Below are 57,671 nucleotides of genomic sequence, written 5' to 3' on the forward strand. Positions count from 1 at the left end.
CTATACAAGGTGCAATTGATGTTGAAGCTGAACGAAAAAAATTAAGCGAAGAACTCAACTACTTAGAAGGCTTTTTAAAATCAGTTGATAAAAAATTATCAAATAAACGCTTTGTAGATAATGCCCCTGAAAAAGTTGTCGCTATTGAACAACAAAAAAAGGCTGATGCTGAAGCTAAAATTGAAACAGTAAAAAAGAGCTTAGAAAGCTTATAAAAAATACGCCAAGAATTAAATTTCTTGGCTTTTATAGTTTTAATACCAAATCTCCCATAAATAAGATAAATAAATAGTTGCTAATTATATTAAGTAAATCTAGTTAGCCTTAAAAGTCAATATATTTATAAGCTAACAAAATATATTTTCTTTTAGCCTCTTCTTTTGTGACGCTCTCAGCTTGAAACAAAGCATTTGCTTTAAAAGCATTTACAAGTTCTTCACCACTTTTTCCATTAACAGGAACACTGGTTATTCGCATAGAATCTGCATCACTTGTTGCTTTTTTATAATAAGCATAAAAATACAATAAAGTATCTTGTTTGAATTTGAAGTCTGTTTGACTAACAGCCTCATAAGCCTTTAAAAAAAGCTCATGTAAATCTTCAGAATTTAGTTGATTAATGGTTTGGTTAGTCATTATTATGGCTTTTTGCTAATATCGAAACAGCACCTTTAACAAGGTCGCCAATTTCAACATTAATTTCTGCATCCAAAGGTATATAAACATCTACACGTGAGCCAAATTTAATAAAACCGCTGTCGCTTCCTTGCTCAATTTTTGTGTTAGGTGTAGCATAGTTTACAATACGCCTTGCCAATGCTCCGGCAATTTGGCGGTATAATACTTCACCAAAATTTTCAGTTTTAATTACAACTGTTGTGCGCTCGTTTAGTTCACTTGATTTTGGATGCCAAGCTACTAAATATTTACCTTTATGATATTTACTGTAAACTACTTCACCTCCAATCGGGTATCGCGTAACATGAACATTTATGGGCGACATAAACACCGAAATTAAACGCATTGATTTCTGAGCATATTCAGTTTCTAAAACTTCTTCTATCGCTACAACTTTTCCATCTACTGGTGATAAAATTTGGTGATTATTTTGCTTAGCTACCCGAGTTGGATTTCTAAAAAACTGCGCGATAAGAAAAAAAATAATTAAAGTAACAGACAAAACGATATAATGAATTATAAGGTTTTGAAAAATTAAACTTGCTGCTAAATTTAAAGCAATGCAAATAAACAGTGTGAAAATTAATATTTTATGACCTTCCTTATGAAACATAGTCTACAATAATTAAAAATAGATAGACAAATGTACTAGAAAAAAGCATACTATCCATTCTATCGAAAATTCCGCCGTGGCCAGGCATGATTTTACCACTGTCTTTAACAGATGCACGCCGTTTAAATTTTGACTGTACAAGATCTCCTAAAGTGCCAAAAATACTGATTATGAATGCTATAAAAAGCCAACTTAATAAGCTTAATTCAGATACATATTTATGAATAAAAATTGATGCAATGAGAGAAAAAACTAAACCGCCAATAAAACCTTCTATTGTTTTCTTAGGTGAAATTCGTTCAAAAAGTTTATGCTTACCGATGCTCTTGCCTACTAAATATGCAAATGAATCATTACACCAAATTAAAATGAACATTCCAATTAATATTTCAGGGATATATTGTCCATCAAAAACAGGAATTAATGTTAAAAAAACAAATGAAGGCACAAGATAAAATAAAGTAATTAAATGTTTTTTACTCGTAAAAAGTGTAATTGTTTTTGTTGTATATAAATCTTTTAGAAGATAAAATTTAATAGTCAGAGTCATAGCCATTAATGCTAAAACTATAGCAAAATTAAAGCTGGTAAAATTAAATATTAACAATAATGAAATTAATACAAAATAAGATAGATAATTTTTGAATTGAAGTAATTCTTGTAATTCCTTCAAACAAATTAAGCCCATAATGCTAAAAAAGGCAATCAAAGCATAATGACTTAAAAAGGCTGTAGATACTATTATTGAAATATATAGGATTCCTGTTATGGAACGCTTAATAAGCTCATTCATGTATTATAAATCTTCAAGCAGCAACAAATATAGGTTTTTTGTTGTACTTCCATAGCTTAAAAAGTCAGACTTATCATTATCATCTTTCTCAAAAGTCTTTAAAGTCGTAATATTACTCGGTATGCTGTTTTTATATTTTGATTTTAACCTAGTTAAACCTTCTCCAATAGTTTCAATAAGTTGGCTTGTTGTTGCTGTTACTATAAAGTGATAAGGCAAATCTTCAAGCTTTTTATCTCCGATTTGTTTAGAACTTATTAAAATTGCACCTGTATTACCAATTAAATATTCACAATTTGAAATAAAAAATTCTGATGTATTATCTTTTGTAAATTCAATATCATGAGCTTCAAAGCGCTTAGCTGTTTGGTTTGAGTAATAATAGCATGGTTTATTTATCCAATTGTTTTCAGATAAAATGTTATGAAAAGTATCTTGTAACTCTTCTTCATTTTCACAATATAAAAATTTCCCACCGTTTTTTTTAAAGTTATTTAAGAACATATCATCTATCGGAAGCTTAGATTCAGGCATGAATTTGCTAACTTCTTTTTCAGATTCCTGATCTGGTTCTTTAAACTTAAAAAGCTTTTTAAAGATGTTCATATAATCATTGTGTAATGGGGTATTTGAATTATTTCAAATATAAAAAATTCTTGACACTAAATTAACAGCATCAAGAATTTTTAAGTAGATTTATAAATATTTAAGTTATTTTTCTTTATCAGAAGCGCCTTTTAGACTTGAATTTTCAGATTTTTGGGTAATTGAGCCATTTTTTTCATCAGTTATATCTGATTTATCATCTTTTGACTCATCAGACTTAGGATCTGTTTCCTTTTTAGTTTTTGTTAAGTCTTCTTTGTTTTTAGGAGCTGTTTGTTTTCCATTTTTGACCATTTCAGGCTTTTTAAATGGTCTTTCCCCAAAAATTTTCTCTAAATCGTCTTTAAAAATGACTTCTTTATCAAGCAAAATTTCAGCTAGCTCAATTAGCTTGTCTTTATTTTCATTTAAAATCTGAATGGCTCTTTGATATTGATTTTCAATAATATTTGAAATTTCTTCATCAATTAATTCAGACGTTTTATCAGAATAAGGTTTAGTGAAGTTATATTCTGATTGACCAGAAGAGTCATAATAAGTTAAGTTTCCGACTTTGTCGTTCAACCCATAAATGGTTACCATGGCTTTAGCTTGCTTAGTGACTTTTTCTAAATCGCTTAAAGCGCCTGTTGAGATTTTATCAAATATAACTTTCTCGGCGGCTCGACCACCCATTGTTGCGCACATTTCATCAAGCATCTGTTCAGTTCTAACAATTAAACGCTCTTCAGGTAAATACCAAGCCGCACCCAAAGACTGACCTCTTGGAACAATTGTAACTTTAACAAGTGGTGCCGCATGCTCAAGCATCCAACTTACTGTAGCATGACCTGCTTCGTGATAAGCAATGGCTTTTTTCTCATCGAGCGTCATTATTTTATTTTTTTTCTCCAAACCACCTATAATACGGTCTACAGCGTCTAAAAAGTCTTGTTTACCAACAGATTTATTACCTTTTCTTGCTGCCACTAATGCAGCTTCATTACAAACATTCGCAATATCAGCACCTGAAAAGCCTGGTGTTTGTTTAGCTAAGAAATCTGTATCTAGTTCATCATCTAACTTTTTAAGTGGCTTTAAATGAACATCAAAAATTTCTTTACGTTCACGAAGATCTGGTAAATCAACATAAATCTGTCGGTCAAATCTACCAGCACGCATTAAAGCCTTATCTAAAACATCAGCACGGTTAGTTGCTGCAAGTACAATTACATTAGTATTAGTTCCAAAACCATCCATTTCGGTTAGGAGCTGGTTTAGTGTATTTTCACGCTCGTCATTAGACCCCGAAAAGTTACTTTTTCCTCTTGAACGACCAATGGCATCAATTTCATCAATAAAAATGATAGCAGGTGATTTGTCTTTAGCCTGTTTAAATAAATCACGAACTCTAGAGGCTCCAACACCCACGAACATTTCAACAAAATCTGAACCTGACAATGAAAAGAATGGCACACCAGCTTCGCCTGCAACAGCCTTAGCTAACAGTGTTTTACCTGTACCTGGAGGACCGACTAAAAGAGCACCCTTAGGTATTTTACCGCCTAAATTAGTATACTTATCAGGATGTTTTAAAAAGTCTACAATTTCCTGAACTTCTTCTTTAGCACCTTCTAAACCAGCAACATCTTTAAAAGATGTCTTAATGTCTTTTTTCTCATCAAATAATTTTGCTTTAGACTTACCGATGTTAAAGATTTGTCCGCCAGCACCTCCACCAGCACCACCACTCATTCGGCGCATGATGAATATCCAAATACCTATAATTAAAACAAAGGGTAATAAGCTAACTAGTATATTACCCCAAAAATCTGAACGACTTTCAAAGGTTAGTCTAGTTTTTAAGTTGTTTTCATCAATTGTTTCTTTAACATTAGTTTCAAAATTAGATAAGTCACCAAATTCGAAAGTGTAATTAGGATTTTGCTGTCCAGGAAATACACTCTCGCCAACTGCTTTTTTATGCATTGTTTTCTCTTTAGCTTCTGGAGTTAAATAAACTTCAGCTACACCAGCATTTTTAACAATGACTAATTTTTCTACATCACCAGATTTTAAGTAGTCTTCAAATTCAGCTGGGCTTGTTTTAGCTATGTCAGAAAAACCTGAACTTCCAAAAAATTGAACACCTAAAAAGATTAAAATAATACCGATATAAATCCAATACGAATTAAATTTTGGCTTATTCGGTTTATTGGTTTTTTTAGATGAATTTGGTGTTTTATTCGTTTGTTTTGCCATAAGTCAAATAGTCTCTTTAATAATTTGTTTCAATTTCAGTGATTTTTGCATCTCCCCAAAGCCCTTCAATATCGTAGTATTGTCGTGTTTCATTTTGAAAAATATGAACAACAACATTCACATAATCCATTAAAACCCATTTTGAATTTTCTTGACCTTCTACATGCCAAGGTTTATCTTTCATGGCTTTGCTAACTTGTTTTCTGATTGAACTCTCTATTGCATCAACTTGCGTATTTGAGTTACCAGAACAAACAACAAAAAAATCACAAACTGTATTCTCTATTTCGCGTAAATCTATAAGTTTAACATTATCACCTTTAACATCTTCTATGCCCTTGATAATGTTTGTTATTAATAAATCATTGTTGATTGTATTCAATGGTATGTTTATTTTATAATTTTGTGAGCAAAAATAATGTTTTTTAACATCATTGTAAGCCTGTTAACAAAAGATTATTCCCACATGTTATCATAATGAAAATAATCAAAATTAATGCCACTAGTTCTACCAATGAATTTATGCGCCAATTTACACTTCAAACCGAACTAAATGAAGTATACTGCGTTAAAGCAAACACACAAACAAATGGCCGTGGGCAAATGGGCACTTCTTGGCAAAGCGAAAGCGGCAAAAACCTCATAGTAAGTTATTTATTGCCTAATTTAAAGATTTGCCCTGACCATAATTTTATTATAAGTATGCTGAGTTCTTTGGCAATTATTAAAACTTTAAAGCATTTTAATTTACCTCATTTAAAAATTAAGTGGCCAAACGACATCTTGTCAGGAAGAAAAAAAATATGTGGTATTTTGATAGAAAATAATTTCAAACAAAACCATATTAATTCTACTATTATTGGGGTTGGTCTTAATGTAAATCAAATTGATTTTTCTGAACTTCCAAAAGCGAGCTCATTACAACTTATATTAGGACAAAAAATATCTATAGATACTGTCTTTAGGTCTTTAAATCTTGAAATAGAAAAAGTTTATCAAAGCTTACTTCATCAAGAATTTGAGGGTGTTAAACAAGACTATTACGCGAAACTTTTAGGTTTTAATAAAGTACAAAGCTTTCATTTTCCAGACCAATCTATTGCAGTAGGGATTATAAAATCTGTTTCTGATCATGGCTTTCTAAAAGTTGAGTTTGAAAATGAAACTTCAGAATTTGAACTTAAGCAAATAAAACAACTATACTAAAAATGTGTAACCAATCTCATAAATTGACGTCTTATAAAGAAATTATTATCATGAAACATTTTTTAATCTTATTTTGTTGTGTATTTGCAACCACGATTCAATCTCAAAACTTTAAAGGCCAAGCCGTTTATATGTCTAAAACCACGGTTGACTTAGATAATTGGGGCGGTAATAAAATGAGTGAACAACAAAAGAAAATGATTATGGAACGTATGAAGAGTATGTTCGAGAAAACCTATATTTTAAATTTTACAAAATCAGAATCATTATACAAAGAAGATGAGCAACTAGAAGCACCAGGAAGTCGTGGTTTTAGTATGATGGGGAGTTTTACCGCTGGCCCTCAATACAAAAATTTAAGTGACCAATTACTCATTCAAGAGCAAGAGTTCTTTGGTAAACGCTTTTTAATTACAGACTCCTTAGAGCAATTACAATGGAAAATGACTGGCGAAACAAAAAAAATTGGTCAATACACCGTTTTTAAAGCAATAGCTACAAAAAGTGTTGATGAATTTGATTGGCGAAGTATGCGAAGAAAAAAAAATGACTCTGAAAAAAAGAAAGATTCAATTGCAAATAAGTCTAATCAGGACCCATTTAATCAAGTTGAAGTACCTGAAAGTATAGAAATTACAGCTTGGTACACACCTCAAATCCCAGTAAGCCACGGACCATCAACTTACTGGGGATTACCTGGATTAATTCTAGAAATTAATGCAGATAAAACCACAATTTTGTGTAAAAAAATTATCATTAATCCTCAAGAAGAGATCAACATCAATAAACCAGAAAAAGGAGATATTGTAACTCAGACTGAATACAATAAAATTATCAAGAAAAAAATGGAAGAGATGCGCGAAATGTATCGCGGTCGTAGACGCTAAATAATGAAGCTACTTTTTTTATCTAATTAAATCATTCTACCTTATGAAACTATTTCTCAAACTTGCTTTATATTTTGTTTTTAGCACTTCAATCGCACAAGTTACATTTCAAGGAAAAGTAATTGATAGTCTTGGTACTCCTTTAGAAATGGCTAATGTAATAGCAATAGACACAACCACTAAATTAATGGAATCTTATGCCATCACCAATAAAATGGGAGAATTTAAACTTAGTTTAAAATCTAACCAAGTGTATAATATTCAAGCAAGTTATGTTGGCATGAAAACAGCCGAATTTAACTTAACCACCAAATCTGAACCCATTAAACGAGACATTAAATTATACCTCGACAATGCATTAGATGAAGTACAGTTAGTTTATGAAATGCCAGTTGAAGTGCGCGGTGATACACTTGTTTATAACGCCGATTCATTTAAAAATGGTACGGAACGTAAACTTGAAGATATTTTAAAAAAACTACCTGGAATTGAAGTTAATGATGATGGCGAGATTGAAGTTGAAGGTCAGCGCGTCCAAAAAGTGATGGTCGATGGCAAAGATTTTTTTGATGGAGACTCTAAACTTGCCTCTAAAAATATTCCTTCAAATGCTGTAGACAAAGTCCAAGTTTTGAAGAACTATGGTGAAGTTGGCCAACTTAGAGGTGTCCAAAACAACCAAGATAATTATGCCATAAACATTAAATTAAAAGAAGGTAAAGAAAATTTTTGGTTTGGAGACATTAAAGCTGGTGGTGGCTACACAGAAGCTAATGGCTTATACATTTTTCAGCCTAAACTTTTTTACTACAGCCCAAACTATAGTATAAACTTTATAGGTGATGTTAATAATTTAGGTGAAGTTGCTTTTACCCGTCGTGATTATTTTAACTTCAGTGGTGGCTTTAGAATGCCAAGTCGTCAGAGTGGCACAAATATAGATTTAGGAGGTAACAATCTTGGATTTTTAAGTTTACAAAACAACCGTGCTGCTGATATTGAATCGCAATTTGCCGCTGCAAACTTTAGCTTTTCACCAAAAAAAACACTTGATTTAAGCGGTTTTGCTATTTACTCTGGCAATACAACGCAAATTATTGAAAACAACTCGGTGATTTACACAGATAACGATTTAAATATCCCAGACGAAATCACAAATAATAATACGTTACAAGAAAGTCAGCTAGGTATGTTGAAGTTATCGGCTAAATACAAGCCTGATGTTAATAATCAATTAGATTATGATATTGTAACTAAAACTTCTAGAGAAGAACAAAGACAAGATTTCTTTTCTTCGGTAGTTGGTGAAATTGATCAAATTGAAGAAATTAACCCATTTAGCATCAATCAAAACCTTAACTATTATTACACACATAATGAGGATAATATTTTTGCTTTTGAGGCACAGCATTTAATACAAGATGAAGATCCATTTTACAATGCCATTTTACGCAATAAAGATTCATACGTTACAACGGCAAACGGTATCGGACTAGACAACCTTCAATCTAACTATAACGTAGCTCAAGAAAAACGTGTTCAATCAAATCAGTTAGATGCAAAACTAGATTATTGGAATATTCTTAATAAAAAAAGTCATTTAAACTTAACAGTCGGAAGTATTTTGAGTAGACAAGAGTTTAATTCAGAAATCTTTCAATTTTTAGATGATAACTCTCAATTTGAACCTGTGCCTGTCAATACAGACTTATCTAATATTAATGATATAACATACAACTTTACTGATTTATATCTTGGCGTACATTACAAGTTGAAGTCTGGTATTTTCACGTTCACACCAGGCTTTTCAGCTCATGCTTATAGTTGGAACAACACACAGTTTAATGAAGAATACGAAGACGATTTTTATAGAATTTTGCCCGATTTGAACATTCGTATACAACTAAAAAAGAGTGAACGTATTATTTTTAATTACCGAATGCAAACACAATTTACAGATGTTACTAACTTAGCTGAAGGCTTAGTACTTAATCGTTACAACTCGCTTTATTCAGGTAATAGAGCTTTAGACAATGCATTTTCGCACAATGTAAACCTGAGTTACTTCAGTTTTAATCTATTTAATTACACCAATGTCTTTGGCAGTTTAAATTATAATAAGCGTATCGATCAAATTAGAAATTTTACAAATTTTGAAAGTGTCATCAGGACAAACTCTCCGTTTAACTCTGACTTTGCCGATGAAAACTTCTCGGCTAACGGTCGTTTTCAAAGAAGTTTTGGTAAACTTAGAGCAAGCCTTGGCGGTAATTTCAATTACTCAAAATTCAACCAATTTATACAAGGTGAACGCTCGGTTAACGAAAACTATTCGCAAACTTACAATGCTGAACTGAGAACAAATTTTAGAGATGCGCCTAACTTTGAAATTGCTTATCGATATAGCATTCAAGATAATGATCAAGGAAATAGACGTACCAAATTTTACACAAACTCGCCTTCAGTTAGTTTTGATGCATTAATTTTTAAAACGCTAACTTTTAAAACTGATTATGCATACAATAATTTTAGTGATGAAGATGGTACTTTAAATAGTTTTGAGTTTTGGAATGCAAGCTTAAGCTATCGTAAAAATGCTGATAGTAAATTAGAGTATGAACTTAAAGCCACCAACCTACTTGATACAGATCGTCAAAGCCAAAGTACAAATTCTAACATTTCAGTAAGCGCTAGCGAGTATTTCATACAACCACGATTTATTTCTTTTCGCTTAATTTATAGTTTGTAGAATATAAATTTAAAACCAAAAAAAGCGCTTTTGAAATCAAAAGCGCTTTTTTAGTTGATAAAACTTCAGTTTTAATTTTGCATATATTTTTGAAAAATTGGCATCATTTCCATAGACATTTCTTGGCCTATTTGCATAGAAGCTTGAAATATTTCATCTTGACCTTCAAGCATCTTCTTACCTAAATCTGTGCTATAAAACTCAAGCATAGCTTTAATTTCTTCATGAGAATAAACCTCAGTTGCTTTTTTTGCAAGTTTTTGATACATATCGTCTAAAACTGGCTGCAAATCCTTTTTAAAGTCATCTACTTTATCTTCTGGTATTTGCATGTAAAGTGGTTCTAATGCTGTTTCAACAGTGTTGTTGGACATCTTCATCATTTTAACGGCATCTTTTAAATGTGCAGAATCTACGTCTTGAGCAAAGCCGAAACTTGCGACGCATAACATGACTAATAGTACTAACTTTTTCATGGTATAAAAATAATTAAATGGTTACGTTTTCTTGAAATAATGGCTTCTCAGACATCATGTGATGAACATCCTGCTTGATTTGCTCTAAAATAGCTTCATCTTGGTAATTCATAATTGCTTGGTCTATAAATTTCACCACTTGTTGCATATCAGCTTCAACAAGACCTCTAGTGGTAACAGCTGGTGTTCCAACTCGAATACCAGAGGTTACAAATGGCGATTGCGTATCAAATGGCACCATGTTTTTGTTAACTGTAATTCCTGCTTGACCTAAAGCAGCTTCAGCTTCTTTACCTGTAATATTCTTGTTTCTTAAATCAATTAACATCATATGGTTATCAGTGCCGCCAGAAATAAGCTGGTAATCTTTAGCAACAAACTCAGTTGCCAAAGCCTGAGCGTTTCTAACCATTTGTTTTTGGTAATGTGAAAAATCATCAGTTAATGCCTCACCAAAAGCAACAGCTTTAGCCGCAATAATATGCTCTAAAGGACCACCTTGATTTCCGGGGAACACACCACTATCTAACAAGCTTGACATTTTTTTAAGTTTACCGCTTTTAAATTTTAGGCCAAATGGGTTTTCAAAATCCTTTCCCATTAAAATAATACCACCTCGAGGACCACGTATAGTTTTGTGTGTAGTCGAAGTAACGATGTGGCAATGCTCAACAGGACTTTGTAACAAACCTTTTGCTATTAAACCAGCAGGATGAGCCATATCAGCTAATAATAAAGCACCAACTTCATCGGCTATTTCTCTAAAAACTTTGTAATTAATTTCTCTAGAATAAGCCGAAGCACCAGCAATAATTAATTGTGGCTTTTCTTTAAGAGCAACTTGTCTTACTTGGTCGTAATCTATAAGACCAGTATCTTTATCAACGCCGTAAAATACAGGCTGATAAAGTTTTCCTGAAAAGTTTACTGGAGAACCATGTGTCAAGTGACCGCCATGCGCTAAATCGAATCCTAGAATTTTATCGCCTGGTTTTAAAACAACCGAAAAAACCGCTGTATTAGCTTGTGAACCTGAATGAGGTTGAACATTAGCATAATCAGCATTAAATAACTTTTTAAGTCGCTCTTTAGCTAAATCCTCAACTTGATCTACCACTTCACAACCACCATAATAGCGTTTACCTGGATAACCTTCAGCATACTTATTGGTCAAAACAGAACCAGCTGCTGCTAAAACATCTTGAGATACAAAGTTTTCGCTAGCAATAAGCTCTAAACCATTTTTTTGACGTTCTTCTTCGGCTACAATTAAATCTAAAACCGCTTTATCTTTCATCATTATATTAAATCGTTAATTTAATTCAAAAATAAGAAAAGCATTCAGTAAATTCACATAAAATAATATATTTGAAGAAACATTAATAAATTTATAATTAAATTATAGCGTATGTCTTTAGAAGCTAACAATCCTAACAGGGAAACTTGGTTAGATATTCCAGAAAACACAGACTTTCCAATTCAAAATATTCCTTTCGGCGTTTTTTTAACACGTGATGACATTATTACGATTGGAACTCGTATTGGTGATTATGCCATTGATTTGGGTGCACTACACCAACTAGGCTATTTTGACGGAATTCCTCTTACTGATGATATTTTTTTACAAGATACCTTAAATGATTTTATTGCCGATGGAAGAAAAACTTGGCGCTCGGTAAGAAATCGAATCGCTGAGATTTTTGATAAAAATAATGATGCCTTAAAGTCTAATGAAGAACATCGAAAAATAATTTTGTTTACACTTGATGAAATAGAAATGCAAATGCCAGTTCAAGTTGGTGACTATACAGATTTCTACTCAAGTAAAGAACATGCTACAAATGTTGGAAAGATGTTTAGAGATCCTGACAATGCGCTTTTACCAAATTGGCTGCACATGCCAGTTGGTTATCATGGTAGAAGCTCATCTATCGTACCTAGCGGAATACCTTTACACAGACCGCAAGGTCAAAAATTACCAAAAGGCGCTGACAAACCAATTTATGGCCCATCAAGATTATTAGACTTTGAATTAGAAATGGCTTTTGTTACAACTGCTGGCAACCATCTAGGTGAACCAATTCGCGTAAATGAAGCCGAAGAATATATTTTCGGGATGGTTCTTTTTAATGATTGGAGTGCGCGTGATATCCAAAAATGGGAATATGTTCCACTAGGGCCGTTTTTAGGAAAAAACTTTGGATCTTCTGTTTCGCCTTGGATTGTTACACTTGACGCCTTAGAGCCGTTTAGAACTGAAGGTCCAAAACCTGAACAAGAACTTTTACCTTACTTACAGAGTGAAGGTAAAAAAAGTTATGATATCGATTTAGAAGTCGCTATTAGACCTGACAAAGAACCTGAAGAAACAGTTGTTTCACGTTCTAACTTTAAATACATGTACTGGAATATGAGTCAGCAATTAGCTCACCACACCGTAAATGGTTGTAATATTAATAGCGGAGACATGTTAGCAAGCGGAACAATTTCAGGACCTACTCCAGATTCTTATGGCTCAATGCTTGAACTAAGTTGGCGTGGCTCAAAACCATTAAAATTAAAAAATGGTCATGAAAGAAAATTTATAGAAGATCATGACACTGTAATTATGAGAGCGCATTGCCACAATCATGAAGTAAGAATTGGCTTTGGAGAAGTTTCAACTAAAATTTTACCAGTGTTTAAAGATTAGGACATCAACTTCACTAAGTTTATAAAAAATCGCCTTTAAATAAGGTGATTTTTTTTGTTTAATCTTTACTATAATTTTAATGACAAACTAGTATTGTTATCTTTGCAATTTCAATTTAATAGCTCATGAAAATTTCCTATAACTGGTTAAAACAATTTATAAAAACAGATGCTTCTGCTGAAGAAACTGAACAATTATTAACCAACCTCGGACTTGAAGTTGAAGGTATTTCAAAATTTGAATCAATTCCAGGGCAACTAAAAGGACTAATTGTCGGTGAAGTTACTGAATGCCAACAACATCCAAATGCAGATCGACTTAAACTTACTCAAGTTAATCTAGGATCAAAAACGGTGCAAATTGTTTGTGGTGCTCCAAATGTTGCAAAAGGACAAAAAGTGCCTGTTGCTACGGTTGGTACAACATTATATAATGCTGAAGAACCTTGGACTATTAAAAAAGGAAAACTTCGTGGAGAAGTTAGTGAAGGTATGATTTGTGCTGAAGACGAAATTGGTCTTGGGTCAAGCCACGATGGCATTATGGTTTTAGAAGAAAATCTAGAAGTAGGTACACCACTTTCTGAAATTTTTGAGGTTGAAGTAGATGATGTTTTTGAAATTGGCCTAACGCCTAATCGTGCAGATGCCATGAGTCATTGGGGCGTTGCTAGAGACTTACGAGCTGGTTTAATTCAAAAAGAAATCAATACAGCTATAGATACACCTTCAACTAGTAATTTTCATGTTGAAGATAGAAGTAAACGTATTTCAGTTGAAGTTAAAAACCCAAAACTAGCACCACGATATAGCTCAGTTAGTATTTCAGGAGTAAGTGTAAAACCTTCACCTGACTGGTTACAAAACAGACTTAAAGCAATCGGTATAAAACCCATAAACAACATTGTAGATACAACTAACTACGTCATGCATGAACTAGGTCAACCGCTTCATGCTTTTGATGCTGATTTTATTAAAGATCAAAAAATAATTGTAAAAACAGTTGAAAAAGGGACAAAATTCACAACACTTGATGGCGTTGAACGCGAACTTGATAGCGAGGATTTAATGATTTGTGATGCCGAAAAACCACTTTGTATTGCTGGCGTTTATGGTGGTCTAAATTCTGGCGTAAAGGATAACACAACATCCGTTTTTTTAGAAAGTGCTTATTTTAATGCTGTTAGTATTCGTAAAACAGCTAAACGCCACGGCTTAAATACAGATGCTTCATTTAGATATGAAAGAGGAATCGATCCTAACATTACTAAATATGCCTTAAGAAGGGCTGCCATTTTAATTCAACAGCTTGCTGGTGGAAAAGTGAGCAGTGATGTTGATGATTTTTATCCGAAAAAAATTGAAGATTTTCAGGTTTTTTTAAGCTTTGATAAAATTAACCGATTAATTGGCGAAGATATTCATACAGAAACAATCAAGTCTATATTAGCTTCACTAGAAATTAAAGTTAATAACGTCACTGAAAGCGGTCTTGGATTAACTATTCCTGCTTATCGTGTTGATGTGCAACGTGAAGTCGATGTAATTGAGGAGATCCTTCGGGTTTATGGCTATAACTCAATTGATACAAATAGTAAGTTTACAGTTTCAGTTGCCAACACATCTAAGTTTGATGACTATAAAATTCAAAACTTAGTTGCAAACCAACTTGTGGCTCAAGGTTTTAGCGAAACCATGGCAAACTCACTTACAAAAGCTAATTACACAAATTTATCAGAAAAAATCAATGAAGATAATAATGTAGACATCCTTAATCCGTTAAGTCAAGATTTAGGCGTTTTAAGGCAGTCCATGTTATTTTCTGGTTTAGAATCTGTTAGCTATAATTTAAATCGAAATAACTTAGATTTAAAGTTATTTGAGTTTGGGAAAACTTACCATAAATTCAAAAACTATGTTGAGCATAAACATTTAAGTTTGTTTTTAACAGGAAATAGAACACCCGATTCTTGGCTTAATACTCAAAAACCAACTGATTTTTTCTACTTAAAAGGTATTATTACAAGCATTTTAGAACGGCTAAGCATTGATTTTAGTACAATAGCTTCAACTGAAAATGACTGTATTAGCGAAGGTGTTTTATTCAAATCTAAAAAAATAAAGTTAGTAGAATTTGGTCGGATAAAAACTTCAGTTTTAGAACATTTTAAAATTGAACAAACTGTCCTTTATGCTGATTTTTATTGGGATCATATACTTGAATTAATTAAAAATCATCAATTTAAGTCAACAACCATCTCAAAGTTCCCAGCAACAAGACGAGATTTTGCTTTATTATTAGATGATGAAGTTCAGTTTAGCCAAATAGAAGAAATTGCTAAAAAGACTGACAAAAAACTATTACAATCTGTTGATTTATTTGATGTTTACACTGGTGAAAATTTACCAGAAGGTAAAAAAAGTTATGCCGTAAGCTTTAACTTTAGAGATGAACACAAGACAATTACCGATAAGCAAGTCGACAAGATTATGAATAAATTGCAACAACAATTTGAAAAACAGCTTAACGCCAGCTTACGTTAATGGATTTACAAGACGATTTTGTAAAGAAAATGGTAGAAGAATTTGTGCCCATCCATAAATTCTTAGGTTTAAAATTAGTTGATATTAAAACTGACTTTGCTAAAGTTAAAGTCCCTTTTAGATCTGAAGTTGTTGGTGATATTCGTAGTAATCGTTGGCATGGTGGTATTATTACGACAATTATGGATTCGGTAGGCGGCTTAGTTGGTGGCACGCATCTAAGTTCTTTAGAAGACAAAATGTCTACCATTGATATCCGTGTAGACTTCTTAAGACCAGCTCATAATGAAGCGATTATAGTTGAAGGCGAAACTGTGCGATTAGGAAAACGCATTTTAGTTACAAAAATGAAAGCTTACTTAGCAAATGACCCAAAACAAGAATTAATAGCTGAAGGAAAAGGTGTATATAGTTTTATTAGGTTAAAAGAAAATAGTTGAATATCTATTTAATGAGTGTTAAATTTTAGTATAGGTGTTTTAAAATTTATTTTCTATACATACTTTTATACCGAATGTTGAAATTGATATATGATGCTTGCAAAAACAAATTTACAATCAAAATTAGAACGTGTAAGAAACCGTGATAATTCAGGTGAAAAGTTACTTGATCAAATTAAAACAATTTTTGACCAAGTTGAAGATAAATATAATTCTATTCAATCTAAATTAAACAATAGTGATGATGTTGATTTTAATGATTTTGACTTAGATTTATTAGAATCTAAAAACGTATATCACATCAGCCATATTCAAAAAATCTGTATTGATTACCGTTTGAGATTTCTTGATTCAAGCTATTTTAAAAATGAAATTCCATTTGAAGCTATTCAAAAAATCAAAAATTTAGAACAAGAACACGAAACCGAACTTAAAGGTTTCAAAATTATGGCACCATCTAAATTATTTAAACTCGAAAATGCTGATGACCCATTGTTATTTGCTCCAATCGGTAACGGTTATTATTATCTAATTCATAAATGGGGAAATGATTTAAGTCCTTTTAGAAAATTAGCAATGTGGCCATTTAAGTGTTTTGAAAATTTTATGCTTACAGTTTTTATAACAGCACTACTTACAACTTCACTAGTACCTAATGGATTTTTCATGGATCCTGAAAATTCAGGAACTGAATTTTTCCTATTGTTCATTTTTATGTTTAAATGGATTGGTGGTGTTGCTTTGTATTACGGTTTTGCTAAAGGAAAAAACTTTAATGAAGCTATATGGAAAAGTAAATATTATAATGCCTGATAAATAGCGGAATAATAAAAAATTTTAAACCCGCATTAATGCGGGTTTTTTTATGTCTTAAATACAACTTTTTTAACCTTATAACGTCTCAATTAAAAATAAATAACAAATGAAACAAACAGACCTTTTACAAGTCGCATCAGAATTTGGTAGCCCAATTTACGTATATGATAGTGAAAAAATGATTTCCCAGTATAAACGCCTTACGGATGCATTTAAAAAGGTTAAACATTTACGCTTACACTATGCTGTAAAAGCCTTGTCAAATGTTTCAGTTCTTAGACTATTCAATTCTTTAGGAAGTGGCCTCGATACCGTTTCAATACAAGAAGTCAAATTAGGATTAAAAGCTGGTGTTTCTCCAGAAAACATAATTTTTACACCAAATGGTGTTTCATTTACAGAACTTGAAGAAGCTGTTCAACTAGGCGTCCAAATCAATATTGACAACCTAATGATTCTTGAACAATTTGGTCATCAATATCCTAAAGTACCAGTTTGTATCCGAATTAATCCGCATGTCATGGCTGGTGGAAATACAAATATCTCAGTTGGCCATATCGACTCAAAATTCGGAATTTCAATTCACCAACTACCACATGTTTTAAGAATTGTTGAAAATACCAAAATGACTATCAACGGCGTTCACATGCATACTGGTAGTGATATTTTAGATATTGAAGTATTTCTTCATGCGGCTGAAATTTTATTTGAAACAGCAAAATCATTCAAAAATTTAGAATTCTTAGATTTCGGAAGCGGTTTTAAAGTACCTTACCATGAAAATGACATCGAAACTGATGTTGAACAACTTGGGCAAAAACTCAGTAAACGCTTTAATCAATTTTGTAAAGATTATGGTAAAGATTTAACCTTAGCCTTTGAGCCAGGAAAATTTTTAGTTAGCGAAGCAGGCTTATTTTTAGCTAAAGTTAATGTAGTTAAACAAACCACTTCAACTGTTTTTGCACAAATTGATTCAGGCTTTAATCATTTAATTAGACCGATGCTTTATGGCTCAAAACACGAAATTATTAATATCTCGCACCCACGAAAGCAAAAGCGATTTTACTCTGTAGTAGGTTACATTTGCGAAACTGATACCTTTGCGAATAATAAACGTATCTCTGAAATTAGTGAAGGTGATATTTTAGCCTTTAAAAATGCAGGTGCTTATTGCTATTCTATGGCTAGTAACTATAATTCTAGATTTAGACCAGCTGAAGTTTTATGGCACAATAACGAAGCTAAACTCATAAGAAAACATGAAAATTTTGATGACTTGCTTCGTAACCAAGTTGAAGTCGCCATTTAAATAGCGACTTCTAAACATTACAAAAGCTTACTTTTTGAAGTTTTGCAAACCTTTTTGCAGCCAATTTAAGTAAGCTTTTGCATTAGGCTCATACGCCACAGGCGAATTTAGCAATTCTAAATCTGAGTTTAACAACACATAAAACGGCTGCGAGTTATTTTTAAAATTCAGGGTTTGAAATGTTGCCCATTTATCTCCTATTGTTCTAATTTTCTTGACGCTGCCATTATCTCGCTTAAAATTAAATTGCTCGTTTTCAGGTAAATTTTGACGATCATCTACATAAAGTGAAATTAAAATATAATCATCTTTAATACTTTCATAAACTTCAGGCACACTCCAAACTTGTTCTTCCATTTTTCTGCAATTAACACAAGCCCAACCCGTAAAATCTAATAAAATTGGTTTGCCTTGATTTTTAGCAGCTTGCACCCCTTTTTCAAAATCTTTATAAGCTTTTAAACCTAAAGGTCCGTTCGTGTCTTTAGGATAAACACTATAAAATAGTGGTGGCGGAAAGCCGCTGAGTAGCTTCAAATTAGCATAACTTGTATTAGTTAATCCAGGTATTAAATAAACCGTAAATGCTAAACTAATTAAACCAATAATTAAACGACTGCGTTTTAATTTTTTCTTCGGTCCATCATGCGGAAAACGTAATATTCCGAATAAATATAATGTTAGACCTATACCGACTATAATCCATATCGCTATAAAAACTTCACGCTTTAAAATGCCCCAATGCTGAACTAAATCGGCATTTGATAAAAATTTAAATGCCAGACCTAATTCAATAAAACCTAAAACAACTTTTACAGTATTTAACCAGCCACCACTTTTAGGAAGTGAGTTTAACCAATTGGGGAACAAAGCAAATAATGCAAATGGTAAAGCTAAAGCTAGCCCAAAACCGCCCATTCCGAAACTTAATAACATGGCGCCACCATCAGCGGTTAGTGAACCACCAAGTAAAGAACCTAAAATAGGACCTGTACAAGAAAATGATACGATAGCTAGCGTTAAGGCCATAAAAAAGATTCCTATAATACCACCAACACTTGTTGCTTTTTGATCTAGTTTACTGCTCCAAGATACAGGCAAAGTAATTTCATAATAGCCAAAAAATGAAAAGGCAAATGCAATAAATATGATAAAAAAGATAATGTTTAAAGTCGTGTTAGTCGAAATGTTGTTTAAAATTTCCGGATTGACTGAATCTAATAAATGAAATGGTAAACTTAATAGTACATAAATACCAAAAATAAAAGCACCATATAGCACAGCATTAATTATACCTAAGCGTTTGTTCTTAGCACTTTTAGTAAAAAAAGACACTGTTAGTGGTATCATCGGGAAAACACAAGGCGTTAAAAGTGCAATTAAACCACCTACAAAACCAAGAAAGAAGACCGTCCAAATAGTCGATTCTTCTTCGCTTGCTCCTAAATCTTTTGAGAATGATTGCGTGTTTTTTATGTCAACTTTCAATTGATTTTCTAATGAGAGATCTTCAGAAGTAACTTTAACTTTTTGGTTTTTAACTAGGGCTAATTCACCATTTTGTACTTTGTAGGTAAATCGTTTCTGGTCTTGTGGTAAACATTTTTCGTCATCACATACTGAAAATAAGAGTTCTAAATTTATAGTTGCTCCTGGATTTAGACCTTTAACTTGTTGCTTAAAAGTTACCTCACCTTCAAAATACTTCAAGTTTGCTTGAAAGATTTCATCATAGGCTTCAATACCTTCAGGCTCTTTTGTCTCACCAATTAATTGAAAATCATCTGCATTGTAAGTAAAATTAAGTTCGGTTGGTTCTGGGCCAATTTCATCTGGCTGTAAAGGTCGTTGTGATGGTAAATGCCAACCATCAAGCATTTTAGCAGTTACTTTTATAATATAAGTAGAATCGTTAACTTGACTTACATCGCTGGAAAACGAAATTGGATTTACGGTTTCTTGTTGTTCAAATTGATTGCCAAATTGAGCAATTGCTTGTAAACTAGAAATTACAAATAGACTTAATAGTAAATACTTTAGTTGAGCCATGTTAATTTGAGACATTTATTTTGATTTTGTGTGACTTTAAAATGATGATCTAAACGCTTTTTAACAACCCAGACAATTTGGTTTTGATCTTCAAAAACCAGTTGTTTTAACTTTTCAAAAGTTGGGACCTTTAAATCGCGCAAAAAATGAAGAACTTTCTTTTTACCTTTCATACCAAACGGTGTAAAACTATCATTCGTATCAACAGGTCTTAAAATTAAAGGAAATTTAAGTTGACTAATGTTTATACAAACCTCATTGGCAGATTTTGGGATAGAAAAAACTTCAACTGAAGCTTTAAAATAAGGCTGAGAAACTTCAACTAAGTCTTCAAGTGAGTTAAACTGTAAAGGCTTAAATTCATCTTGAATTTTCAAATCATAAAGCCTTAATTCATCTCTGTTTTTTACGAGTTGATGCGTTTTACTTTTAATTTGCTTACCTGTTTCAGCATCAATTAAACCTTTAATATCTTCCCAAGCTGTAAAATTAAAATCGTTTAGTAAATAAAATAATAATTCAATATAATTTGGATATTTTTTTAAGCGCTTTAAACAAATAATATCTACATCAGGTTGCGATTTAACAACTTCATTTCTAACAGATTTGACATAATCGCGTAACAAAACTTCAGCTGAATTTAAATGAGTTAAACTGCTTGCAAAAGCATTTAAAAAGTTTGGTGTTAATTGTTCTAATTCTGGTACAATTTGATGCCTGATTCGGTTACGCAGATAAGCATGACTCGCATTAGATTCATCCTCGCGCCAAGAAACATTTTCTTGCTGAGCAAAAGCTAGCAATTCGGCTTTGCTAAAAATTAAAAGCGGTCTTCTAATATAACTATTTTTATCAGGAATGGCTGTTAAGCCTTTAATTCCGCTACCGCGTGAAAGGTTAATTATAAAAGTTTCAAGATGATCGTTAAGGTGATGCGCCGTGAGTAAGTAATCAAATTGATGTGTCTTCATCAACTCATCAAACCAATCATAGCGAAGATTGCGAGCGGCAACTTGTGTTGATAAACTATGCTGCTTGGCATATGCTTTGGTGTCAAATTGTTTTATAAAATAATCAACTTGTTGTGTTTTAGCATAACTAATCACAAAATCCTGATCTTTTATAGATGCCTCACGCAAATTAAAATTACAATGCGCTATACTGTAATTAAGCTGAAGTTGATGAAACAATCTTGCTAAAACCATACTATCTACACCACCGCTTACAGCAATTAACGATTTTGCCGAATTTAATTCAGGAAAATTTTTAGCTAAATGTTGTTGAAATTTTAAAACCATCAATAAGACAAAAGTACAAACTTTAAAACTCTCAAAACTTAAATTTTGCTTAGGAAATTTAGCGAGAACTTATTTATATTTACAAAAAAAATCAATGAAGTTTTACATATTTAGTTTAATTGCTTTAATAGGTACGCAATTAGTGGCTCAAACTAAAGTTGAAGCCGAAAAACGAATTGACCATTCTGAAGTACCTGAACTCGCTTTTGACTGGCTTAATGATGCTTATGAAGGTAAAAAACGAATTAAATGGTACGAACAACAAAGCAGAAATAAACGCGTTTACGAAGCAAAATTTAAATGGGAAGGAAAACGACAAAGTATTGAATTTGATACAATTGGAAATATAATTAATATAGAAATACAGTTGAAGTTTAGAAATATTCCTGAGAAGGCTAAAAACACGATTAACACTTATTTTTCCGAAAATTATGAAAACTACAAAATCAAAAAAGTTCAGATTCAATACTTAGGAAAACCTGACGACTTAGAGGATTTAATTGATGAAGATGAATGGGAAAATATTACCACAAATTATGAAATTGAGTTTTTAGGTCAGTCAGAAACACAGAATGATTTGTTTGAAGCTCTTTTCAGTTATACAGGTCAGTTGTTAGAACTTAGAGTTATCGAGTTACCATCTTCAGATATATTGAAGTATTAAGCTTTAATCTCTAACAATCAAACAATAATTGCACAGTTCAAAACGCTTTTATGAAACTAAAACTATTAATTGTACTTCTATTTACTTCAACTATAATCACAGCGCAAAACCGATTTTCTGGTGGAATTATGCCAGAATTTTCAGTTGGATACTCTATTTCTGAACGTTTTAGCATTCAACATAAAATTGAATACCAACAAGCTATGTTTGATCAGGTTGAAGATGATATCTATTTTGACCTTCAACAAGCTGATATTCAACATTTCTTAGAATATAAAATCTCACCAACTGTTGATGTTGCAGGTGGTTATCAATCCCGATTTGAAGCTGATGGTTTTAACCATCATCGAAGCATACAACAAGTGTCATGGATAAGCAGATTAATCGGCTTAAGGATTGGTTATAGATTAAGGACCGACCAAACATTTTCAAACGATGAGTCACCATTATTTAGGTTTAGAATTAGAGCTAAATCACAATTCCCATTACAAGGTTTAGAAGTTGACCAAGGCGAACAATATATAGTTATCTCTAATGAAATAATATACATGACAAAAACACAGACCGACGATTTTGAAAACCGCTTAAATGCTGGTATTGGCCACTATTTTAATGATAATAACAAGTTTGAAATTGGTCTAGATTGGCGCACAGATGATTATTTAGAGCCTGGTTTTAGAAACCGTTTATGGCTTAAAGCAAGTTATTATTTAAGCTTATGAAATATAATTCCATATCGTTTTACCCTTTCTTAATTGTTGGTAAGTTTCAATCATAACTTGATGTTCTGCTGCATTAAAGTTAGGGTCTTGTTGAATTATTTGGTTTGCATAAGACCGTGCAAGTTTTAAAATTTGGTTATCCTTCACTAAATCAGCTATTTTTAAATTTAAAATACCACTTTGTTGCGTTCCCATTAAATCGCCAGGACCTCGAAGTTTCAAATCAACCTCAGCCAACTCAAAACCATCATTACTTCTACACATGGTTTCAAGTCGCGTTTTAGCATCATTACTTAATTTATGTCCCGTCATTAAAATACAAAAACTTTGCTCTGCTCCACGCCCAACACGACCACGTAATTGGTGAAGTTGTGATAAACCGAAACGCTCTGCACTTTCAATCAGCATTACACTAGCATTTGGAACGTTTACGCCGACTTCAATAACCGTTGTAGCAACTAAAATCTGAGTTTTACCTTCGGCAAAACGCTGCATCTCGTAGGCTTTATCTTCAGGTTTCATTTTACCATGAACGATAGAAATTTGGTAATTTGGAGAAGGAAACTCACGAGATATACTTTCGTAACCATCCATTAAATCTTTATAATCAAAATTCTGAGATTCTTCAATTAATGGGTAAACCACATAAGCTTGACGACCTTTTTTAATTTCATCTTTTAAAAACTTAAAAACTTTTAAACGATTTTTATCATAACGATGAACTGTTTTAATGGGTTTTCGACCAGGTGGTAGTTCATCTATAATCGAAATATCTAAGTCACCATACAAACTCATGGCCAAGGTTCGCGGAATTGGTGTCGCGGTCATCACCAAAACATGTGGTGGTAAATTGTTCTTCTTCCAAAGTTTTGCACGTTGTGCTACTCCAAAGCGATGCTGCTCATCGATAATGGCTAAGCCAAGGTTTTTAAATTTTACCTTATCTTCAATCAAGGCATGTGTTCCTATCAAAATATGCAAAGTACCATCTTCAAGCGAATTGTGAATTGCTTTTCGGGCTTTTGTTTTGGTTGAACCTGTTAATAATTCTACGTTCACAGGAAGCTGCTCGCAAAGTTTAGAAATACCTTCAAAATGTTGTTGTGCTAATATTTCAGTTGGCGCCATCAAACAAGCTTGAAAGTTATTATCGATTGCGATAAGCATACTCATAAAACCAACTATGGTTTTACCAGAGCCAACATCGCCTTGTAGTAGGCGATTCATTTGGGCATTGCTCCCTAAATCTTTTCTAATTTCTTTAAGGACACGCTTTTGAGCATTCGTCAGTTCAAATTCTAAACCATTTTTATAAAATTGATTAAAAACTTCCCCAACATTATTAAACGTGTAGCCTTTAATTTTACGTTGATGAATTAACTTTTGACGCAATAATTGAAGCTGAATAAAGAAAAATTCTTCAAATTTAAACCTGAATTGTGCTTTGTGTAATTGCTCTAAATTTTGCGGAAAATGTATAGCCTTCATCGCCGCAGGCCGAGACATTAACTTTAAATCTTCTAAAATTGAATTCGGGAGGTTTTCAGTAAATGCTGAATGATGTTCTTTTAATAATTGAAATATTAGTTTGATCATTAATGTGTTAGAAACGCCTTTTTTGCTAAGTTTTTCAGTTGAAGGGTAAACCGGTTGCAAAGCAATTTGAGCTTTTTGTTGATGTTTACTCAACAATTCTAACTCAGGATGCGCCATACTATAGGTTTTATTAAAATAAGTTAGGCGACCAAAAACAACGTATGGCACATTTGTTTTTAAGTTTTCTAACATCCATTTATGCGCTCTAAACCAAACTAACTCCATTACGCCAGTATCATCCTCAAAATCAGCCACTAAACGCTTGCCTCTTTTTTGTTTTACAAAACGAACGCCTGTTATTTTACCGATAATTTGAACTTCAGCCGATGCCGGCGACAAATCTTTTATTTTATGGTAGTTAGATTTGTCAATGTAGCGGTTAGGAAAAATATTCAACAAATCCTGAAATGTAAATACATTTAATTCTTTATTAAACAACTCAGCCCGATTAGGGCCAACACCTTTTAAATAAGCAATTGGTGTTTGTAAACTTGATTTAGTCATAACTTAAAAGCCTTCACTCAAAATATGAAAATACAGTAAAATTTGCTAACGGCTCATGTATTCACAATTTTTAAATCAAAAATTGATTGAGCTAAAAAAATTTATTCATTTTACTATGCATGCATAATAAATTTTATTACATTTGAAAAGATTCTTTTTTAAATGAGAGAAAAAACAATAGACTATATATTAAGGTCAACCTGGATTGCAGTTGCCAAAATGTATAATGAAGAAGCCGCAAAGAAATCAAGTACAATGGCAACTGGATTTGCTTTATTGAGTATAGATCCAGAAAATGGGACACCTTCAACTGCATTAGGCCCAAAAATGGGTGTAGAATCAACAAGTTTATCTCGTACCTTAAAAACTATGGAAGAAAAAAATCTGATAAGACGAGAAAAAAATCCGAAAGATGGTAGAAGTGTATTAATTCATTTAACCGATTTCGGAGTTGATATGAGAAATTTTTCAAAAGAAGTTGTATTAGGTTTTGATCAAGCTGTAAAAGAAAATATCAGTGAATCTGAATTGAAAACTTTTATAAAAGTTGCTGAAAAAATTCAAGATATGATTACTGAAAAAACGATATATAAAAACAAAGTTTACAAAAGCATCAATACGTATGAAAAGAAGAATTAAAAAAGTAGCCGTTATTGGTTCAGGTATTATGGGAAGTGGCATTGCCTGCCATTTTGCGAATATCGGAGTAGAAGTTTTACTACTCGATATAGTACCTAGAGAACTTAATGAAAAAGAAAATCAACATGGAAAAACTTTAAAGGACAAATCTGTTAGAAATCGTATTGTTAACCATGCATTACAGAACTCTTTAAAGTCAAATCCGTCTCCTATTTACCATAAAGACTTTGCAAAACGCATTGAAACAGGAAATCTTGAAGATGACATTGCTAAAGTTAAAAATGCAGATTGGATTATTGAAGTCGTTGTTGAACGATTAGATATCAAGCAGCAAGTATTTGAAAATCTAGAGAAATACAGAACACCAGGAACTTTAATTTCTTCAAATACGTCGGGAATTCCTATAAAATTCATGAATGAAGGCAGATCTGAAGATTTCAAAAAACACTTCTGCGGAACCCATTTCTTTAACCCACCACGTTACCTTAAGTTACTAGAAATTATTCCAGGACCTGACACTTCAACCGAAGTTTTAGATTTCCTTAATGAATATGGCGAAAAATACTTAGGCAAAACTACCGTTGTAGCAAAAGATACGCCAGCATTCATTGGTAATAGAATAGGTATTTTCAGCATTATGAGTCTATTCCATATGGTCAAAGATATGGACATGACAATCGAAGAGGTTGATAAGCTAACAGGACCAGTAATAGGTAGACCAAAATCAGCAACTTTTAGAACAGTTGATGTTGTAGGTTTAGATACTTTGGTACATGTGGCTAATGGACTTTATGAAAATGTCCCAAAAGACGAGCAACACGACCTGTTTAAACTACCTGAGTTCATCAGCCACATGATGGAAAATAAATGGTTGGGCAGTAAAACTGGACAAGGATTTTATAAAAAAATAAAACATGACGATGGTTCTAGCGAAATTAAATCGCTTGATTTAAACACGCTTGAATACCGTTCAAAAGAGCGTGCTAAATTTGACACGCTTGACAAAACGAAATCGGTAGACGAAGTTGCTAATCGATTTCCAATTTTAATTGAAGGAAAAGATAAAGCAGGAGAATTTTACCGTAGAAACTTCGCCGCTTTATTTGCTTACGTTCAACATAGAATTCCCGAAATCACAGATGCGCTTTATAAAATTGACGACGCTATGAAAGCTGGTTTTGGCTGGCAACATGGGCCATTTCAAATTTGGGATGCCATTGGATTAGAAAAAGGTATTCAATTAATGAAAGACGAAGGCTATGAAATTGCTGATTGGGTCAAAAAGCTTTCTGAGTCTGATCATAAATCTTTTTATCATGTAAAATCTGGTAAAACATATTTCTATGATATCGATAAAAAGTCACATGAAAAAATTCCTGGTCAAGATGCCTTTATTATACTTGATAACATTAGAGATAGCCAAGAAGTGTGGAGCAATAAAGATTTAGTTGCTACTGACCTTGGTGACGGCATTTTAAATATTGAATTCAGAAGTAAAATGAATTCGATTGGTGGCGATGTCCTTAATGGAATCAACACAGCCATGGATCTAGCTGAAAAAGAATATAATGGTGTTGTAATTTCTAATACTGGAGATAACTTTTCAGTTGGTGCTAACATTGGTATGATTTTCATGTTTGCAGTCGAGCAGGAATATGAAGAATTGAACGGCGCAATTAAATATTTCCAAGATACCATGATGCGTATGCGCTATTCTGCTATTCCAACGGTAGCTGCTCCTCATCAAATGGCACTTGGAGGTGGTTGCGAACTCTCCATGCATGCCGATAAAGTCGTTGCCCACGCTGAAACTTATATTGGTTTAGTTGAATTTGGTGTCGGTGTAATTCCTGGTGGTGGCGGTTCTAAAGAAATGACTAGACGAGCAGCTATGACCTTCCAAAAAGATGATGTTGAATTAAATCGTCTCCGAGAAAACTTTTTAGCCATAGGTATGGCAAAAGTAGCCAAATCTGCACATGAAGCTTATGATTTAAATATTCTAGAAAGCGGAAAAGACATTGTTGTTGTAAGCCGAGACCGACAATTAGCAATCGCTAAAGAGCAAGCCAAATTAATGGCTCAAAACGGTTATAGCCAGCCAGTTAAAACGAATGATATTAAAGTATTGGGGAGACAAGCTTTAGGCGCATTTTTAGTAGGAACTGACCAGATGAAAGCTGGAAAATACATTAGTGAACATGACCAGAAAATTGCTAACAAATTAGCTTACGTGATGTCTGGAGGCGATTTATCTGAAGCCAATTATGTATCAGAACAATACCTCTTGGATCTAGAGCGTGAAGCCTTTTTATCCTTATGTGGCGAACGAAAAACTTTAGAACGTTTACAGCATATGATTAAGAAAGGTAAGCCATTAAGAAATTAAAGTATAGAATTAAGACGATAGAAATTAGATATTAGACTAAAATCGATCTAGAATTATGCATAACTATAAAGAATTAAAAATATGGAAAAAGTCAATGGATTTAGTTGAAAATATATTTCAACTCATAGCGAATTTTCCTGATTCTGAAAAGTATGGTTTAATCTATCAAATTAAGAGAAGTGCTATTTCTGTTCCTTCTAACATTGCAGAAGGTGCTGGCAGAAACAGTAATAAAGATTTCAGCAGATTCTTATCAATTTCTAAAGGATCTTTAAATGAATTAAATACTCAGCTTATCATAAGTTATCGTCTAAACTTTATAGACAGTAAAGTGTTAGACCAGTTAGACGATACCATTAATGAAATACATAAAATGATTTATAAATTTAATCAAAGCTTAGATTTTAAGTAAGTAAAATCTTAAATCTAAGTACTAAAATCTAAATATCAGATATGAAAACAGCATATATAGTTAAAGGATATAGAACTGCAGTCGGAAAGGCACCAAAAGGTGTGTTTCGTTTTAAAAGACCGGATGATTTGGCTGCTGAGACAATTGACTACATGATGAAACAATTACCTGAGTTTGACAAATCAAGAATTGATGATGTTATTGTTGGTAATGCTATGCCAGAAGCTGAACAAGGTTTAAATATGGGACGATTAGTTTCGCTTATGGGGTTAAAATCTGAAGAAGTTCCCGGTGTAACAGTTAACAGGTATTGTGCCTCAGGAATCGAAACCATCGCCATGGCTTCTGCAAAAATTCAAAGCGGAATGGCCGATTGTATCATTGCAGGTGGAGCCGAAAGTATGAGCTACATTCCAATGGGTGGTTACAAACCAGTCCCAAATTATAAAACAGCAAAAGCTGGAAATGAAAGTTATTATTGGGGAATGGGTTTGACTGCAGAAGCTGTGGCAGAAAAGTATAACGTAAGCAAAGAAGACCAAAATGCGTTTGCTTTTCAATCTCATCAAAAGGCGATAAAAGCTCAACAAGAAAATAGATTTCAAGACCAAATTGTACCTATAGAAGTTGAAGATATTTTCGTTGATGCAAAAGGTAAAAAGCAATCTAAAACCTATACGGTAGATCAAGATCAGGGACCACGCGCAGACACGTCTGAAGCAGTCTTGAACAAACTAAGACCGGTCTTTGCAGATGGCGGCAGTGTAACTGCTGGTAACTCTTCACAAATGAGTGATGGTGCAGCCTTTGTAATGGTCATGAGCGAAGAAATGGTCAAAGAATTGAATCTTGAACCTATTGCGAGATTAGTATCTTACGCAACAGTTGGCGTAGAACCAAGAATTATGGGGATTGGTCCTGTTAAAGCAATTCCTAAAGCGTTAAAGCAAGCGGACTTAAAGTTGAAGGATATGGATTTGATTGAACTGAATGAAGCCTTTGCTTCTCAATCACTTGCAGTGGCAAGAGAATTAGACATTAATCAAGACATCTTAAATGTAAATGGTGGTGCTATAGCTTTAGGCCATCCATTAGGTTGCACTGGGGCAAAGCTATCTGTCCAGATTTTTGATGAGATGAAGAAAAGAAATTTAAAGAATAAATATTCTATGGTCACCATGTGTGTTGGTACTGGACAAGGTGCAGCTGGAATATATGAAGTATACTAAAAACAATGAAAATGGAAACAAAAGAGAAAAAGGATAACATGATTCGCGGTGGACAATTTATCGTAACTGAAACGAAGGCAGAGGACATTTTTACGCCTGAAGATTTTTCTGATGAACAGAAAATGATGCGAGACTCTGTTAAGGAGTTTGTTGATAGAGAAATTTGGCCTAAAAAAGAAGAGTTCGAAAAGAAAAATTACGACTTAACTGAAGAAGTGATGCGTAAAGCTGGAGAACTCGGTTTCTTAGGTGTTGCTGTACCAGAAGAATACGGCGGACTAGGAATGGATTTTGTCTCAACTATGTTAGTTTGTGATTATATTTCAGGAGCAACCGGTTCATTTAGTACAGCATTTGGTGCTCACACTGGTATTGGCACCTTGCCAATTACATTATATGGTACCGAAGAACAAAAGAAAAAATATATTCCTAAATTGGCCACTGGCGAATGGTTTGGCGCTTATTGCTTAACTGAACCTGGCGCTGGTTCTGATGCCAATTCAGGAAAAACAAAAGCGGTCTTATCTGAAGACGGTACCCATTACAAAATCACAGGCCAAAAAATGTGGATCTCTAATGCTGGTTTCTGCGATTTATTTATCGTTTTCGCACGTATTGAAGATGATAAAAACATTACTGGGTTCATAGTTGAAAAAGATCTAGAAAATGGAATATCAATGGGTGATGAAGAGAAAAAACTAGGAATTCACTCTTCTTCTACCCGTCAGGTTTTCTTTAATGAGACAAAAGTTCCTGTTGAAAACATCTTAGGCGAGCGCAACGGTGGATTCAAAATCGCGATGAATGCACTTAATGTGGGGAGAATCAAACTAGCTGCTGCTTGCTTAGATGCTCAAAGACGTACAATTTCATCTGCAGTTCAATATGCCAATGATCGCGTTCAATTTAATACGCCTATTTCAAAGTTTGGAGCCATACGTTCAAAATTAGCAGAAATGGCAACAGCTGCTTATGCCGGTGAAGCGGCAAGTTATAGAGCAGCTAAAAATATTGAAGACCGTATCAATGCAAGAAAAGAACAAGGTAACTCACACCAAGAAGCAGAATTGAAAGGCGTTGAAGAATTTGCTATTGAGTGCTCCATTTTAAAAGTAGCTGTTTCAGAAGATATTCAAAATTGCTCTGACGAAGGAATTCAAATTTATGGTGGAATGGGCTTCTCTGCAGATACGCCAATGGAATCAGCTTGGAGAGATGCTAGAATTGCAAGAATTTATGAAGGAACCAACGAAATAAACCGAATGCTTTCGGTAGGAATGTTAGTTAAAAAAGCAATGAAAGGTCATGTAGATTTTATGGGACCAGCGCAAGCTGTTGCAGATGAATTAACAGGTATTCCTTCATTTGATACACCTGATTTTTCTGAATTACTTTCAGAAGAGAAAGACATGATTAAAAAACTTAAAAAAGTCTTTTTAATGGTTGCAGGAGCAGCAGCACAGAAATTTGGAACCGAATTAGAAGAACACCAGCAACTACTTTTAGCTTCAGCCGATATCTTAATTGAAATTTATATGGCCGAATCTGCAATCCTCAGAGCTGAAAAGAGTGCAAAAATTAAAGGTAAAGAATCTCAAAGTGTACAAATTGCAATGGCTAAACTCAAACTTTACAATGCCGTAGAGAAAATCAACAAAAAGGCTAAGGAAGGTATCATTTCATTTGCTGAAGGCGATGAACAAAAAATGATGCTTATGGGATTAAAACGATTTACCAAATATTATAACTATCCTAATATTGTTGAGTTAAGAAATACAATTGCAGACCGAGTCGTAGAAGATAATAGCTATAAGTTTTGAATTTTAATTAAAATTAAATTTAAATTAAAAAAGCTCACCTGTACAGGTGAGCTTTTTTATATATTGCTATACATTTAAATGTAGCATAAACATATTAGCATGAAAAATCTCTTCACTTTGGTTTTATCAATTTCTTTTGTATTTCTCGCATACACACAAGAAAATTCTTATATAAAAAAGCATCAAGCTTATTTTGAAATACCTAGAGAGTCACTATTTATACACTTGAATAAATCAAAGCTGGTCAAACAGGAAAGTTTATGGTTAAAAGGCTATGCAATTAATAGACAAACCGATAAGCTGCATCAAAATTTAAGGAATGTTAATTTAGCCATTTACAATTATCGTGGTGAACTATTAAATTCTGAAATGTTACTAGCTAACGAAGGTGTCTTTTTAGGGCAAATAAAGATTGACAGCACTTATCAACCAGGGAAATATTTTTTAAAGGCCATGACAAATTACATGAATAACTTTAAAGAACCTGATGTTTTCATTGAATCATTTGAAGTAATTGATAAAATCGATAAACCTGAACTACCAAAGCAAAAACTAATTATTAAAACAAAGCCTGAAAACCAGCATTTAATTTATGACCTAAATAACAATTTAGGTATTCGAATTTCAAACTCAAATGGTATTGGTTTAAAAACAAGCATAGAACTCTTAGAAAATAATAAAGTTGTAAAGAAAATTAAGAGCAGTAAAAATGGTTTAGCACTTCTAAATTTTAGACCTCAGCAAGGAAAAAAATATAAAATCAGAGCTACTACTGCTGGTGGATATAGTGAAGACCATCTAATTAGCGACATTCGTTTAAGTGGTATTTCATTGCAACTTAATAAGGTTAAGGATTACCTGTTATTTAACATTGAAGCAACTAAAGATTTAAATGAAGAAAACTTCACACTTTTTATTCATCAAGAAGAAAAATTCTTATCGAAGAAAATAAAGCTTGAAAAGTTAAACAAGAGTTTGGCAATTTCTATAGACCAATTATTTGAAGGTTTAAATACAATCTTAATTTTAAAAGAAGGCCAGCCTGTTTTAGAACGTCTATTTTTTAATCAAACTTCAGATGTCAAAAAATTCAATGGTAATTATACAATCAATCAAATTAAAAACACAGATTCTATTCAAGTTAGCCTTAATTTCAACGAAAAAGCTAATCTTCAATTAAGTGCATCAATATTACCTAAAGATCAAATCACATATAATACAAACAATTCAATAATTAAAAACTTCAGGTTTAGGCCTTATCTAACAACTGAAAGCTATTTATTAATTAAGACACTTGATCAAAGTATCTCAATAAAAGAGTTAGATATTGCCATGATCATGAGTGAAAGTAGATACACAAAAAATATATTAAAATATCAGAGGCCTAAATTAAATTATAAAAGGCAAAACGGTGTGAAGCAAACTCTAAATATCAATCAAAAACTTAAGCCTAATGACATTTTGCTATTAGGTATTGGAACACGTTTCAATAAAGAGTTCACTGAGTATTTAAATGACCGACGAAAATTTGAATTTGAGAACCGTTATCCAATCAATTCAGAAATTCAAAAATTTGCTATTATCACTAAACAAAGAAATTTTAAAGCGCCGAAAATTAAGCTAAACCATAAATTTAATTTCCAAGATCACTTAGACGTCGACTTCTCTAAATATGTGACCGAACAAGAAAAAATAGATTCAGAAACAGCTCTCTCTAGCTCTAGAATTGTTGCCAATTTCACAAATACAAATCAATTAGATGAAGTTTTAATATCAACTTCAAAAAACAGAGAAAAAAAGAAAGAAATCAAGCTAACTAGAGGCGATAAAGAAGAAATCACCGAAGATGAAGTAAAACGTTTTTTTAAGCTCTCAGTTTATCTTAGATATAAAGGTTTTAAGGTACTTGATCAGCAAGGAACTTTTAGTGTTCAAACCTTTTCTCAAAGATCAATAAGTGGTAGTAATGAAGTTGCTATTATATTAGACGGTGCGCGTTTAACCGATACCTCATTTTTAAGCAATGTGCCTTTAAATCAGTTTGAATCTGTTACAATTAATAAAAGCGGATTTGGAGAAGGTTTATTTGGTGCTAACGGAGTTATTAAACTTGAAAGTAGAAAAACTGCAATTTATGGTGATGATAAAGATCAGTTATTTACAAGCATTAAAATTGAAGATGGCTTTGCCCCTATTAAAAAATTCAAAAACCCGAATTATACTTTTTATAACACCTTAGCATTTAAAAACTTGGGGACTATTGCTTGGTTTCCTAACCTCATAATGAAAAGCGAAAACCCTAAACTTAGTTTTAAAATGGTTGATACTAGGTTAAAATCAGCTGTTATTTTTATTGAAGGTATTTCAAAAAATGGTCAGCTTCATAGCTACAAAATACCTATTAAATTAACTAAATAGATTTTAGGCAAGTCATCTTTTAGTTTACAATTCAATAATATGTTAAAAAGTATTAATTAATGATTGGTTGCCTTTTTGCTTTTTAATTTTACAAAAAACTTAAAACAATGAAAAAATTACAACTATCTATTTTTGCTTTAGTTATTGCTTTTACTTTTTCTTGTAAAAACAACGAAGCAGCTAAAGAGGAATCACAATCTGAAACAGTAACCGAAACTGAAAATCAGGAAGTTAAAACTGAAAAAATCAGTTTAACACCGCTTGAAGGCTCACCAGCTTATGCTGATTCAAAATTGATGCTTGACGGTGATGCAATGATTCAAGTAGATTCTGGAGAAAATACTTTTAATTTTGAAGTTGAAAATTACGAACTTGGCATTCAAACGCCTAATGCAGGAGATAACAGTTTAGCAAATTCTGCTAAAGGTCAGCATATTCATGTGATAATGGACAACCAACCTTATTCTGCACACTATTCAACTGAGGTAAAAAAAGATATTACAGAAGGTGATCATGTAATGTTAGCATTTTTATCGCGTTCGTATCATGAATCTGTAAAAAACGCTGATGCCGTTGTTGTTAAAAAAATTACAGCTGGAAACCCTGCAGATAGTTTAAAAATGGATGTTGATTTAACGGCACCACATCTATTCTATTCAAGACCGAAAGGAACTTATACGGGCGAAGATGTTAACAAAGTATTGCTTGATTTTTATCTTGTAAATACAGAAATTAGTGAAGATGGTAATAAAGTATTAGCAATTATTAATGGTGAAGAGTTTACAATAACTGAATGGCAACCATATGTTATGGAAGGCTTACCATTAGGTGAAAATACCATTGAATTACAGCTTGTAGATAAAGATAATCAACCAATTGAAGGTCCATTCAATTATGTAAAAAGAAGCGTCATGTTAGAAAAATAATATTTCTTACGCTTCGTGATAAGCTAAAAGAGATTGTAACTTTACAATCTCTTTTTTTATGTTTAAACTTTAAAGAAATGAATCCTTCAGCAAATGCGTGGATACCAAAGTTGCTCTCTAGTCTCAATCAAGTTAATCAACTTGATTACCAAGACTTAAGAGAATGCGGATTTATTTATGGCACAAATATTTCAACCTGCTTCAAGAGGCAAGAATCATATAACTTGAAATTATCAAAAGAAGAGCTGGCCAAAATTAATTTAGTTGCTGCACTGTATTCAATTACTCAGACTTGTAAAACATTAGATTCATCTAATTTTATAACGCACATAGTTCAGTTTTATAGCAATTTAGAAGCACCTAAATCTAAAACCTTAAGTTGGTTTAAATTAAACCAATCGGCTGAATCTAAGCTTGAGCAACTCATTGCCAAACGTGTACAAACTAATTCTAATATCTTAGAGCGTAATTTTAGTAACATCTTAACTAATGCTTTTTTAAATATCGATGTTGAAACCTACTATCATGACACTATTTATGGCTGTGATAGTTTAGAATTTTCAAGAAAATTTGAATCTTCATTGACTAACATCATTTCAATTGCATTACACTTAAAGTCTAAAAAAACAACTACAGAGCATATCCTGATAAAATTACTTGAAAGCTCATTGCGATATCAGTCTAAGGCGATCGTATTTTCTCAAAAAACAGAAGAATTACAGCTTGATTTTTTGAAAACTGAAACTTCAAAACTTTACATTGTGGATATTGCTTGTATGGCCACTTTTAGCGATGAAAAGGTTGAAGCTGCCGAGCTCAATTTTATTTATTCGCTTTCAAAACAATTAGGTTTAACAACTAAACATGCCGACTTAGCAATAGAATCTATCAAGTTATTTATTAGAAATCATAGAAGTGAAATTTCATATTTTAATACTTCAAATCCAATAAAACATTTTTATGATCGAACTTACCGAAGCACAACAACTTTGCTGGTCAGAAATAAAAAGCGACTGATAAACGAGATTTATGAAAGTAAGGAGTTATTAATTCTACTATCAAAATCAACTCATACTGAATTAACTTCAAACGAAAAACGCATAGTTAAACAGCAACTTATAGATATTTTTAAAAGCATTCCTTCTCTAGCTATTTTTGCCTTACCTGGCGGTGGCGTTTTACTTCCAATTATCATTAAATTTATACCGAAACTATTACCTTCATCTTTCAATGAAAACCTTAATGACTAAATAAGGCTAATCTTCAAAAATTATACTTTGGTAGGCACCTAAATTAGGCATTTGTGTTCTGTCTTCACCTAAAATATCAAGCGGCACTTGATTAGCTGTTGTTTGATTTCCAGAAATATTAGCCGCCGAATCTTGACCTATTAATAATTGGTTTTCTTGAGGACTAAAAAAATCTGGAGTTTCATTTAAAATGACATTTGTATAGATAGAAGTATCATTAAAATCATATAAGGCTTCATCTGCAAAGCTATTATTAAAGTCGTTAAATCTTAGTAAGCTATGATCTATATTAATATTGAAGGCTGCATTTTCATTAGCATTAAATTGAAACTCAATATTTTCATTTCCATAAATTATACAGTTAGAAAAACTAGCATTTAAATCGGCTACAAATACTTGCTCCTGGGTTTCAAGTTCATTTTCTATTAACACAGCTGGAAAATTTCTAAAGCTATTTTGCCAATAGTTGACTAAAGTACAATGTTTAAAATTGTATGTTCCACCAAGTGATAAGTTTAATGCTGCCTGGCCTGCATTATTAATGACCAAATTTTCAGCTGTAATATGACCTGTGCGCGCCAACATGCCAACATTAGATGAATTATAAATTTGTGTGTTTTTAAGTTGTAAAGTTGGGTTAGAAGTACCATCATTAGAGTCCATTAAAATTCCCACTGTTGCATTTTTAATCGTGACATGTTCAAACATATGGTTTGTACTTCCTGCAGTTAACCAAATGCTATTCCATTGTCCTGGCACATCCGAAAATCCTGGTTCTAGACGATCGCTTTCAAAGATAATTTCGTTTTCTAAGTCTTCAGTTGAACTATAATCACCAATCGCATGAACACTAGCGTTATTGGCTGCAATTAAGCCACTACCATCATGAAAGTGAAGTCTTGCACCTGGTTGAATTTCTAATGTTTTATTACTCGGGACAGCGGCGAAACCATAAATAACATAAGGCTTTTCATTGGTCATGATCAACTCTTCATCAGAGAGAAAAAAGCCTTCAATTAATACCTCATCACCATTTGCGTTTTGACCAAGTGATAAAGTTTCGGTGGTACCATCAGAAAAACGCTCGGGATATAAAAAATGGGCATCTTTTATTAAACTGACTAATTCAACTTCCTGAGTTTGATTTGTTGATGTGAAGTTTATTTGATCGGTATAAAGAAATTCTAAACTGTTTTGGGCAACTTCAGTGATATCTGCAGTCACTTCAACGAAAACAAAAATGCTGTCTTTGGCTAAAATTTCAACATTGTTGATAAGTTTTCCAGACCTACCATTAACATTTAGCCTAAATTTAGAATTTTCGCCCTTAGCCAATGAGACTTGTGGAATACTGATATCATCCTCTGAATTATTGTAAACTTTAAATTGATAACTACTTGAACCGATATTAGTAAAAACCGTATCTAAATAGACTGTATCTTTTGAAAAGTTAAGGTTTCCTGAATTTATTGAAGTTGAAAAATCTTCACGACATGAACTAGCTCCTATTATAAAAAGTAAGATTAAACTAAATTTAAAAATATCTTGCATGTTACTTTTTAATTAATTCAATTTCAAATAATTTGTCCCAGTTTTTACCAGTTACAAACAGTTGCTTTGTATTTTTATTGTAAGCAATACCATTTAAAACGTCAAGTTGGTCATGTTGGGTTACCTTCTTTTTAAGTCCGCGTAGGTCTATTAAGCCTTCAACAGCTCCAGTTTCTGGGTCAATAATAACAATACCATCTTTCAAATAAGTATTGGCATAAATTTTACCGTTAATATATTCTAATTCGTTTAAGCGGTTTAAAACAGCCGAATGTGTTACGGCCTGAATATAGTCAACTTCTTCAAAAGTTTCTTGGTCTAACCTCCAAATTTTAGTAGAACCATCGCTTTTGTAAAGCCACTGATGATCATGTGTTAATCCCCAACCTTCTTTGCTGGCATTGTACTTAAACTTACCTATTTTTTCCATATCTAAATTATAGATTAAGCCTTCATTAGATTGGTAAGTTAACTGAATAATTTTTTCGTTAAAAATAGTTAGGCCTTCACCGAAATAAAACTGATCTAAATCAACTTTTTTATAAATCTCTCCAGTTTTGTAATTAACTTTTCTTAGCGACGATTTTCCGCGTAAACCTGTACTTTCATACAAGGTGTCTCTATAAAACTCTAAACCTTGCGTATAAGCTTTTATATCGTGTGGATACGTATTAATAATGTTGTAAGTATAAAGTTGAGGCTTTTTGCTATTGTAAACTGTAAAGGAAGTTTTTACCTCAACCGATTTACCTTCTGAAAATACTTCAACTGAAATAGAATTAACGCCTAATTTTTGCTCACTAAGTTGAAGTTCAAAAACAGATTTAGCTGCTATTTTTTTGGTGGAATTCCCATCAACTAATTTTATGGAGTCTATGCTGAAGTCATTCGGATTAATTAGTTTCAACTTTAATGTTGATGCTTGAGTGAGTTGATCAGGATTAAGCACTTTCAATTTGAATTGATCTGAAGAAATATCTTTACAGCCTATTAAAATTAATGCTAATAAAATGACAGTCAGTTTTTTAAACATCTTAATAATTTGAGAATAAAATTAATAACGCTAAAATAGGGAATTTAGTAGAATTGAGCCTTGCTAAAATTAAATTTGATTGTATATTTGCAGTCGGCAAGTCCTACACAACCAGCTCCTGTCGAATCCTCCAGGGCGGGAACGCAGCAAAGGTAGATGGTCGTAGCGGTGTGATGTAGGTCGCTTGCCTTTTTTTATTTTTGATCATCATTTCTCTTTCTTTCACTTTTTTCTTATCTTGATTTATTAGATATTTGCGCAAAAATTATCATGGCGCAAGATATTGTTTTTATTACTGGAGCCTCATCAGGAATAGGTAAATCAATCGGCGAATATCTTGCAAAACATAACTACAAAGTTTACGGTACAAGCCGAAATCCTAAACACTCAGAGAAAAACGGTATCAACTTTATAAAATTAGATGTGACATCTTCTGAAAGTATAAATAATGCTATTAATGAGATTATCAAACAAGAATCTAAGATTGATGTTTTAATTAACAATGCAGGTGTTGGCATTACTGGTCCGGTTGAAGAAATACCCAACAAAGAAACACTCAATGTTTTTCAAACTAATTATTTTGGACCTGTACAAATAATCAATACTGTTTTACCCTTCATGCGTCAACAAAACAAAGGTTTTATCATCAACATAACATCTATTGCTGGATTTATGGGCTTACCTTTTCGAGGCCACTATTCAGCAAGCAAAGGCGCATTTGAAACCATTACAGAAGCCTATCGTTTAGAGTTAAGAAACACAAATATTAAACTAACTAATATCGCTCCAGGCGACTTTGCAACAAATATTGCCTCTGGTCGTTATCACACACCTGTTAACGAAAAATCATTTTATAAAAACACTTATCAAAAGTCCTTAGATTTAATGAATGAACACGTTAATCATGGTTCAAACCCTGATCAAATGGCAAAAAAAGTTCTTCAAATACTTCAAAAATCAAACCCTAAAATTCACTATAAAGTTGGTAGTTTTTTACAAAAACTATCGCCTTTTTTAAAGGCTATTTTACCAGATAAAACCTACGAAAATTTATTAGCAAATCATTATAAACTTTAAATTCACAACACATGAAATTTTTTATTGACACAGCAAATCTTGACCAAATTAAAGAAGCTCAAGATTTAGGCATTTTAGATGGCGTAACTACTAATCCTTCACTGATGGCTAAGGAAGGAATAACTGGTGAAGAAAATATTATTAACCACTACAAAGCTATTTGTGAAATTGTAGACGGCGATGTCAGTGCTGAAGTCATCGCAACTGATTTTGATGGTATCATTAAAGAAGGCGAAGCTTTAGCTAAGCTACACAACCAAATCGTTGTAAAAGTGCCGATGATTAAAGACGGTATAAAAGCCATAAAATATTTTTCTGATAAAGGAATTAAAACTAACTGCACATTAGTTTTTTCTGTTGGTCAAGCTATTTTAGCCGCTAAAGCTGGAGCAACTTATGTCTCTCCTTTTATAGGTCGACTTGATGACATTTCAACGGATGGCCTTAACTTGATTGAAGAAATAAGACTAGTTTACGACAACTACATGTTTGAAACCGAAATTCTTGCTGCTTCTGTAAGACATACAATGCACGTTGTTGACTGTGCTAAAATTGGTGCTGATGTAATGACTGGCCCATTATCTTCTATTGAGGGTTTGCTTAAACATCCTCTAACCGACATTGGTTTAGAAAAATTCTTAGCCGACCATCATAAAAACAAATAACTTACCCGTTTATGAGTTAACGATTTAAAACGCTTAGATTACCATAAAACTCTAAAGCTCTGAAATTATATCAGGGCTTTTTTATTTTCAAGTGCTTTTATTTAATTTTATTGCTTTAAAATTATTTTTATTGCTACTTTTGAATAAATACTTAATCATGAATCGAATAATTACTCTTCTATCCTGCCTATTTTTGTTATTCAGCATTAAAGCAAATGCGCAATGCTCAACAACACCATCACAAGTTTCAAGTATTAATCTAAGTGTAAATGCTGGTTCACTTTCAGTTAGTTGGAACGAAGTCAGCACTGATGCGCGTTATTTAGTTATTGGTCGTGAAACATCAGAAACAACATTTACTCCTGTAGACGGAACAGCATACACAGCAGGAGCTAGCTTAAATTTTGCAACAGCTGCAATTGTAGGTGTTGACGATTCAAAACTTTTAGCAAATACTTCAAATGAAAATGTTAATATAAGTGGTCTAGAAGAAGGTACAACTTATCACATTTCCATATTTGCATTTTGTGACAATGGCCTTTTATATAATACTTCACTTACAAATGAAGCCAATTCAGATTCAATTTTATTCACGCTTAATTATTGCTCTATAGGTTCAAATATTGCTAGTGATACCGATATAAATAGTATCTCTACAAATGGTTTTAGCAATTCAGACGCTGGTGGTACAGAATCAAATGAATATTATGATAACACTAATCTTGGTCCAATTGAAGTATATCAAGACACTGAATTTGACTTAGAATTAGATGTAAGTTCAAGTGCATCTGAACCTTCTCAAGTTGTCGCTTGGATAGATTTTAATCGTGATGGCGATTTTAATGACTCAGGTGAAAATATAGATTTTGGTGAAATTACATTGAACTCTACAACAAGCCTAACAGAAACCATACAAGTTCCTGCAAATGCAACGCTAGGTACTACCAGATTAAGAGTGGTTATAAAAGAAGGAAGTGTAGACCCAACTAGTTGCGGTAATCAAGATGGAATTGAAATTGAAGACTACAGCTTAAACATCAATACAATCAATACCTCTGATATAATAAATGTTTCTAATAATTCAACCTCAAATACCATTACAGCAAACGAACAAACCATAGATTTTGGTGGTATTGACTCAGGTATTGGTTTTGAGTCTATATTTTTTGAAATTAAGGATGATAGTAATTTTTCTGATGGGATAAACACAGAAGTTAATCAAATGACACTCCAAGAAGGAGATAACAACAGCTTTAACTGGGATGGTCTAGACCTAAATAAAGTTGTTATAACTCATAGCGATAATTCAGATTTTACCAGTGCTTCAACAATATTGCTAACATCAGCTGAAGTCACACAAACAGGAAATTCTATTAGTTTAGATTTATCAAGTACAACTGTAAACATTGCAGATAACACCTCTAAATACTTTAAAATAAATTTATTTTTAGATGAAACACTACCAGTTGATAGTGATCAAAGTCTTTTTCAAGCTGAAGTTACTTTTAATAACTCAGGCTTTACAACTACTACGGGAAGTAATGGCTTCTTAAGCGAAATTAATTCTGGAAATGATCTCTTAGGTCCAGAACTTACTATTAATGTTGAAGCTTCTCAACTTGTATTTACCAGCACCTTTTTAAGTGACTATTTTGTAAATATTGATTTTGAAACTATAAGCGTTCAAGCTCAAGACATTAACGGTAATTTAGATACAGATTACTCAAATGAAGTTACTTTAAGCTCAGACGATCTTAATAGTATTGATATTTCAGTCGATGCTACAAATTCAGTATTTGCTGAAAATGGTGAAGCAAATTTTAATGCTATTTTTTATGATGAAGTAGCTACTGCAGAAACACTTCAAGCGACTGATGGAACATTTTCGTCTAATTCTTCATCAAGTTTTAATGTAATTGAAACTGATTCAGATACGCAAATTGAATCACCAACTACTCAAATTTCATCAAGCACAGTCATTGCAGCAGACCATACAAGCTCAGGCACACCAATTGAAGTTTTCAGATTTGATATTGAAGACTTAGGGACTTCAGATGGTTTGTCAACCTTTGTAACTGAAATTAAATTTACTTCAGCAGATAATAACACAGCAAATTTTCAAGATGTTATCAATAACATTAGCCTATCAGACGGAACACAAACCTATGTTGCAGATAGCTTTACTACCACTCAAGACACCATTACCTTAAGCTTTACGGCAACACCAATTGAAGTAAATGATGCCTCAACTTTAACGCTTACTGCTTCAGTAGAACTTTCAAATAATCCAATTGTAGATAATAGCATTTTAGCTTTAGAAATTGATACCGCTAATCATGAATTTAGCTCTACTAATCAAGGTTCAAATTTTGAAGAAAACCAGAGCAACGGAATTATTACTGGACCTGAAATTACTCTAAATGTTGTTGCAACTGAGCTTATTTTCTTTCAACAACCTAGTAATACGCTAATCGGGCAAACAATGATTCCAGAAGTTGAAGTTGCTGCGGTAGACGTCAACAATAACTTAGATACCGATTATTCTCAAAACGTCACATTAACAACAAGTGGTGTATCAACCATTAGCGTTTCTTCAACACTAACAAAACAAGCTATTGATGGTGTTGCCTCATTTGATGATTTAAATTATTCTTCATTAGGTATCGACAATTCGCTGTCTGCTGAAGATAATTCAACACCGACAAGCTTGGTTAGTGGCTCAAGCAACTTATTTGATATTTTAGGCACATTTGACGAAACAAGCTTAGTGAATGTTCCTGGATCACAATCAACAAATCAAATTATTGAAGCCGCATTATTTACTGATGCTTCATCTACATTTGAAGTCTTAAGTTTCAGTATTAATGATTCAGGTCCAGATGGTTTATCGACCAACGTTACTCAAGTCAGTTTTACACCTTCAACAGAAAATACAGCTGACTGGAGTGACCACATTTCGGGGCTTGTTTTAAGTGACGGAACTACAACATACACGCCAGATTCTTCAACAATAAATGATACCGAGATTATACTTGAATTTGACACGCCTATTATTGTTGAAGACGCGTCAAGCCTAGAACTTAAAGTAAACGCTTTTTTAAATACAGCTAATATTGTAGATGGCGAGATTATTAGTTTTGAAATTGCAACTTCAAATGCAGGATTCAGTACAAATACCTCAGGAAGTAGATTTAATTCACCTTACGTTACAGAAACTATTACAGGTCCAGAAATAACGGTTGATGTCGTAGGAACAGAACTTGCTTTTTCAGCTCAGCCTACAAATACATTAATATTTCAAAACATGTCTACAGTTGAAGTAAGCCTGACCGATATTAACGGTAATGAAGATACAACTTCAACAATACAAGTGAGTATTACATCAACAGGTAGTTTGATTGGCGGCACGACTTCTTCTTTAACTAGTAGCGGCTTTGCATCATTTGATGATATTGTTCACGATGCTACAGGTACAGGCTTAACTCTAACTGCTAACGCAACAGGGTTTACCCCGATTACTTCAACAAGTTTTGATATCACAGATGAAGAAGTCATTGCATTACAAGATTGGGATGACACCACACCTGTTTGGTCTGTAAGTTCTGTAAGTAGCATATCAGGATCAGGATGGGATACTGATTTTTATGGCGAAATACAAAACAATACGGGTAATGTAGATGAATTTTCTAATAGTGGATTCCAAAATGAAATCTTTGGGGTTAATAATTTAGATGCCATCACAGGTGCCTTAAACCCGGAACTTATAGAATTAGTAAATGTGGATGTTTCAAATTATGACGATATCTCATTTTCATTCGACTATGAGTATTTAAACCTAGATGATGCTGTTGATATTCTATCTTATGAACTATTTTATGATGATGTTTCACAAGGTGAAGTAAGCCTTCTATCTACTGGAACAGATCAAGACTTGAGTGGAAACATTAATCTGAGTGTAGATGAAAGTGGTGGAGAAATCAGTAACATACGCGTAACGTTAAAAGTATTTAATAATAGTTTAGATGAATATATTGGGATAGATAATATCTCTCTTTTGGGTAAAAAAGCAAGTATAGATTACGTTTATGATGGCACAAGTTGGTCTCCAGAAAATCCTGATGGCATTGCAACAATTCAGGATAATCTTACAGTAGAATCAGGAACAACTAGTTTAAACTCAATTAACTTTTGCAATAACCTACAAATAGATGCTGGCGCAACCTTAAATTTAAATGCGGCAACAACATTTGCTGGTGATATCACAAACGATGGTGAGTTAAATGCTACTGATGCAGATCTAGAATTTAAAGGTTCAACTATACAGAGCTTAACTTCATCAAACAAAATCAATGTAAAATCGATTAAATTAAGTAATTCAAACAATCTCACACTAGACACGGACATCGATTTGTTTGAAACCCTAACAATAGATGCAGGAAATATTAATATTAATACTAATGACACCTTAACTCTAAGAAGTAATGCGTTAGGCACGGCATCTATCGGTCAAATTGCTAACGGTTCATCAATCAGTGGTGGGATTATAATTGAGCAATTTATTCCACAATCTAATCGTGCATTTAGATATTTATCATCGCCAATTTCTACAACAACTTCAATTAATGACAACTGGCAAGAAGGTCAAAATAATAATTCTGGAGAAATTTCAAATTACAACGAAAACTGGAGTAGTTATGTTACTGACGGAAACAATCAAGACAATAATCCAGGATTTGGTACTCATATAACAGGGTCTAACACTGGCTCTGATGGTTTTGACGAAACCATCACTGGTAATTCGTCTATATTTAGTTGGGATAATTCGTTTCAACAATGGAATTCAATCTCAAATACGCAATCTAATTCATTAATTGCTGGCAATGCTTATGCAGTTCTCATTAGAGGCGACAGGTCTACTAGTTTATTTTCAAACTCAGTTGTCGGAGGTGCAACAACATTAAGAATAAAAGACAATGCTGAAAACCTAGTTTATGGCAATACAAATGTCAATAGCAATTTATTAAATTCTGAAGCCATTGGAAGCTGGAATTTAATTGGGAATTTATATCAAGCTAAAGTTGATATGCAGCAAATCACTAATAATTCAACTGATATTCAATCGAATTACTACTATGTTTATGACCCAACTCTTAATGAACGTGGTGGCTATGTAGCAGTAGATTTAAATACTATTAATGGCTCACCAACGCCAAGTTCTAATCAAGACAAATACTTACAGCCAGGACAAGCCTTTTTTATTCAAAATACGGGAGTTTCACCTCAATTAAGCTTTCAAGAAAACTATAAAAAAGCCGGGCAAGTCACAAATGTTGTTTTAAGTACTTCAAATAATACTGACTTCAAAGAAGTTAATATTGAAGTATTTAAAAATCAAACTTTAGTTGATGGTGCGAAAGTTGAGTTTGGAAGCCAATATAGTGATGAAGTTAACTTTGAAGATGCTGTAAAATTATGGAATAATGACGAAAGCTTAGCAATTAAAAATAATGAAGATTATTTAAGTATTAATAAAATAAATTCTTTAGATCAGGATACTGAAATAAATTTATTCTTATGGAATTTTACTTCAACTAATTATATCTTTAAAATAAATATCACTAATGTTGAAAACGCAATATTATATGATCAATATTTAGAGACTTATACATCATTAGAAAGCGGACAAAATTCTATTGATGTTGAAATTGACGAAGCCATAACTGAATCGATTGACTCTAACCGTTTTAAGATTATTTTTGATCCAACAACGCTTAACTTTGAGAATTTTGAAGACTCCATTGAAGCGCTTAGCATTTACCCGAACCCGAATTCTGGTAAATTGATTAACATAAAAGGAAACTATGACTTCGAAAACATTAAAGTTAATATTTATGATCAATTCGGAAGACTTATTAACTCTCCTTCAATTAAACAACAACAAATTAACTTTAAGACTGCTTTAAATCCAGGACTCTATTTTGTGGAGTTTAAAAACGGTAACAATAAATCGACTAAAAAATTGATTGTGAAATAAACAATTTACAAACTCTAAAAAAGACCTGAGATTTAAGCTCAGGTTTTTTTTATGTTAAAAAATAATGTTTTTTGCTAACTATTAATATTTTTTGCTACTTTTATGTATGTAAAAACAATACCTATGAAAACAATTACTTTTTTTACGTGTTTAGTCGCCATTTTCGGGAGTGCTTATGGTATGCAGAATAACAATAGCGGAGAAATAACAGCTAATCTTTATCGTGTAACTAATACAGATGAGATTTTAGTTGATGGTATTAGGGTTCAATTTAACGAAATCTACTCTAATCAAGTAACTAATGAAGATGCTGGTAAGATGTGGAATCCTGATGAAAGTGTAGCAATTTTAAACCAAAACTATTACCTAAGCATTGATAAAAGAAACTTGTATACACCAAATACAGAAGTTAAATTCTACTTCTACAATTACGTTGCTACAAACTATAAGCTTGAAATTAATCATGATTTAAATGATCAAATATACTTATACGACAGCTTAGCAAATACCTATTCAACTTTAACATCTGGAACAAATGCTATTTATTACAGTGTTGAAAATAATCAAATTTCAGCTTCACCAGAACGCTTTAAAATAGTGTTTACAAATCCGTTCGATAGTACCTTATCAACCACTAAAATAACTTCAAAAGATGTAAAAGTTTATCCAAATCCCACAAAAGATGGTTTTGTAAATATTGACACACATTTATTAAAAGGTTTAGATGTTGAGCTTTTAGTGTATGACCAACTAGGGCGTCAAGTATTCCAAGAAAAAAGAAACATTCAAAACAATAGTTCAATGCTTAACTTAAATACATCAGTAAAGCAAGGCACCTATATTTTACAAATTAAAACAGACCAACAACAATTCACCAAGCGTTTGGTGGTGTTATAAGTTATATTTATATGTTTTCTAATAAATGCCTAACATAATCATGTTGGGCATTTGTATAATCTAAATGCGTCACCATTCGCATTTTACCTTCACCCATGTTACTAATTCTGACTGAATTTTGATCTAAATGATTTAAAAAGTCCTGTTCTGAAATTTTATTAGAATTTAAATAGAAAATAATAATATTAGTTTCTACAGCTTCAACTGAAGCGATATAGCTTTGCTCATTTAAACAATTTTCTAGCTCTTTTGCTTTTTTATGATCGGCTTTGAGTTGGTCTAAATGATTTTCTAACGCATAAAGACCTGCAGCAGCTGCAAAGCCTACCTGACGCATACCACCACCTAAAACCTTTCTTACACGTATAGCATTTTTCATTAAGCTAGAATTACCCACTAAAACAGTTCCCATTGGTGCACCTAGTCCTTTAGACAAACAAATCGAAATGGTATCAAATAATGCCCCAAATTCTTTTGGGTCGTGTTGTTGAGCTACAATTGCATTCATTAATCGTGCACCATCTAAATGCAAACCTAAATTGTGTTGATTGCATACTTCTCTAATCTTTTTAATTTCTTCTAAATCATAACAAGCACCGCCACCTTTATTGGTTGTATTTTCTAAACAAACCAAAGAAGTTAAAGGACTATGATAAAAATCTGGCGCATTAATTCCAGCTTCAACTTGCTTTGCTGTAATGATACCGCGATCGCCATCTATTAACTTACAACTCACACCACTATTAAAAGAGGCGCCGCCACCTTCATAATTATAAACATGCGCCCATTTATCACAAATTAACTGTTCACCTGGTAGCGTATGTAATTTGATGGCTGTCTGGTTAGCCATACTTCCTGTCGGAAAATATAAAGCCTCATCCATACCAAATAAATGAGCCACATAAGCTTCTAGTTGATTAACAGTTGGATCTTCTTTATAAACATCATCACCAACTTCAGCATTCATCATCGCTTGCATCATTCCTTCGGTTGGTTGAGTAACCGTATCACTTCTTAAATCGACTTGCATAACAATTTTTATTTCAAATAAACAATAAAGGTATTGATATGACAACTCATATTTTCTAAATTTGTTCAAAAAATTAGCCATGCTAAATCAAGACACACTCAAATCACTTCAAAAAAGATTAACCGCCCTAAAACAGTATCTTTGACTTAGATGCTAAAGCCATAAAAATTTCAAACGAAGAAGAAAAAACCTTTGCGCCAGATTTTTGGGATCAACCACGTCAGGCGCAAATCGTTATGCAAGAAATCAACAAAGAGAAACAGTGGATAAAAGATTTTAACCACGCCAAAACTTTAGTTGAAGAAACTGAAACACTTTACGAATTTTTTAAAGAAGATGAAGTCACTGAAACTGAAGTTGAGACTGCTTACGCTAATGCGGTTACTTCAATTGAAGATTTAGAATTTAAAAATATGCTTTCAGATGAAAGTGACGAGCTTACCGCTGTTTTACAAATTACCGCTGGTGCTGGTGGCACCGAGAGTTGTGATTGGGCTGAAATGCTTATGAGAATGTATATTATGTGGGCTGAACGAAAGGGCTTTAAAATAAAAGAACTCAATAACCAATCTGGAGATGTTGCAGGTGTAAAAACAGTCACATTAGAAATCGAAGGCGATTATGCTTTTGGGTGGCTTAAAGGTGAAAATGGTGTGCATCGCTTAGTCAGGATTTCGCCTTTTGATAGTAATGCCAAACGTCACACTTCTTTTGCTTCGGTTTATGTCTATCCTTTAGTTGATGACCGTATAGAAATTGATATCAATCCTGCCGATATAAAATGGGATTTTGCGCGTTCTGGTGGCGCTGGCGGTCAAAATGTTAATAAAGTTGAAACCAAAGCCATCTTAACTCATCACCCAAGTGGTATTGTTATACATAATTCTGAAACACGTTCACAGCTTGAAAACCGTGAAAAAGCGATGCAAATGCTAAAATCTCAACTATACGAGATTGAATTACAAAAGCAACTTTCAGCACGAAACGAAATTGAATCAGAGAAAAAAAGTATTGAATGGGGTTCACAAATCAGAAATTATGTAATGCATCCTTATAAACTTGTAAAAGATGTTAGAACAAGTCACGAAACTGGAAATGTAGATGCCGTAATGAACGGGAATATAGATGAGTTTTTAAAAGCTTACCTTATGGCTGAAGGACAAAAAACAGAACAAACAGAAGAATTATGATAACAATTTACCACAATCCAAGATGTAAAAAATCACGTGAAGGCCTTCAATTATTAGAAGAAGCTAATGTAGAATTTGAAATTGTGAAGTACCTAAATGAAGTACCTTCAACCAATGAAATTGAATCAATTTTAGAGAAACTCAATAAAACACCAATTGAACTGGTGAGAACTAATGAAAAAATCTGGAAAGAAAATTTTAAAGGGAAAGATTTAAGCGATCAAGATATTATTGAAGCGATGCATTCATTCCCTAAATTAATTGAACGACCAATCGTTATTAACAATCAAAAAGCAGTAATTGGCCGACCACCAGAACAAATTAAATCAATAATTTAAGTTTTTTTAAACATGTATTTCAACTGAAACCTTGTTTATTTAAAGAAAAAACATGGTTCACAAAATTAAGAGTGAAAATTTAGCAAACGAATATCAAAATTGGAAGTTTAGTCAAAAACTAATTGAGTCAATTTGTGAAACCTTAATAAAGTATGAAATTGATCATCTAAAAGCTGGACTAGAAAACTCGCTAATCAACTCTTTACAAGGAGATGAAGCCTTTGATATTTATAACACTTTTAAAAAGCTAGACCTTACAAATCTAATTGATGGTTTTAATTATACTGAAATACAGCTATTAAAGTCAGATCTTGAAATTATCTTAAATTTAATCCGAGTCACTGAAAAAAACGCTACGGATTCAAATGAAGTGGGCATTACAGTAGATGATAAATCTTTAAGCATTGCCGATTTTAAGCTAACTAGAAATCAGTATGTTGACAAGGCTATTAATTATGTTGCTAAAAAACACAATCTTAATAAAGCCTATGAATCAACGCTAATTGCAGCTTTAAGATATGCGTCAATTTACGCTAAGACTAGACATATTGGCCCACCACAAGATGTTTATGATTTATTTTGTGATTGGGGAATTAAAAATGAAGGCTTTGCTTCTCCTTTTAACGCTAGACTTCTTGGCAAAGACAACTGTAAATTTTATAGTTTATTTAAAGAAACCGATTTTATTTTTGGTAGTGAAGGAAGCTTTTTTGACCAAGAAAAGCCTACAAACCCAGGGCATTGGAGTCTAGATCCGCCTTTTACCACCGAAATCATTGAAATAACAGAGGCTAAACTTAAAAAATGGATTAAATTATATCCATCAATAAGCTTCTTATTAATTATACCAGCATCTTACCAGCTCAAGATAAAACCTAATGAAACTGTTAGGCTTTTAAAAAATGTTCATTCTTACGAAGGCTTAGAAGGTGTCAAGAAAAAATTGCCACTAGATGTCAATATTCATCGTTTTGGTGAAATTGAAAAATTCTCTGTGGAAGCTATTAAAAATGCTTACACTTAATAAAAAAGCCTCAATTTGATGAGGCTTTTTGGTAAAGTACAATTAATTTATTTTGAGTTTGTCATATCTTCAGGTTTAACCCATTCATCAAATTCTTCAGCTGTTGTATAGCCTAAATTAACAGCTTCCTCTTTTAAAGTTGTACCATTTTTATGGGCAGTATTGGCAATTTCAGCTGCTTTATAATATCCGATTTTTGTATTTAAAGCTGTAACTAACATCAACGAATTTCTTAAATGTTCGTCTATTCGTGCTTGATTAGGTTCAATACCTCTTACACAATTAACATCAAAAGAAACCGAAGCATCCCCAAGTAATTCAGCTGATTCTAAAACATTAGCAGCCATAACTGGTTTAAATACATTCAGCTCAAATTGGCCTTGCATTCCACCAGTAGTTACAGCAAAATCATTACCTATAACTTGGCTGCAAACCATTGTTAAAGCTTCACATTGTGTAGGATTAACTTTACCAGGCATTATAGATGAGCCTGGCTCATTGGCAGGAATATTTATCTCACCAATACCACTTCTAGGACCAGATGAAAGCATTCTAATATCATTTCCTATTTTATTTAAAGAAACGGCTAGCTGTTTTAAAGCACCATGAGTTTCAACCAAAGCATCATGAGCAGCTAAAGCTTCAAATTTATTTTCAGCTGAAACAAAAGGATATCCCGTAAATTCAGCAATATATTTAGCTACATTTTCAGCATAATTTTTAGGTGTATTTAAGCCTGTACCAACTGCTGTACCGCCTAAGGCTAATTCAAGTAAGTGAGGTAATGTATTTTCAAGAGCTCTTAAACCATGATCAAGTTGTGAAACATAACCGCTAAATTCTTGACCTAAAGTTAAAGGTGTGGCATCCATAAAATGCGTACGACCAATTTTAACTACATCGGCAAAAGCTTTTGATTTAACTTCTAATTGATTTCTTAACTGTTGAATTCCTGGTAAAGTAACTTCAACTATTTTTTTATATATCGCAATATGCATTCCTGTCGGAAAGGTATCATTCGATGATTGAGATTTATTAACATCATCATTTGGCGCTATGGTCTTTTCACCTTCACCAAGTTTGTGTCCCTGAAGCTGATGAACGCGATTAGCAATAACTTCATTAACATTCATATTGCTTTGAGTACCTGAACCTGTTTGCCAAATAACTAGAGGAAATTCATTATCGTGTTTGCCTTCAAGAATCTCGTCACATACCTGAGCAATTAAATCTCGTTTTTCGGTAGATAAAACGCCTGCATCCGCATTAGTAAAGGCTGCTGCTTTTTTTAAGTAAGCAAATCCATAGATAATTTCTAGTGGCATTGAAGCCGCTTTTCCTATTTTAAAATTATTTCTAGATCGTTCAGTTTGCGCTCCCCAAAGTTTATCTTCTGGAACTTTCACTTCGCCAATTGTATCTTTCTCTATTCTGTAGGTCATGATGTTATATTTTATTTACAAATTTAATGAAACTCAATTACTGCATTAGAATTTTTTAGGAGTTATCACAAAATTTATTTAAAAAAAACAAATAATAGAATCTCTTAATTACTTATATTTGTAGCAAATTAATAAGCGATATGTTCGAATTTGACCAGTATTTAGGATTTTTAGCATTTTTAGCCATTTTAACCATCGGCTTTTGGTTATTGATATTTTTAACTGCCATTATTCCTTATTGGATTGGCGGTGCATTAATGGAACGTTTAAGGGAAATAAAAGAAAGTAAGAAATCTAAACAATAAATTAGATTTTACATTTATAAAAAAAAGGAGAGCAAATTGCTCTCCTTTTTTTTTATGTCAGTAAAAATTTTTAATAACCACCATCGTCACCATAATCTTGATTACCACCTCTACTTTGGCGTTTATTTTGGTTAAAGCGATAAACTACAGTCATTGTAATTTGGCGTTCTCTCCACTGAAATTCACTATTAGAAGTAAACTCATCGGTGACTGTAAATTGTTGACGTTTTCTTGAATTAAATAAATCTCTTACATTTAAAGAAATGGTCGCATTATCATTTAAAAAATCTTTACTAAAAGCTAAATCTAAAGAAGCGATTGGGTCAGTTTTAGTTTGAGCGTTTTCTCTAGGACCTCTATAAAAAGCGTTGGTTTGCCACTGCACTTTCCATGGTAAATCGATTTTAGAACTAAATCTACCAAAAAAGCTTTCGTTTTCAGCACCAAAATCACGACCATTAAATTGACCATCTGAAATAAATTTAAAGTAATTAAAACTACCGTTTAATCGCCACCAATCTGTTGGATTGTATAATACACCGATTTCAGCTCCATAACGTTCGTTACTTGATAGATTGATTGGTATGGAGCGAATAATCGGGATACCATCAGAAGTAGTTTGACCGGTTTCTTCTTGAATACGTTCAAAAGAATCTGTTTCACGTTGGTAATAAACAGAACCATTTAGTGTTAGTAACTTATCAAAACGTTTTAGGTAACCTAGATCAAAGGCATTAGAAAAAGCGGGATTTAAACTTGGATTACCTTGAAAAATATTAGTTCGGCTTGAACGTGATGGAAACGGATTAACAAACCAACCTCTTGGCCTATTTATACGTCTATTGTAGCCTAAGGTAATATTTTCATCTTCGCCAATTTCAAAGTTTAAGTTAACCGTTGGAAAGAAACCTGAAAAGTTATTATCAAAATTAAGATCGACATCTTCTCCTAATAACTCTTGAATATTGTTGATATCGCCATAAGGTGTTGTTTTACCCTTAAGTTGTGTATGCTCATAACGCAGACCTAATAGAAAAGAAAATTTCCCGATTTTATTACCATATTGAGAATAAACAGCGGTCACATTTTCATTGTAATCAAACACATTAGAAATGGTATCATCAAACACTAATTGGCCATTTTGGTCTAATGTATTTAATCTAAAGTCAGTCACCTCATTTTCATAATTACCTCTAAAGCCAGCTTCAAATTGAGCATCTCCCATTGGCCGAACATAATCGGCTTGAATTAATAAATCAGTTTGGTCATTGTTCTCAACAATATCATCTTGTGCAATCAATTCAGGTGCTAAAAAAACTTCATTTTCTTCAATCAGGTTAGTTGTTTTTTCATCATCAATCGCATATTGAAAATCTGCTGTTAAACGGTGACCTTCAGAATCGTATCTTTTTTCAAAATTAACGGCAAACTGATGTGTCATTTCTTCTTCTAATTCATTTTCAACTCGAATGGTTTGACTAGCTAAATCTCCGTTAATGAAACGCTCTGTATCGTTGTTTGTTAAATCAGAATCATCTCCCATTCGGTTAAAATAACTTACAGTCACTTCGGTTGTGTCATTAAAAAAATAGGTTGAACCAATATTAACATTAAAGTTTTCACGATCTCGGTCATAATCTCGGCGTTCAAAAATACGGTCAAATTGAGATGTATCTTCAAAATAGTTGTTTTCAAAAACAGCGTTACCTGGTGGTTGCCTTTGGGTATAACCTATGTTAGTAAAGAAATTGAAGCGATCTGTTCTAGCATTAGCATTAACATTGATACCATTGTTGAGTGGTGTACCTATATTTGCCCGTACAGAACCGTTAAAACCTAAGGTTTTATCTCGTTTAAGAACAATATTCAAAATACCGGCTGAACCTTCTGCATCATATCTTGCTGAAGGACTTGTAATAACTTCAACTTTCTCGATAGCTTCAGCAGGAAGCTGTTGTAGTACATCTGTCGATCCAAATCCAGCAATTGCCGATGGTTTACCGTTAATTAAAATTCTTACATTATTATTACCTCGGAGGTTGATAGCACCGTCAACATCAACTGTAACTGAAGGAACATTGGCTAAGGCATCAGAGATTGTTGCACCACTTGTGGTTAAATCTTTGCCAATATTGTATATCTTTTTATCAAGACGAACATCAACTGTTGTCGTTTCAGCTGTTACCACAACTTCATCTAAACTGTCAGCTTTGATTCCAAGTTTGATTGTTCCTAAATCTTTATTTTTTGATAAATCTAAATTATTGAAAGTTTTAGATTCAAATGAAATATATTCAATTTTTACATTATAAGTACCTTTTTCTACTTTAAGTGAAAACTCACCTTTGGTATTAGTAACACCACCTTCAACAAGCTCGTTAGTTGTTGGATTCAGTATAGAGATTGTTGCGTATTCTAAAGGAAAATTTTGGGATTTATCAATAACTTTACCTGTTAATTTGGATTCTTGACTTAGCCCAATTATTGGAAGGAGAAAAATTAAACTTACATAAATATACTTCACGGTCTTAATTGTTTTATTAATTACACAACTATGACCTTGTATAAAGAATTAAGTTTAAGTGTTCTTCGTTAAACTTGAGTTAATAGAAATATTAAGATTTAAAGTATTTCTTGTAATTACGTTTAGCAAAAAAACCAATAACGAACCAAATCACTAAACTTATAATGATAAATTGATAACTAATAATTTGGTCTCCACTAGCATAAGAATGTAAGCCTGTTAAGTAGAAATTAACACCAAAATACGTCATTAAAATAGAACCAAAAGCAATTACAGCAGCCCAATTGAAAGCAAACATGCCTTTTAAACCAGGAACAAATCTCATATGAATCACAAATGCATAAACAATAATGCTAATTAAAGCCCAAGTTTCTTTAGGATCCCAACCCCAGTAACGCCCCCAACTTTCATTGGCCCATTGGCCACCTAAGAAGTTTCCTATGGTTAGCATAATTAAACCAACTGTAAGTGATAATTCATTAATTATGGTAAGCTCTTTTATATTTAGCTTCATTTTTTTCTTATTCTTTTTAGTTGTAGCGATTATCAAGAACAACGCAACTAAACCTATAATTGTGCTTAATGCAAAAGGACCATAACTACCAACAATGACCGCTACATGAATCATTAACCAATAAGAGTCTAATACAGGCTGTAAATTACCAATACTTGGGTCTAACCAATTTAAGTGAGCAACAAATAAAATAATTGAAGCGACAAATGCAGTTGACGCCATAGTTAAGTCACTTTTCCTACCAAATGCTAAACCAAAAAACATGGTTGCCCATCCTACATAAATCATACTCTCATAAGCATTACTCCATGGCGCATGCCCTGAAATATACCAACGTAAAATTAATCCTGCCGTATGTGAAAGGAACAATACAACGAGTAATATTTTACAAATATTTACAATAATGGTATTAACTTTAGACTGACTAAAAATTTGTATTAAAACAAACACAATCATGATAAAGCCAACCAATAAGTAATATTTGTAAAGTTTGTTGAAGACATCTAACTTATTGTAAAGTATTTCAGCTTCAACTTTATCTTTACTTGGTAACACTTCACTGCCATATTTCTTCTGAAAATTATTCATGCTTGTCAAAATACTTTCTGCTTGTGTATAGTCACCAGTTTGTCTAGCTTTTTGAAGGGATTGAATATATATAGGCAAAATGCTTTTTGTATACAGCGTATCTTCATTGGCAAAAAAGCGATCTTCTTCTAACTCCGTATATGAGACCCAGCGGTTATTAGGGTGATTAGGAATAGGAAAAATACGCAACATTTCGCCTTGGAGTGTGCTAAACAATAAATTTACACGCTCATCGGCTTTTATAAAATCTTTTTGAAACTGATTAGGAACTTTAGCCCGATAGGCTTGCTCTAAAAAAGATCCTAACTTGTATGTACCATCTTTATTAAAAAATTGCGTTAAAGACAAATACTCTTTACCTTCCGGTATATCTAATATATGATGAATACTATCGTTTTTAGCTTTTAAACTAATAATTGGCGCAGTGTACCAAACCATTGGATTTTCTATCATTGATAGTAATACCTGATCACTATTCAAGCCTTGATAAGAATCTTGTTTACCAAGTTTTCTTAGCAATTGAGAAGAATATGTATTAATCGGCTTCATTCGGCCGCCATAATCTTGAATAACTAAATTTCCAAACTTAGCGGCGTGATTTTCATCAACGGCATTGGCTTTAATCATTTTGTTAACTTGTTCAACATCCATATTCATGACGCTTGACGCGGAAGAATGATTGTCATGAACATCTACAGAGTCAACTTCAGTTTTAGGTTGAGGCTCAGCAACAACATTACCATTTTCTACTTGTGCAAAAGTTGAAGTTGATAAACCAAATAAAATTAAAAGGCTTGCCAGTTTTGCCTTTTTAGCTTTAACTTTTTTAAGAGAATGACGCAAATTTCCAAAACGTGAGTGGCGATCAAACATAATAAGCATTAAACCTAAATAAAGTAAAAAATAGCCAATATAAGTAATCCATGTGCCCCACCAATCGTTATTAACTGATAAAATGGTGCCACGTTCATCAGGTTGAAAAGAGGCTTGAAAAAACCGATAACCATCGTGGTCTAAGACATGGTTCATGTAAATATCATAAGGATAAGAATTTGCTCCATCAACAACTTCAACTTTAGACATAAATGAAACATAACTTGGTGTACCACGATCAGCTGTTCCAGGTTGTTTTTCAGCAATAAAATCGTTTAATTTTAAAGAAAATGGAAGTTCGACTTCTTTACTGCCATAACGCGTATATATATCAAACCCACCAACTTCAATTTTCTTTAAGTCTTCAATTGTACCTTGAGAGCCTAATAAACTAATTGTATCTGTTTCGGTTGGTGTAGTTACTTTGAATTTAACGCCATCACGTTCATTTTCATTTGGGTTTTCAATAGCCACTAAGTCATATTTTCCTTTGATAGCTTGTTCAGGAATTACAAACTGCATATTGCCAACATTGTAGAGTGATCTTAAGTTCAATTTTTGGATTGAATCTTTAATAAGTTGTCCTTTTTTTTGATCAGCCATTCGCATCCAGTCGCC

The 57,671-nt window shown here is 32.8% G+C and carries 44 protein-coding genes and 1 other RNA gene (2 of these 45 running past the window's edge); 28 read left to right on the forward strand and 17 right to left on the reverse strand.

Translation table 11 applies throughout. The features are described from left to right. On the forward strand, positions 1–215 hold the final stretch of the coding sequence (locus BUB82_RS02365) for a valine--tRNA ligase (protein ID WP_073191493.1). The gene continues 2,404 nt to the left of window position 1, outside the view; the window shows 215 of its 2,619 coding nt (coding positions 2,405–2,619); the start codon falls outside the window, past its left edge; the stop codon is at positions 213–215. Between the two features lie 109 nt (positions 216–324). On the opposite strand, the gene BUB82_RS02370 is transcribed toward BUB82_RS02365, so the two are convergent. The 6 genes from BUB82_RS02370 to rsfS form a co-directional block, all read right to left on the reverse strand. Beyond that, positions 325–636 carry an acyl-CoA-binding protein gene (locus BUB82_RS02370; RefSeq protein WP_073191496.1) on the reverse strand — a complete coding sequence of 104 codons (312 nt, stop codon included), beginning with the start codon at positions 634–636 and terminating at the stop codon, positions 325–327. Continuing rightward, a complete protein-coding gene (locus BUB82_RS02375) occupies positions 629–1,291 on the reverse strand; it encodes a phosphatidylserine decarboxylase family protein (protein ID WP_073191499.1) in 663 nt (220 codons plus the stop codon). The genes BUB82_RS02370 and BUB82_RS02375 overlap by 8 nt, the downstream gene beginning before the upstream one ends. Next, positions 1,281–2,084 (reverse strand): phosphatidate cytidylyltransferase, encoded by an 804-nt coding sequence (locus tag BUB82_RS02380; RefSeq protein ID WP_073191502.1) that lies wholly within the window; start codon positions 2,082–2,084, stop codon positions 1,281–1,283. Before BUB82_RS02380 ends, BUB82_RS02375 begins: the two co-directional genes overlap by 11 nt. 3 nt (positions 2,085–2,087) lie before the next feature. Continuing rightward, positions 2,088–2,690, reverse strand: coding sequence for an LUD domain-containing protein (locus BUB82_RS02385; protein WP_073191505.1), 603 nt, complete (start codon positions 2,688–2,690; stop codon positions 2,088–2,090). 105 nt (positions 2,691–2,795) lie between these two features. Further along, positions 2,796–4,931, reverse strand: coding sequence for an ATP-dependent zinc metalloprotease FtsH (gene ftsH / locus BUB82_RS02390; RefSeq protein ID WP_073191508.1), 2,136 nt, complete (start codon positions 4,929–4,931; stop codon positions 2,796–2,798). Between the two features lie 16 nt (positions 4,932–4,947). Next, positions 4,948–5,313: a ribosome silencing factor gene (gene rsfS, locus BUB82_RS02395; RefSeq protein WP_234949746.1), complete on the reverse strand. Its 366-nt coding sequence runs from the start codon at positions 5,311–5,313 to the stop codon at positions 4,948–4,950. A gap of 95 nt (positions 5,314–5,408) precedes the next feature. Between rsfS and BUB82_RS02400 the strand changes: the two genes are divergently transcribed. From BUB82_RS02400 to BUB82_RS02410, 3 genes are read left to right on the forward strand one after another with little or no spacing between them, the layout of a single operon-like run. After that, on the forward strand, positions 5,409–6,137 hold the full coding sequence (locus tag BUB82_RS02400) for a biotin--[acetyl-CoA-carboxylase] ligase (protein ID WP_073191513.1): 729 nt from the start codon (positions 5,409–5,411) through the stop codon (positions 6,135–6,137). 50 nt (positions 6,138–6,187) lie between these two features. Continuing rightward, positions 6,188–7,024: a GLPGLI family protein gene (locus tag BUB82_RS02405; RefSeq protein WP_073191874.1), complete on the forward strand. Its 837-nt coding sequence runs from the start codon at positions 6,188–6,190 to the stop codon at positions 7,022–7,024. 43 nt (positions 7,025–7,067) lie between these two features. Beyond that, positions 7,068–9,773 carry a carboxypeptidase-like regulatory domain-containing protein gene (locus BUB82_RS02410; protein WP_073191515.1) on the forward strand — a complete coding sequence of 902 codons (2,706 nt, stop codon included), beginning with the start codon at positions 7,068–7,070 and terminating at the stop codon, positions 9,771–9,773. Between the two features lie 71 nt (positions 9,774–9,844). Here the strand turns inward: BUB82_RS02410 and BUB82_RS02415 are convergent, their stop codons facing one another. Both BUB82_RS02415 and BUB82_RS02420 read right to left on the reverse strand, forming a co-directional pair. After that, a complete protein-coding gene (locus BUB82_RS02415) occupies positions 9,845–10,249 on the reverse strand; it encodes a DUF2059 domain-containing protein (RefSeq protein WP_073191518.1) in 405 nt (134 codons plus the stop codon). Positions 10,250–10,262: 13 nt separating this feature from the next. Beyond that, positions 10,263–11,549, reverse strand: coding sequence for a serine hydroxymethyltransferase (locus tag BUB82_RS02420; RefSeq protein ID WP_200796287.1), 1,287 nt, complete (start codon positions 11,547–11,549; stop codon positions 10,263–10,265). Between the two features lie 108 nt (positions 11,550–11,657). Between BUB82_RS02420 and fahA the strand changes: the two genes are divergently transcribed. The 5 genes from fahA to lysA all read left to right on the forward strand — a co-directional run bounded on the left by fahA (position 11,658) and on the right by lysA (position 18,052). Further along, a complete protein-coding gene (gene fahA, locus BUB82_RS02425) occupies positions 11,658–12,941 on the forward strand; it encodes a fumarylacetoacetase (RefSeq protein WP_073191523.1) in 1,284 nt (427 codons plus the stop codon). A 125-nt stretch (positions 12,942–13,066) separates the two neighbouring features. Beyond that, the gene (gene pheT / locus BUB82_RS02430; RefSeq protein ID WP_073191525.1) at positions 13,067–15,484 is read left to right on the forward strand and encodes a phenylalanine--tRNA ligase subunit beta; all 2,418 of its coding nucleotides are present in this window, start codon (positions 13,067–13,069) and stop codon (positions 15,482–15,484) included. Continuing rightward, the gene (locus BUB82_RS02435; protein ID WP_073191528.1) at positions 15,484–15,924 is read left to right on the forward strand and encodes a hotdog fold thioesterase; all 441 of its coding nucleotides are present in this window, start codon (positions 15,484–15,486) and stop codon (positions 15,922–15,924) included. Before pheT ends, BUB82_RS02435 begins: the two co-directional genes overlap by 1 nt. Positions 15,925–16,017: 93 nt before the next feature. After that, the gene (locus tag BUB82_RS02440) at positions 16,018–16,737 is read left to right on the forward strand and encodes a hypothetical protein (protein ID WP_073191876.1); all 720 of its coding nucleotides are present in this window, start codon (positions 16,018–16,020) and stop codon (positions 16,735–16,737) included. 109 nt (positions 16,738–16,846) lie between these two features. Beyond that, positions 16,847–18,052 carry a diaminopimelate decarboxylase gene (gene lysA / locus BUB82_RS02445; RefSeq protein WP_073191531.1) on the forward strand — a complete coding sequence of 402 codons (1,206 nt, stop codon included), beginning with the start codon at positions 16,847–16,849 and terminating at the stop codon, positions 18,050–18,052. 27 nt (positions 18,053–18,079) lie between these two features. Here lysA and BUB82_RS02450 read toward each other — a convergent pair whose 3' ends face one another. Beyond that, on the reverse strand, positions 18,080–20,116 hold the full coding sequence (locus BUB82_RS02450; protein ID WP_234949747.1) for a protein-disulfide reductase DsbD family protein: 2,037 nt from the start codon (positions 20,114–20,116) through the stop codon (positions 18,080–18,082). Beyond that, positions 20,089–21,399: a tRNA lysidine(34) synthetase TilS gene (tilS, locus tag BUB82_RS02455; RefSeq protein WP_073191534.1), complete on the reverse strand. Its 1,311-nt coding sequence runs from the start codon at positions 21,397–21,399 to the stop codon at positions 20,089–20,091. The genes BUB82_RS02450 and tilS overlap by 28 nt, the downstream gene beginning before the upstream one ends. A gap of 94 nt (positions 21,400–21,493) precedes the next feature. Here tilS and BUB82_RS02460 point away from each other — a divergent pair, with 94 nt between their 5' ends. Beyond that, positions 21,494–22,063 (forward strand): hypothetical protein, encoded by a 570-nt coding sequence (locus tag BUB82_RS02460; RefSeq protein ID WP_073191537.1) that lies wholly within the window; start codon positions 21,494–21,496, stop codon positions 22,061–22,063. Positions 22,064–22,113: 50 nt separating this feature from the next. Further along, complete coding sequence (locus BUB82_RS02465; protein ID WP_073191540.1) at positions 22,114–22,785, forward strand: DUF2490 domain-containing protein; 672 nt, start codon at positions 22,114–22,116, stop codon at positions 22,783–22,785. On the opposite strand, the gene recG is transcribed toward BUB82_RS02465, so the two are convergent. Continuing rightward, on the reverse strand, positions 22,780–24,885 hold the full coding sequence (gene recG / locus BUB82_RS02470; RefSeq protein WP_073191543.1) for an ATP-dependent DNA helicase RecG: 2,106 nt from the start codon (positions 24,883–24,885) through the stop codon (positions 22,780–22,782). The genes BUB82_RS02465 and recG overlap by 6 nt on opposite strands. A gap of 162 nt (positions 24,886–25,047) precedes the next feature. Here recG and BUB82_RS02475 point away from each other — a divergent pair, with 162 nt between their 5' ends. The 8 genes from BUB82_RS02475 to BUB82_RS02510 all read left to right on the forward strand — a co-directional run bounded on the left by BUB82_RS02475 (position 25,048) and on the right by BUB82_RS02510 (position 35,968). Continuing rightward, positions 25,048–25,524: a MarR family winged helix-turn-helix transcriptional regulator gene (locus tag BUB82_RS02475; RefSeq protein ID WP_073191546.1), complete on the forward strand. Its 477-nt coding sequence runs from the start codon at positions 25,048–25,050 to the stop codon at positions 25,522–25,524. Further along, positions 25,508–27,913, forward strand: a complete 2,406-nt coding sequence (locus tag BUB82_RS02480; protein ID WP_073191548.1) for a 3-hydroxyacyl-CoA dehydrogenase/enoyl-CoA hydratase family protein — start codon at positions 25,508–25,510, stop codon at positions 27,911–27,913. The genes BUB82_RS02475 and BUB82_RS02480 overlap by 17 nt, the downstream gene beginning before the upstream one ends. Before the next feature lie 55 nt (positions 27,914–27,968). Next, entirely contained in the window at positions 27,969–28,325 is a 357-nt protein-coding gene (locus BUB82_RS02485; RefSeq protein WP_073191551.1) for a four helix bundle protein, read from the forward strand. Positions 28,326–28,366: 41 nt separating this feature from the next. Next, entirely contained in the window at positions 28,367–29,554 is a 1,188-nt protein-coding gene (locus BUB82_RS02490) for an acetyl-CoA C-acyltransferase (RefSeq protein WP_073191554.1), read from the forward strand. A gap of 11 nt (positions 29,555–29,565) precedes the next feature. After that, entirely contained in the window at positions 29,566–31,374 is a 1,809-nt protein-coding gene (locus BUB82_RS02495; protein ID WP_073191879.1) for an acyl-CoA dehydrogenase family protein, read from the forward strand. 99 nt (positions 31,375–31,473) lie between these two features. Beyond that, positions 31,474–33,792, forward strand: coding sequence for a TonB-dependent receptor (locus BUB82_RS02500; RefSeq protein ID WP_073191557.1), 2,319 nt, complete (start codon positions 31,474–31,476; stop codon positions 33,790–33,792). Positions 33,793–33,899: 107 nt separating this feature from the next. Further along, complete coding sequence (locus BUB82_RS02505; RefSeq protein ID WP_073191560.1) at positions 33,900–34,718, forward strand: hypothetical protein; 819 nt, start codon at positions 33,900–33,902, stop codon at positions 34,716–34,718. A gap of 77 nt (positions 34,719–34,795) precedes the next feature. Further along, positions 34,796–35,968, forward strand: a complete 1,173-nt coding sequence (locus BUB82_RS02510; RefSeq protein WP_073191563.1) for an LETM1-related biofilm-associated protein — start codon at positions 34,796–34,798, stop codon at positions 35,966–35,968. 6 nt (positions 35,969–35,974) lie between these two features. Here BUB82_RS02510 and BUB82_RS02515 read toward each other — a convergent pair whose 3' ends face one another. Both BUB82_RS02515 and BUB82_RS02520 read right to left on the reverse strand, forming a co-directional pair. Beyond that, entirely contained in the window at positions 35,975–37,519 is a 1,545-nt protein-coding gene (locus tag BUB82_RS02515; RefSeq protein ID WP_073191566.1) for a hypothetical protein, read from the reverse strand. 1 nt (position 37,520) lies between these two features. Beyond that, on the reverse strand, positions 37,521–38,552 hold the full coding sequence (locus tag BUB82_RS02520) for a glutaminyl-peptide cyclotransferase (RefSeq protein ID WP_073191569.1): 1,032 nt from the start codon (positions 38,550–38,552) through the stop codon (positions 37,521–37,523). A gap of 94 nt (positions 38,553–38,646) precedes the next feature. Here BUB82_RS02520 and ffs point away from each other — a divergent pair. The 5 genes from ffs (at position 38,647) to BUB82_RS02545 (ending at position 47,225) form a co-directional block, all read left to right on the forward strand. Beyond that, an RNA gene (ffs, locus tag BUB82_RS02525) (signal recognition particle sRNA small type) lies at positions 38,647–38,745 on the forward strand. 77 nt (positions 38,746–38,822) lie between these two features. Then, positions 38,823–39,629 (forward strand): SDR family oxidoreductase, encoded by an 807-nt coding sequence (locus tag BUB82_RS02530; protein ID WP_073191572.1) that lies wholly within the window; start codon positions 38,823–38,825, stop codon positions 39,627–39,629. A gap of 11 nt (positions 39,630–39,640) precedes the next feature. Further along, positions 39,641–40,294, forward strand: a complete 654-nt coding sequence (gene fsa / locus BUB82_RS02535) for a fructose-6-phosphate aldolase (protein ID WP_073191575.1) — start codon at positions 39,641–39,643, stop codon at positions 40,292–40,294. A 157-nt stretch (positions 40,295–40,451) separates the two neighbouring features. Continuing rightward, positions 40,452–46,328, forward strand: coding sequence for a T9SS type A sorting domain-containing protein (locus BUB82_RS02540; RefSeq protein ID WP_073191578.1), 5,877 nt, complete (start codon positions 40,452–40,454; stop codon positions 46,326–46,328). A gap of 123 nt (positions 46,329–46,451) precedes the next feature. Further along, the gene (locus BUB82_RS02545) at positions 46,452–47,225 is read left to right on the forward strand and encodes a T9SS type A sorting domain-containing protein (protein WP_159432018.1); all 774 of its coding nucleotides are present in this window, start codon (positions 46,452–46,454) and stop codon (positions 47,223–47,225) included. A gap of 7 nt (positions 47,226–47,232) precedes the next feature. Here the strand turns inward: BUB82_RS02545 and BUB82_RS02550 are convergent, their stop codons facing one another. After that, positions 47,233–48,255, reverse strand: coding sequence for a threonine aldolase family protein (locus BUB82_RS02550; RefSeq protein ID WP_073191881.1), 1,023 nt, complete (start codon positions 48,253–48,255; stop codon positions 47,233–47,235). A gap of 79 nt (positions 48,256–48,334) precedes the next feature. On the opposite strand from BUB82_RS02550, the gene prfB reads away from it, so the two are divergent. The 3 genes from prfB (at position 48,335) to BUB82_RS02565 (ending at position 50,807) form a co-directional block, all read left to right on the forward strand. Beyond that, positions 48,335–49,445, forward strand: a protein-coding gene (gene prfB / locus BUB82_RS02555) for a peptide chain release factor 2 (protein ID WP_143185627.1) whose coding sequence is annotated in 2 segments (ribosomal slippage) — positions 48,335–48,397 and positions 48,399–49,445 — 1,110 coding nt in all. Because the reading frame shifts where the segments join, the coding sequence is not laid out codon by codon here. Further along, positions 49,442–49,783: an arsenate reductase (glutaredoxin) gene (gene arsC / locus BUB82_RS02560; protein WP_073191588.1), complete on the forward strand. Its 342-nt coding sequence runs from the start codon at positions 49,442–49,444 to the stop codon at positions 49,781–49,783. The genes prfB and arsC overlap by 4 nt, the downstream gene beginning before the upstream one ends. 52 nt (positions 49,784–49,835) lie before the next feature. Further along, positions 49,836–50,807, forward strand: a complete 972-nt coding sequence (locus BUB82_RS02565) for a PCIF1 family methyltransferase (protein ID WP_073191591.1) — start codon at positions 49,836–49,838, stop codon at positions 50,805–50,807. A 47-nt stretch (positions 50,808–50,854) separates the two neighbouring features. Here the strand turns inward: BUB82_RS02565 and fumC are convergent, their stop codons facing one another. After that, entirely contained in the window at positions 50,855–52,249 is a 1,395-nt protein-coding gene (fumC, locus tag BUB82_RS02570) for a class II fumarate hydratase (RefSeq protein WP_073191593.1), read from the reverse strand. A 140-nt stretch (positions 52,250–52,389) separates the two neighbouring features. Between fumC and BUB82_RS11835 the strand changes: the two genes are divergently transcribed. Next, positions 52,390–52,554 carry a hypothetical protein gene (locus BUB82_RS11835; RefSeq protein WP_200796288.1) on the forward strand — a complete coding sequence of 55 codons (165 nt, stop codon included), beginning with the start codon at positions 52,390–52,392 and terminating at the stop codon, positions 52,552–52,554. Between the two features lie 70 nt (positions 52,555–52,624). Here BUB82_RS11835 and BUB82_RS02575 read toward each other — a convergent pair whose 3' ends face one another. Both BUB82_RS02575 and ccsA read right to left on the reverse strand, forming a co-directional pair. Beyond that, the gene (locus BUB82_RS02575) at positions 52,625–55,078 is read right to left on the reverse strand and encodes a TonB-dependent receptor (protein WP_073191595.1); all 2,454 of its coding nucleotides are present in this window, start codon (positions 55,076–55,078) and stop codon (positions 52,625–52,627) included. A 91-nt stretch (positions 55,079–55,169) separates the two neighbouring features. Continuing rightward, a protein-coding gene (ccsA, locus tag BUB82_RS02580) for a cytochrome c biogenesis protein CcsA (protein ID WP_073191598.1) crosses the window boundary here: on the reverse strand, positions 55,170–57,671 show its 3' portion. 738 nt of this gene lie beyond the right edge of the window; only the last 2,502 of its 3,240 coding nucleotides appear in the window; its start codon lies beyond the right edge, outside the window — the gene reads right to left on this strand; it ends in the stop codon at positions 55,170–55,172.

Origin of the sequence: Psychroflexus salarius (assembly GCF_900129035.1) — a bacterium.
GTDB classification, from domain to species: domain Bacteria; phylum Bacteroidota; class Bacteroidia; order Flavobacteriales; family Flavobacteriaceae; genus Psychroflexus; species Psychroflexus salarius.

Excerpts from the sequence above, each read along its gene's own strand:
- BUB82_RS02370 (WP_073191496.1), bottom strand. The coding sequence starts at position 636 with ATGACTAACCAAACCATTAATCAACTAAATTCTGAAGATTTACATGAG.
- BUB82_RS02375 (WP_073191499.1), bottom strand. The coding sequence starts at position 1,291 with ATGTTTCATAAGGAAGGTCATAAAATATTAATTTTCACACTGTTTATT.
- BUB82_RS02380 (WP_073191502.1), bottom strand. The coding sequence starts at position 2,084 with ATGAATGAGCTTATTAAGCGTTCCATAACAGGAATCCTATATATTTCA.
- BUB82_RS02385 (WP_073191505.1), bottom strand. The coding sequence starts at position 2,690 with ATGAACATCTTTAAAAAGCTTTTTAAGTTTAAAGAACCAGATCAGGAA.
- ftsH (WP_073191508.1), bottom strand. The coding sequence starts at position 4,931 with ATGGCAAAACAAACGAATAAAACACCAAATTCATCTAAAAAAACCAAT.
- BUB82_RS02400 (WP_073191513.1), top strand. The coding sequence starts at position 5,409 with ATGAAAATAATCAAAATTAATGCCACTAGTTCTACCAATGAATTTATG.
- BUB82_RS02405 (WP_073191874.1), top strand. The coding sequence starts at position 6,188 with ATGAAACATTTTTTAATCTTATTTTGTTGTGTATTTGCAACCACGATT.
- BUB82_RS02410 (WP_073191515.1), top strand. The coding sequence starts at position 7,068 with ATGAAACTATTTCTCAAACTTGCTTTATATTTTGTTTTTAGCACTTCA.
- BUB82_RS02415 (WP_073191518.1), bottom strand. The coding sequence starts at position 10,249 with ATGAAAAAGTTAGTACTATTAGTCATGTTATGCGTCGCAAGTTTCGGC.
- BUB82_RS02420 (WP_200796287.1), bottom strand. The coding sequence starts at position 11,549 with ATGATGAAAGATAAAGCGGTTTTAGATTTAATTGTAGCCGAAGAAGAA.
- fahA (WP_073191523.1), top strand. The coding sequence starts at position 11,658 with ATGTCTTTAGAAGCTAACAATCCTAACAGGGAAACTTGGTTAGATATT.
- pheT (WP_073191525.1), top strand. The coding sequence starts at position 13,067 with ATGAAAATTTCCTATAACTGGTTAAAACAATTTATAAAAACAGATGCT.
- BUB82_RS02435 (WP_073191528.1), top strand. The coding sequence starts at position 15,484 with ATGGATTTACAAGACGATTTTGTAAAGAAAATGGTAGAAGAATTTGTG.
- BUB82_RS02440 (WP_073191876.1), top strand. The coding sequence starts at position 16,018 with ATGCTTGCAAAAACAAATTTACAATCAAAATTAGAACGTGTAAGAAAC.
- lysA (WP_073191531.1), top strand. The coding sequence starts at position 16,847 with ATGAAACAAACAGACCTTTTACAAGTCGCATCAGAATTTGGTAGCCCA.
- BUB82_RS02450 (WP_234949747.1), bottom strand. The coding sequence starts at position 20,116 with ATGTCTCAAATTAACATGGCTCAACTAAAGTATTTACTATTAAGTCTA.
- tilS (WP_073191534.1), bottom strand. The coding sequence starts at position 21,399 with ATGGTTTTAAAATTTCAACAACATTTAGCTAAAAATTTTCCTGAATTA.
- BUB82_RS02460 (WP_073191537.1), top strand. The coding sequence starts at position 21,494 with ATGAAGTTTTACATATTTAGTTTAATTGCTTTAATAGGTACGCAATTA.
- BUB82_RS02465 (WP_073191540.1), top strand. The coding sequence starts at position 22,114 with ATGAAACTAAAACTATTAATTGTACTTCTATTTACTTCAACTATAATC.
- recG (WP_073191543.1), bottom strand. The coding sequence starts at position 24,885 with ATGACTAAATCAAGTTTACAAACACCAATTGCTTATTTAAAAGGTGTT.
- BUB82_RS02475 (WP_073191546.1), top strand. The coding sequence starts at position 25,048 with ATGAGAGAAAAAACAATAGACTATATATTAAGGTCAACCTGGATTGCA.
- BUB82_RS02480 (WP_073191548.1), top strand. The coding sequence starts at position 25,508 with ATGAAAAGAAGAATTAAAAAAGTAGCCGTTATTGGTTCAGGTATTATG.
- BUB82_RS02485 (WP_073191551.1), top strand. The coding sequence starts at position 27,969 with ATGCATAACTATAAAGAATTAAAAATATGGAAAAAGTCAATGGATTTA.
- BUB82_RS02490 (WP_073191554.1), top strand. The coding sequence starts at position 28,367 with ATGAAAACAGCATATATAGTTAAAGGATATAGAACTGCAGTCGGAAAG.
- BUB82_RS02495 (WP_073191879.1), top strand. The coding sequence starts at position 29,566 with ATGGAAACAAAAGAGAAAAAGGATAACATGATTCGCGGTGGACAATTT.
- BUB82_RS02500 (WP_073191557.1), top strand. The coding sequence starts at position 31,474 with ATGAAAAATCTCTTCACTTTGGTTTTATCAATTTCTTTTGTATTTCTC.
- BUB82_RS02505 (WP_073191560.1), top strand. The coding sequence starts at position 33,900 with ATGAAAAAATTACAACTATCTATTTTTGCTTTAGTTATTGCTTTTACT.
- BUB82_RS02510 (WP_073191563.1), top strand. The coding sequence starts at position 34,796 with ATGAATCCTTCAGCAAATGCGTGGATACCAAAGTTGCTCTCTAGTCTC.
- BUB82_RS02515 (WP_073191566.1), bottom strand. The coding sequence starts at position 37,519 with ATGCAAGATATTTTTAAATTTAGTTTAATCTTACTTTTTATAATAGGA.
- BUB82_RS02520 (WP_073191569.1), bottom strand. The coding sequence starts at position 38,552 with ATGTTTAAAAAACTGACTGTCATTTTATTAGCATTAATTTTAATAGGC.
- BUB82_RS02530 (WP_073191572.1), top strand. The coding sequence starts at position 38,823 with ATGGCGCAAGATATTGTTTTTATTACTGGAGCCTCATCAGGAATAGGT.
- fsa (WP_073191575.1), top strand. The coding sequence starts at position 39,641 with ATGAAATTTTTTATTGACACAGCAAATCTTGACCAAATTAAAGAAGCT.
- BUB82_RS02540 (WP_073191578.1), top strand. The coding sequence starts at position 40,452 with ATGAATCGAATAATTACTCTTCTATCCTGCCTATTTTTGTTATTCAGC.
- BUB82_RS02545 (WP_159432018.1), top strand. The coding sequence starts at position 46,452 with ATGAAAACAATTACTTTTTTTACGTGTTTAGTCGCCATTTTCGGGAGT.
- BUB82_RS02550 (WP_073191881.1), bottom strand. The coding sequence starts at position 48,255 with ATGCAAGTCGATTTAAGAAGTGATACGGTTACTCAACCAACCGAAGGA.
- arsC (WP_073191588.1), top strand. The coding sequence starts at position 49,442 with ATGATAACAATTTACCACAATCCAAGATGTAAAAAATCACGTGAAGGC.
- BUB82_RS02565 (WP_073191591.1), top strand. The coding sequence starts at position 49,836 with ATGGTTCACAAAATTAAGAGTGAAAATTTAGCAAACGAATATCAAAAT.
- fumC (WP_073191593.1), bottom strand. The coding sequence starts at position 52,249 with ATGACCTACAGAATAGAGAAAGATACAATTGGCGAAGTGAAAGTTCCA.
- BUB82_RS11835 (WP_200796288.1), top strand. The coding sequence starts at position 52,390 with ATGTTCGAATTTGACCAGTATTTAGGATTTTTAGCATTTTTAGCCATT.